57 protein-coding genes (1 of these 57 only partly in view) are annotated in these 56,269 nt (G+C 71.3%); 13 read left to right on the plus strand and 44 right to left on the minus strand.

The features are described 5' to 3' along the window. On the minus strand, positions 1-1,194 hold the 5' portion of the coding sequence (gene dxr / locus ACRAKI_RS29700; RefSeq protein ID WP_447003791.1) for a 1-deoxy-D-xylulose-5-phosphate reductoisomerase. 27 nt of this gene lie to the left of the window's left edge; 1,194 of the gene's 1,221 nt are visible here — the first part of the coding sequence; its start codon is at positions 1,192-1,194; its stop codon lies beyond the left edge, outside the window. 155 nt (positions 1,195-1,349) lie between these two features. On the opposite strand from dxr, the gene ACRAKI_RS29705 reads away from it, so the two are divergent. Continuing rightward, positions 1,350-1,616, plus strand: coding sequence for a GlsB/YeaQ/YmgE family stress response membrane protein (locus ACRAKI_RS29705; RefSeq protein WP_447003792.1), 267 nt, complete (start codon positions 1,350-1,352; stop codon positions 1,614-1,616). Between the two features lie 90 nt (positions 1,617-1,706). Here ACRAKI_RS29705 and ACRAKI_RS29710 read toward each other — a convergent pair whose 3' ends face one another. Then, a complete protein-coding gene (locus ACRAKI_RS29710) occupies positions 1,707-2,363 on the minus strand; it encodes a response regulator (RefSeq protein WP_447003793.1) in 657 nt (218 codons plus the stop codon). A gap of 2 nt (positions 2,364-2,365) precedes the next feature. After that, entirely contained in the window at positions 2,366-4,000 is a 1,635-nt protein-coding gene (locus ACRAKI_RS29715; RefSeq protein ID WP_447003794.1) for a sensor histidine kinase, read from the minus strand. Between the two features lie 182 nt (positions 4,001-4,182). On the opposite strand from ACRAKI_RS29715, the gene ACRAKI_RS29720 reads away from it, so the two are divergent. Further along, on the plus strand, positions 4,183-4,440 hold the full coding sequence (locus ACRAKI_RS29720) for a DUF2631 domain-containing protein (RefSeq protein WP_447003795.1): 258 nt from the start codon (positions 4,183-4,185) through the stop codon (positions 4,438-4,440). Between the two features lie 264 nt (positions 4,441-4,704). On the opposite strand, the gene rlmN is transcribed toward ACRAKI_RS29720, so the two are convergent. From rlmN to ACRAKI_RS29735, 3 genes are all read right to left on the minus strand, one after another. Beyond that, on the minus strand, positions 4,705-5,811 hold the full coding sequence (rlmN, locus tag ACRAKI_RS29725) for a 23S rRNA (adenine(2503)-C(2))-methyltransferase RlmN (protein ID WP_447003796.1): 1,107 nt from the start codon (positions 5,809-5,811) through the stop codon (positions 4,705-4,707). Between the two features lie 309 nt (positions 5,812-6,120). Further along, positions 6,121-7,104: an aldo/keto reductase gene (locus ACRAKI_RS29730; protein WP_447003797.1), complete on the minus strand. Its 984-nt coding sequence runs from the start codon at positions 7,102-7,104 to the stop codon at positions 6,121-6,123. 24 nt (positions 7,105-7,128) lie between these two features. After that, positions 7,129-7,875, minus strand: coding sequence for a class I SAM-dependent methyltransferase (locus tag ACRAKI_RS29735; RefSeq protein ID WP_447003798.1), 747 nt, complete (start codon positions 7,873-7,875; stop codon positions 7,129-7,131). A 57-nt stretch (positions 7,876-7,932) separates the two neighbouring features. On the opposite strand from ACRAKI_RS29735, the gene ACRAKI_RS29740 reads away from it, so the two are divergent. Further along, a complete protein-coding gene (locus ACRAKI_RS29740; protein WP_447003799.1) occupies positions 7,933-8,748 on the plus strand; it encodes a VOC family protein in 816 nt (271 codons plus the stop codon). Between the two features lie 66 nt (positions 8,749-8,814). On the opposite strand, the gene ACRAKI_RS29745 is transcribed toward ACRAKI_RS29740, so the two are convergent. From ACRAKI_RS29745 to rpsB, 5 genes are all read right to left on the minus strand, one after another. Further along, the gene (locus tag ACRAKI_RS29745) at positions 8,815-9,666 is read right to left on the minus strand and encodes a phosphatidate cytidylyltransferase (protein WP_447003800.1); all 852 of its coding nucleotides are present in this window, start codon (positions 9,664-9,666) and stop codon (positions 8,815-8,817) included. 84 nt (positions 9,667-9,750) lie between these two features. Continuing rightward, the gene (gene frr / locus ACRAKI_RS29750) at positions 9,751-10,308 is read right to left on the minus strand and encodes a ribosome recycling factor (protein WP_447003801.1); all 558 of its coding nucleotides are present in this window, start codon (positions 10,306-10,308) and stop codon (positions 9,751-9,753) included. A 46-nt stretch (positions 10,309-10,354) separates the two neighbouring features. Then, the gene (gene pyrH / locus ACRAKI_RS29755; protein ID WP_447008558.1) at positions 10,355-11,065 is read right to left on the minus strand and encodes a UMP kinase; all 711 of its coding nucleotides are present in this window, start codon (positions 11,063-11,065) and stop codon (positions 10,355-10,357) included. 139 nt (positions 11,066-11,204) lie between these two features. Further along, the gene (tsf, locus tag ACRAKI_RS29760) at positions 11,205-12,020 is read right to left on the minus strand and encodes a translation elongation factor Ts (RefSeq protein WP_447003802.1); all 816 of its coding nucleotides are present in this window, start codon (positions 12,018-12,020) and stop codon (positions 11,205-11,207) included. A gap of 145 nt (positions 12,021-12,165) precedes the next feature. After that, positions 12,166-13,035 carry a 30S ribosomal protein S2 gene (gene rpsB, locus ACRAKI_RS29765; RefSeq protein ID WP_447003803.1) on the minus strand — a complete coding sequence of 290 codons (870 nt, stop codon included), beginning with the start codon at positions 13,033-13,035 and terminating at the stop codon, positions 12,166-12,168. A gap of 395 nt (positions 13,036-13,430) precedes the next feature. On the opposite strand from rpsB, the gene ACRAKI_RS29770 reads away from it, so the two are divergent. After that, positions 13,431-13,925 (plus strand): M23 family metallopeptidase, encoded by a 495-nt coding sequence (locus ACRAKI_RS29770; RefSeq protein ID WP_447003804.1) that lies wholly within the window; start codon positions 13,431-13,433, stop codon positions 13,923-13,925. Positions 13,926-14,599: 674 nt separating this feature from the next. Here ACRAKI_RS29770 and ACRAKI_RS29775 read toward each other — a convergent pair. The 26 genes from ACRAKI_RS29775 to allB form a co-directional block, all read right to left on the minus strand. After that, positions 14,600-15,502 (minus strand): FliA/WhiG family RNA polymerase sigma factor, encoded by a 903-nt coding sequence (locus ACRAKI_RS29775; protein WP_447008559.1) that lies wholly within the window; start codon positions 15,500-15,502, stop codon positions 14,600-14,602. A 343-nt stretch (positions 15,503-15,845) separates the two neighbouring features. After that, positions 15,846-16,823 (minus strand): tyrosine recombinase XerC, encoded by a 978-nt coding sequence (locus ACRAKI_RS29780; protein WP_447003805.1) that lies wholly within the window; start codon positions 16,821-16,823, stop codon positions 15,846-15,848. Positions 16,824-16,856: 33 nt separating this feature from the next. Continuing rightward, positions 16,857-18,005 carry a DNA-processing protein DprA gene (gene dprA / locus ACRAKI_RS29785; protein WP_447003806.1) on the minus strand — a complete coding sequence of 383 codons (1,149 nt, stop codon included), beginning with the start codon at positions 18,003-18,005 and terminating at the stop codon, positions 16,857-16,859. After that, a complete protein-coding gene (locus ACRAKI_RS29790; protein ID WP_447003807.1) occupies positions 18,002-19,513 on the minus strand; it encodes a YifB family Mg chelatase-like AAA ATPase in 1,512 nt (503 codons plus the stop codon). The genes dprA and ACRAKI_RS29790 overlap by 4 nt, the downstream gene beginning before the upstream one ends. Continuing rightward, the gene (locus tag ACRAKI_RS29795; RefSeq protein WP_447003808.1) at positions 19,513-19,866 is read right to left on the minus strand and encodes a YraN family protein; all 354 of its coding nucleotides are present in this window, start codon (positions 19,864-19,866) and stop codon (positions 19,513-19,515) included. Before ACRAKI_RS29795 ends, ACRAKI_RS29790 begins: the two co-directional genes overlap by 1 nt. A gap of 252 nt (positions 19,867-20,118) precedes the next feature. Next, the gene (locus tag ACRAKI_RS29800; protein ID WP_015104440.1) at positions 20,119-20,442 is read right to left on the minus strand and encodes a DUF2469 domain-containing protein; all 324 of its coding nucleotides are present in this window, start codon (positions 20,440-20,442) and stop codon (positions 20,119-20,121) included. Beyond that, positions 20,442-21,236 carry a ribonuclease HII gene (locus ACRAKI_RS29805; protein ID WP_447003809.1) on the minus strand — a complete coding sequence of 265 codons (795 nt, stop codon included), beginning with the start codon at positions 21,234-21,236 and terminating at the stop codon, positions 20,442-20,444. Before ACRAKI_RS29805 ends, ACRAKI_RS29800 begins: the two co-directional genes overlap by 1 nt. 9 nt (positions 21,237-21,245) lie before the next feature. Further along, positions 21,246-22,148, minus strand: coding sequence for a signal peptidase I (gene lepB, locus ACRAKI_RS29810; RefSeq protein WP_447003810.1), 903 nt, complete (start codon positions 22,146-22,148; stop codon positions 21,246-21,248). 4 nt (positions 22,149-22,152) lie between these two features. Next, positions 22,153-23,067: a signal peptidase I gene (lepB, locus tag ACRAKI_RS29815; protein ID WP_447003811.1), complete on the minus strand. Its 915-nt coding sequence runs from the start codon at positions 23,065-23,067 to the stop codon at positions 22,153-22,155. Between the two features lie 34 nt (positions 23,068-23,101). Continuing rightward, on the minus strand, positions 23,102-23,461 hold the full coding sequence (gene rplS / locus ACRAKI_RS29820; protein ID WP_033437630.1) for a 50S ribosomal protein L19: 360 nt from the start codon (positions 23,459-23,461) through the stop codon (positions 23,102-23,104). 179 nt (positions 23,462-23,640) lie between these two features. After that, positions 23,641-24,375, minus strand: coding sequence for a tRNA (guanosine(37)-N1)-methyltransferase TrmD (trmD, locus tag ACRAKI_RS29825; protein WP_447003812.1), 735 nt, complete (start codon positions 24,373-24,375; stop codon positions 23,641-23,643). Continuing rightward, entirely contained in the window at positions 24,365-24,883 is a 519-nt protein-coding gene (gene rimM / locus ACRAKI_RS29830; RefSeq protein WP_447003813.1) for a ribosome maturation factor RimM, read from the minus strand. The genes trmD and rimM overlap by 11 nt, the downstream gene beginning before the upstream one ends. A 7-nt stretch (positions 24,884-24,890) precedes the next feature. Then, positions 24,891-25,130 carry an RNA-binding protein gene (locus tag ACRAKI_RS29835; RefSeq protein WP_015104447.1) on the minus strand — a complete coding sequence of 80 codons (240 nt, stop codon included), beginning with the start codon at positions 25,128-25,130 and terminating at the stop codon, positions 24,891-24,893. Next, positions 25,127-25,624 (minus strand): 30S ribosomal protein S16, encoded by a 498-nt coding sequence (gene rpsP, locus ACRAKI_RS29840; RefSeq protein ID WP_447003814.1) that lies wholly within the window; start codon positions 25,622-25,624, stop codon positions 25,127-25,129. Before rpsP ends, ACRAKI_RS29835 begins: the two co-directional genes overlap by 4 nt. Before the next feature lie 153 nt (positions 25,625-25,777). Further along, complete coding sequence (locus ACRAKI_RS29845; RefSeq protein ID WP_447003815.1) at positions 25,778-26,533, minus strand: LamB/YcsF family protein; 756 nt, start codon at positions 26,531-26,533, stop codon at positions 25,778-25,780. Next, entirely contained in the window at positions 26,530-27,312 is a 783-nt protein-coding gene (locus ACRAKI_RS29850; protein WP_447003816.1) for a CPBP family intramembrane glutamic endopeptidase, read from the minus strand. The genes ACRAKI_RS29845 and ACRAKI_RS29850 overlap by 4 nt, the downstream gene beginning before the upstream one ends. A gap of 9 nt (positions 27,313-27,321) precedes the next feature. After that, positions 27,322-28,032, minus strand: coding sequence for a CPBP family intramembrane glutamic endopeptidase (locus ACRAKI_RS29855; RefSeq protein ID WP_447003817.1), 711 nt, complete (start codon positions 28,030-28,032; stop codon positions 27,322-27,324). 147 nt (positions 28,033-28,179) lie between these two features. Continuing rightward, positions 28,180-29,256 (minus strand): amidohydrolase family protein, encoded by a 1,077-nt coding sequence (locus ACRAKI_RS29860; protein WP_447003818.1) that lies wholly within the window; start codon positions 29,254-29,256, stop codon positions 28,180-28,182. Continuing rightward, a complete protein-coding gene (gene ffh / locus ACRAKI_RS29865; protein ID WP_447003819.1) occupies positions 29,253-30,794 on the minus strand; it encodes a signal recognition particle protein in 1,542 nt (513 codons plus the stop codon). Before ffh ends, ACRAKI_RS29860 begins: the two co-directional genes overlap by 4 nt. A 56-nt stretch (positions 30,795-30,850) precedes the next feature. Continuing rightward, complete coding sequence (locus ACRAKI_RS29870; RefSeq protein WP_447003820.1) at positions 30,851-31,393, minus strand: AAA family ATPase; 543 nt, start codon at positions 31,391-31,393, stop codon at positions 30,851-30,853. 237 nt (positions 31,394-31,630) lie between these two features. Continuing rightward, a complete protein-coding gene (locus ACRAKI_RS29875; RefSeq protein ID WP_447003821.1) occupies positions 31,631-34,009 on the minus strand; it encodes a [protein-PII] uridylyltransferase in 2,379 nt (792 codons plus the stop codon). A gap of 30 nt (positions 34,010-34,039) precedes the next feature. Then, complete coding sequence (locus ACRAKI_RS29880; protein ID WP_447003822.1) at positions 34,040-34,378, minus strand: P-II family nitrogen regulator; 339 nt, start codon at positions 34,376-34,378, stop codon at positions 34,040-34,042. Next, complete coding sequence (locus ACRAKI_RS29885) at positions 34,375-35,718, minus strand: ammonium transporter (RefSeq protein WP_447003823.1); 1,344 nt, start codon at positions 35,716-35,718, stop codon at positions 34,375-34,377. The genes ACRAKI_RS29880 and ACRAKI_RS29885 overlap by 4 nt, the downstream gene beginning before the upstream one ends. A gap of 322 nt (positions 35,719-36,040) precedes the next feature. Further along, positions 36,041-37,576 (minus strand): alpha/beta hydrolase, encoded by a 1,536-nt coding sequence (locus ACRAKI_RS29890; RefSeq protein ID WP_447003824.1) that lies wholly within the window; start codon positions 37,574-37,576, stop codon positions 36,041-36,043. A 137-nt stretch (positions 37,577-37,713) separates the two neighbouring features. Beyond that, positions 37,714-38,712 (minus strand): allantoicase, encoded by a 999-nt coding sequence (gene alc / locus ACRAKI_RS29895; protein WP_447003825.1) that lies wholly within the window; start codon positions 38,710-38,712, stop codon positions 37,714-37,716. Positions 38,713-38,789: 77 nt separating this feature from the next. Beyond that, on the minus strand, positions 38,790-40,088 hold the full coding sequence (allB, locus tag ACRAKI_RS29900) for an allantoinase AllB (protein WP_447003826.1): 1,299 nt from the start codon (positions 40,086-40,088) through the stop codon (positions 38,790-38,792). A 230-nt stretch (positions 40,089-40,318) separates the two neighbouring features. Between allB and uraD the strand changes: the two genes are divergently transcribed. From uraD to pucL, 3 genes are read left to right on the plus strand one after another with little or no spacing between them, the layout of a single operon-like run. Continuing rightward, positions 40,319-40,804 (plus strand): 2-oxo-4-hydroxy-4-carboxy-5-ureidoimidazoline decarboxylase, encoded by a 486-nt coding sequence (gene uraD, locus ACRAKI_RS29905; protein WP_447003827.1) that lies wholly within the window; start codon positions 40,319-40,321, stop codon positions 40,802-40,804. Then, complete coding sequence (locus ACRAKI_RS29910; protein ID WP_447003828.1) at positions 40,801-41,097, plus strand: hydroxyisourate hydrolase; 297 nt, start codon at positions 40,801-40,803, stop codon at positions 41,095-41,097. Before uraD ends, ACRAKI_RS29910 begins: the two co-directional genes overlap by 4 nt. A gap of 3 nt (positions 41,098-41,100) precedes the next feature. Then, positions 41,101-41,979 (plus strand): factor-independent urate hydroxylase, encoded by an 879-nt coding sequence (gene pucL / locus ACRAKI_RS29915; RefSeq protein ID WP_447003829.1) that lies wholly within the window; start codon positions 41,101-41,103, stop codon positions 41,977-41,979. An 18-nt stretch (positions 41,980-41,997) separates the two neighbouring features. Here pucL and ACRAKI_RS29920 read toward each other — a convergent pair whose 3' ends face one another. The 3 genes from ACRAKI_RS29920 to aceB all read right to left on the minus strand — a co-directional run bounded on the left by ACRAKI_RS29920 (position 41,998) and on the right by aceB (position 45,264). Further along, positions 41,998-42,456 (minus strand): Imm1 family immunity protein, encoded by a 459-nt coding sequence (locus tag ACRAKI_RS29920; protein WP_447003830.1) that lies wholly within the window; start codon positions 42,454-42,456, stop codon positions 41,998-42,000. A gap of 77 nt (positions 42,457-42,533) precedes the next feature. After that, positions 42,534-43,730, minus strand: coding sequence for a DUF6986 family protein (locus ACRAKI_RS29925; protein WP_447003831.1), 1,197 nt, complete (start codon positions 43,728-43,730; stop codon positions 42,534-42,536). Between the two features lies 1 nt (position 43,731). Then, positions 43,732-45,264 (minus strand): malate synthase A, encoded by a 1,533-nt coding sequence (gene aceB / locus ACRAKI_RS29930; protein WP_447003832.1) that lies wholly within the window; start codon positions 45,262-45,264, stop codon positions 43,732-43,734. A gap of 86 nt (positions 45,265-45,350) precedes the next feature. Between aceB and ACRAKI_RS29935 the strand changes: the two genes are divergently transcribed. Continuing rightward, on the plus strand, positions 45,351-46,112 hold the full coding sequence (locus ACRAKI_RS29935; protein WP_447003833.1) for an IclR family transcriptional regulator: 762 nt from the start codon (positions 45,351-45,353) through the stop codon (positions 46,110-46,112). Here ACRAKI_RS29935 and ftsY read toward each other — a convergent pair. Next, a complete protein-coding gene (gene ftsY, locus ACRAKI_RS29940) occupies positions 46,109-47,557 on the minus strand; it encodes a signal recognition particle-docking protein FtsY (RefSeq protein WP_447003834.1) in 1,449 nt (482 codons plus the stop codon). The two genes, ACRAKI_RS29935 and ftsY, sit on opposite strands and share 4 nt — an antisense overlap. Positions 47,558-47,671: 114 nt before the next feature. On the opposite strand from ftsY, the gene ACRAKI_RS29945 reads away from it, so the two are divergent. Further along, entirely contained in the window at positions 47,672-48,838 is a 1,167-nt protein-coding gene (locus tag ACRAKI_RS29945) for an anhydro-N-acetylmuramic acid kinase (protein ID WP_447003835.1), read from the plus strand. Next, complete coding sequence (locus tag ACRAKI_RS29950; RefSeq protein ID WP_447003836.1) at positions 48,825-50,381, plus strand: sodium:solute symporter; 1,557 nt, start codon at positions 48,825-48,827, stop codon at positions 50,379-50,381. The genes ACRAKI_RS29945 and ACRAKI_RS29950 overlap by 14 nt, the downstream gene beginning before the upstream one ends. A 59-nt stretch (positions 50,382-50,440) precedes the next feature. On the opposite strand, the gene ACRAKI_RS29955 is transcribed toward ACRAKI_RS29950, so the two are convergent. Together ACRAKI_RS29955 and ACRAKI_RS29960 are read right to left on the minus strand one after the other, a co-directional pair. Beyond that, positions 50,441-51,658: a S1 family peptidase gene (locus ACRAKI_RS29955; RefSeq protein WP_447003837.1), complete on the minus strand. Its 1,218-nt coding sequence runs from the start codon at positions 51,656-51,658 to the stop codon at positions 50,441-50,443. A 180-nt stretch (positions 51,659-51,838) separates the two neighbouring features. Further along, a complete protein-coding gene (locus ACRAKI_RS29960) occupies positions 51,839-52,774 on the minus strand; it encodes a GNAT family N-acetyltransferase (protein ID WP_447003838.1) in 936 nt (311 codons plus the stop codon). A 374-nt stretch (positions 52,775-53,148) separates the two neighbouring features. On the opposite strand from ACRAKI_RS29960, the gene ACRAKI_RS29965 reads away from it, so the two are divergent. The 3 genes from ACRAKI_RS29965 (at position 53,149) to ACRAKI_RS29975 (ending at position 55,493) form a co-directional block, all read left to right on the plus strand. Then, positions 53,149-54,315, plus strand: coding sequence for a cytochrome P450 (locus ACRAKI_RS29965; protein WP_447003839.1), 1,167 nt, complete (start codon positions 53,149-53,151; stop codon positions 54,313-54,315). Between the two features lie 129 nt (positions 54,316-54,444). Then, positions 54,445-54,780 (plus strand): hypothetical protein, encoded by a 336-nt coding sequence (locus ACRAKI_RS29970; protein ID WP_184923848.1) that lies wholly within the window; start codon positions 54,445-54,447, stop codon positions 54,778-54,780. A 14-nt stretch (positions 54,781-54,794) separates the two neighbouring features. After that, positions 54,795-55,493, plus strand: a complete 699-nt coding sequence (locus tag ACRAKI_RS29975; RefSeq protein ID WP_447003840.1) for a lysophospholipid acyltransferase family protein — start codon at positions 54,795-54,797, stop codon at positions 55,491-55,493. Here the strand turns inward: ACRAKI_RS29975 and ACRAKI_RS29980 are convergent. Next, positions 55,456-56,115 (minus strand): DUF2306 domain-containing protein, encoded by a 660-nt coding sequence (locus ACRAKI_RS29980; RefSeq protein WP_447003841.1) that lies wholly within the window; start codon positions 56,113-56,115, stop codon positions 55,456-55,458. The genes ACRAKI_RS29975 and ACRAKI_RS29980 overlap by 38 nt on opposite strands. Between the last annotated feature and the right edge of the window lie 154 nt (positions 56,116-56,269).

A 56,269-nucleotide genomic window follows, 5' to 3' on the forward strand; every position in this document is an offset into this window, starting at 1 on the left:
GGACACGAGTTCCCGCGCCCGCGCCCGGGCCCAATCCTCCGCCGCGAGCACCTCGGCGACGTCGACCGGCTCGCGCGCCCAGCCGTCCGCCTCCTGCAGCACCCGATCGACAGTGTCCACGATGGAGGTGAACGACGTGCCGCCGTCGAGGAAGACCGCGACCGCTTCCTCGTTCGCCGCGTTGTACACCGCCGGGAGGCAGCCCCCGCCGGAACCGGCCTGCCTGGCCAGCCGCACCGCCGGGAACGTGTCGTCGTCCAACGGCTCGAACGTCCACGCCGTGGCCATGTCGAAAGTACACGCGGCGGCGGCGCCGGGGATGCGGTCGGGCCAGCCGAGGGCCAGCGCGATCGGCAGCTTCATGTCCGGCGGGCTGGCCTGGGCGAGTGTGGAGCCGTCGGTGAACGTGACCATCGAGTGCACGATCGACTGCGGGTGGACCACCACGTCGATGCGGTCGTAGGGCACGTCGAACAGCAGCTTCGCCTCGATCAGCTCCAAGCCCTTGTTGACCAGGGTGGACGAGTTGATCGTGATGACCGGGCCCATGGACCAGGTGGGGTGCGCCATGGCCTCGCGCGCGGTGACGCCGGCGAGCTCGGCGCGGGTCCGGCCGCGGAACGGGCCGCCGGACGCGGTGAGGACGAGCTTGGCGACCTCGTCGGCCCGGCCCCCGCGCAGGCACTGGGCGAGCGCCGAGTGCTCGGAGTCGACCGGCACGATCTGGCCGGGTGCGGCGGCCTTGAGCACCAGTGGACCGCCCGCGATCAGCGATTCCTTGTTCGCCAGGGCGAGCGTCGCGCCGCTCTCGAGGGCGTGCAGCGTCGGCGCCAGGCCGATGGACCCGGTCATGCCGTTGAGCACCACGTCCGCGGGGGTGGAGTCGACCAGGTCGGTCATCGCGGTGGGGCCGGCCAGCACGCGCGGCAGCTTGAACGCGCCCTGCGCGTAGCCGCGCCGCTGCGCCTCGGCGTAGAGGGCGAGCGTGACGTCCTCGACCGCGGTGGCCCGCGCGACGGCGACGGCCTCGACCCCGAACTCGACGGCCTGGGCGGCGAGGGTGGCGGGATCAGCGCCACCGGCGGCCAGCCCGACCACGGTGAAGCGGTCGCGGTTGGCGGCGATGACGTCGAGGGCCTGGGTGCCGATGGAACCCGTGGAACCGAGGACCAGGACCGTGCGTGGTGTGCTCATCACCGCCATTGTTCCGGAACCAACCTGATAGCCCGCACAGCGGTACTTGGGTCACAGAACGGTAACGAGGGAGTGGTATCACCCGAACGTGGGCACTCCCTGATCAAGAGCCTCGACGGATCCGCCCGTCGCGGCCATCAGGAAGGAGAGCCCCCGTGGGCATCTTGGGTTGGATTTTCCTCGGCCTCATCGCGGGTGCCATCGCCAAGGCCATCATGCCGGGTCGGGACCCCGGCGGCATCATCATCACGATGCTGCTCGGCATCGTCGGAGCCATCATCGGCGGGTTCATCGGCCGCGCCATCTTCGGCACCGACATCGGCACGTTCTTCGACCTGGGCACCTGGCTGCTGGCCATCCTCGGCTCGCTCGTCGTGCTCGGCATCTACCGCATGGTGACGGGCAACCGAGCCAGGGCGTAATTCCCGCTCGACACACAGGAACTACCTGGAAGAGTGCCCCGCTGATCCGTCGGCGGGGCACTCCCCTGTCCGCCCCCTGTGTTCGAACCCCTATGCCGGGGGGTTCAGCCCGGCGTCCCGCGCCAGCAGGGCCGCTTGGACCCTGTTGGTGAGCCCCAGCTTCGCCAGCAGCCGGCTCACGTAGGTCTTCACCGTCGCCTCGCTCATGTGCAGCCGCTGGCCGACGTCCGCGTTCGACATGCCGAGCCCGAGCAGCGCCAGCACCTCGACCTCGCGGTCGGTCAGCCCCTCGACCTGGCGCATCGCCTCCTGCCGGCGCGGCTGACCCACGTGGGCGACCATCCCGACCACCCGGCTGGTCACCATCGGTGACAGGTAGGCCTCCCCCGCGTGCACCGCACGCACCGCGCGCAGCAGCTCTTCGGGCGCCGAGTCCTTGAGCAGGAACCCGGCCGCGCCGTCGGACAGCGCCCGGACGATGTTGTCGTCCTCACCGAACGTGGTCAGCATCACCACCCGCACGGACGGCGCGGCGGAGCGCAGCTCACGCGCCGCGGCCAGGCCGTCCAGCCGCGGCATCCTGATGTCGAGCACGGCCACGTCCACCCGCCGTTCCAGGGCGATCCGCACCGCTTCCCGCCCGTCACCGGCCTCGGCCACCAGGTCGATGTCGTCGGCGGTGCCGAGGATGGCCTTGATTCCCGCGCGCATCAGCGGCTCGTCGTCGGCGATGAGGACCCGGATCACGTTCACATCCCCTGCAGGTGGGTGGACTTCTCGGCGAGCTTGCCGTCCTTGAAGCAGAACCGCACGATCTTGGTCGCCCGCGACGAGTAGGTCTGCCGGTCGGCCACCCGGTACTCGCACCTCGCCCCCTCGGGTTCCGGCGCGGCATCGGACGTGACGTCGCCCAGCGGCGGCGCGGCGCCGCCCGGGAGCCGCGCCATCACCTCGGCCTCCGACTCCCCGACCGACACCGAGTCGTACAACTCCTCGGACACCACTTTGGTGACGGGCTGTGTCCCGAGCCACGTGTAGCCGCCTACGACCACGATCACCACGATCCCGGCCAGCAGGATCGACCCGACGCCCGCCCACTTGCGGATGCCGGTCGGCTTGGCCGGTTCGGGCGGCTCTTCGTCGGACGGGTCGTCGCCCGCCGCGTCGGTGTCCTCGTACGGCAGCACGGCGGCGATCCGGAAGCCGCCGGCGGGCAGTTCGCCGACGTGCAGCATGCCGCCGGCCAGCCGGACCCGTTCGCCCAGGCCGACCAGGCCGAACCCGGAGCCCTTGGGCAGCTTCACCCGCGGCGGGTTGTTGCGGACCTCGACCACCAGGGCGTCCGGCTCGTACTTGACGGTGACCTGGACGCTCGCGCCCGGCGCGTGCTTGTTGGCGTTGGTCAGGCCCTCCTGGGCGATGCGGTAGGCGGCGTGGCTGACCTTCACGGGCAGCGGCACGGGCTGGCCGCCGCGGACCAGGCTCACCCGCACACCCGCCCGGCGGGCGCCATCGACCAGTTCGTCGATCGCGTCCACGGTGCGGCGCACCTGGTCCTCGTCCGGTTCCTCGTCGCGACGCAGCACCCCGATGACGCCGCGCAGCTCCTCCATGGCCGTGAGGGCCGCGCTCCGCAGCACCTGCACCGCTTCGCGCTGGCGGTCGCCGAGGCCGGTGTCGAGCGTCAACGCGCCGGCGTGCACGGAGATGAGGCTGAGCCGGTGGCCGAGGCTGTCGTGCATGTCCTGGGCGATCCGGTTGCGCTCGCGCAGCCGCACCTGCCGCGACACCATCCGGCGTTCGCGCTCGACCCGTTCCTCGCGCTCCTGCAGGGCCGCGACCAGGGCGTTGCGCTGGGCGGCGTACCGGCCGATCAGGAACGGGAGGGTGATGACCATGCCGTAGACGGTGAGCATCACCCAGGAGCCGAACGGGCCGGAGAGGCCTGGGCTGGAGACGTCCCAGGCGACCATGTGGAGGGCGAGCGAGAGGACGGCGGTGAGCAGCGCCCGCTGCCACGGTTCGATCCGGTAGCCGGCCGCGTAGGCGAGCATGATGACAATCGCGATGCCGCCGTGCTCGGAGCTGAAGACCACCCACGTGCCGAGCAGCAGCGCGAGCGCGGGGAACAGCAGCCGGGACAGGTAGAGGGCGACGTAGCCGGCGCCGGCGGCCACCAGCAGCCAGCCGGACAGGCGCCAGTCGCCGACGATCCAGCCGGGGAAGACGTCCAGGCAGAGGAGCACGAGGATGGCCAGCACCTCGCGCGCCACGCGCCAGGGCGTGACCTGGCCCAGGCGTTCGGCGTGGGTGCGCAGGAACGCCGCGGGCGCCTCCCGGAGGTCCGGCAGGTCGGGCCGGAGCCGCTGAACGACAGACGTCACGGGCGACAACGTTAAAGAATCCCCTGGTCGGCTGCGGCGTTCATTGGTCTCGAACGTTTCCGACGAAAGTTGACGCAGGTCGACGCGGGGGAAGTGCCGCGCACCTCACGTCCGGGGTCGCGCGCGCGTGTGCGACGATGACCGGCGTAGGTGAACATGATCGGCAGGAAGGTCGTGCGGCTGTGTCTTCGTCCTCGAAGCTGGACAAGCGTCGGGCGGTCGACCCCCACGAGGAGCCATCGGCCGAGTGGGGTTGGCACGGCGGGTTCCCCAGGGGCATCAAGATCGCCGGCTGGGTGTCGACCCTGGGCGTCTTCTCCATGCTGATCGGCAACCACCAGGGCCGCACCGAAGACCTCTGGGTGATCCTCACCGGCGTCACCATGGCCGCCCTCCTGATCTGGGACCACGTCCGCAGCCGCACCTCCTGGCGACGCTGAGCCCACGCTCCCGCGCCAGGTTCACGACTCGTCGGCCGTCACAGCCCGAGGGACCTGGCGCAGACCGGCGGTCACGTCGCGCGTGAGGATCATCGGCAGATCCCCGACCCGCTGGGTCAGGCGGGTCTTGTCCACCGTGACCAGAGCCGAACGGGTGATCCCCAGACACTTCGCGCCACCCCCGACCTGCGCCAATGTGTCGTCGGAGACTGAAATAGCCGTCTCCGTGCCACCGGCCACACCCGGGCACTGCCCGGGTGTCGGTCAGCCCTCGGCGGCGAGCTGACCGCAGGCGGCGGCGATTTCCTGGCCGCGGGTGTCGCGGACGGTGCAGGCCACGCCCTGGTCGTTGACCCGGCGGACGAACTCGCGCTCCACCGGCTTCGGCGACGCGTCCCACTTCGAGCCCGGCGTCGGGTTCAGCGGGATGACGTTGACGTGCACCAGTTGGCCCAGGTGCCTGCGCAGCAGCTTGCCCAGCATGTCCGCGCGCCACGGCTGGTCGTTGATGTCGCGGATCAGGGCGTACTCGATCGACACGCGGCGGCCGGTCCTGTCCGCGTAACCCCGCGCGGCCTCCATGACCTCGGCGACCTTCCACCGGGTGTTGACCGGCACGAGGGTGTCGCGCAGCTCGTCGTCCGGCGTGTGCAGCGACACGGCCAGCCGCACCTGCAGGTTCTCCTCGGTCAGCTTCCGGATCGCCGGCACCAGGCCCACCGTCGACACCGTCACCGAACGCTGCGAGATCCCCAACCCGTCCGGCGCGGGGTCGCAGATCCGGTGCACCGAGTCGACCACGCGGCGGTAGTTCGCCAGCGGCTCGCCCATGCCCATGAACACGATGTTCGACAGCCGTCCCGGTCCACCGGGCAGCTCGCCGTCACGCATCGCCGCCGCACCGCGCCGCACCTGGTCCACGATCTCCGCCGTGGACAGGTTCCGGGTCAGACCACCCTGGCCCGTGGCGCAGAACGGGCACGCCATACCGCAGCCCGCCTGCGACGAGATGCACAGCGTGGCCCGGTCCGGGTAGCGCATCAGGACGCTCTCGACCAACGTCCCGTCGTGCGCGCGCAGCAACGTCTTGCGCGTCGTGCCGCCATCGGCCTCGACGCTGCGCAGCTCCGTCCACAACGGCGGCATGAGGTCGGCGACCAGGCGGTCGCGGGTGGCGGCGGGGATGTCGGTCATCGCGTCGGGATCGACGGTCAGCCGGCCGAAGTAGTGGTTCGACAGCTGCGCGGCGCGGAACGGCTTCTCGCCGAGCGCGGCGACGGCCTCTCGACGCTGGTCGGCGGAGAGGTCGGCGAGGTGGCGCGGGGGCAGCCCGCGCTTGGGCGCGTCGAAAACAAGGGGGAGGGCAGTCATAGCACCGTCCAGTGTCCCACGGCCGCGGACCGCCACCGACCACGCCGCCCGTGTGCGCCGACACCTCCGCGACCCCCATCACCACCCGGCTTCCGCGGGCAGGGGCGAGGCAGGGGCGGCCGGCAGCGCAAGGGCAGCGTCCGCGCGCAAGCTCTCCGCCATCCTCGGCGAACTCGACGTCGAGGAAGATGACACGGAAGAGCGAAGTGCCGGCCGCTCGGCCGGCGGCAGTTCAGCCACCAGCCGCTCGACCGGCCGCGGTCCGAGCGCCGGCAGTCGAACTGCCGGCGGCGAACCACGGGCGGTGATCTACCAGCGGTCGTGGACCAGCGGGCGGATCAGCGAGTCGTACACCGCGCGCACCTCGTCCTGAACCGACGCCGACAACGGCGCGAGGTCCGCGGCGGCCGAGTTGGCACGAGCCTGCTCGGCGTTGCGGGCGCCGGGGATGACCACGGTGACGCCCGGCTGGTCCACGACCCACCGCAGCGCGAACTGGGCCATGGTCGCCCCGGCCGGCACGAGGGGCCGCAGCCGCTCCACCGCCTCCAAGCCGACCTCGAACGGCACGCCGGAGAACGTCTCGCCGACGTCGAACGCGTCACCGCTGCGGTTGTAGTTGCGGTGGTCGTCGGCCCCGAACGTGGTCGACGCGGTGTACTTGCCGGACAGCAGTCCCGAGGCGAGCGGAACGCGGGCGATGACGGCCACGCCCGCCTCCGCCGCCGCGGGCAGCACCCGCTCCAGCGGCTTGAGCCGCAGCGCGTTCAGGATGATCTGGACGCTCGCCACACCCGGCCGCGCGATGGCCGTCAGCGCCTCGTCGACGGTCTCGACGCTCACGCCGTACGCGGCGATCCGCTCGGTCTGCACCATCTCGTCCAGCGCGTCGAACACCTCGTCGGTCGAGTAGACCGACGTCGGCGGGCAGTGCAGCTGCACCAGGTCGAGCGTGTCCACGCCGAGGTTGGCGCGCGACCGGTCGTTCCAGGCCAGGAAGTTGTCGCGGTTGTAGTTCTCCGGCGTCTGCTCGGCCCGGCGGCCCATCTTGGTGACCACCGTGAGGCCCGCGTCGCCGCGCTCACGCAGGAACTTGCCGACCAGCGTCTCGCTGCGGCCGTCGCCGTACACGTCGGCGGTGTCGAAGAAGTTGACGCCGGTGTCGGCGGCGGCGTGCAGCACCGACAGCGCGTCGGACTCCTCGACCTGGCCCCAGTCGGCGCCGAGCTGCCAGCAGCCCAGACCGATGACGCCGACCTGCCGACCCAACTTGCCCGCGTTCCTGTTCTCCACGGTCCGAATCCTAGGTGAGCGCCATCAAGGCAGCACAATCCCAGCCGGCTTCCGTCTCACGTGCACGCGGTAGCCGACCTCGAACGACAGGCCGGGCGTGTGCGCGATGGCCTGTTCCGCGACCGCCTGGGAGAACTCGATGCGGAGCACGGCTTCCAGATCCTGACGGCGGTCGAACCGCCACAGCGCGCGCACGCGGCGCAACGAGAACCCCTCATCGGTGAAGAAGCGCTCCACGGCCACGGGGTTGTAGCGGGGCTCGTCGGCGCACAGCCACGGCCCGTACGGCTCGGCGAGCCCGTCGAGGTCCACGACCGCCAGCGCGCCGCCCGGCCTCAGCACCCGGTCCGCCTCGCGGATGCCCGGCTCGCAACCGGGCCCGAAGAAGTACGCCGTGCGCGCGTGCACGAGGTCCGCGCTCGCGTCCCCCAGCGGGAGCCGTTGCGCCGGTCCGGCCAGCACCTCGGCGTTCGGCACGTCGGCCACCCGTGCCCGAGCACGGCGCACCAGCGGCGGGTGCGGCTCGACACCGGTCACCGAGCGCGCCGTCCGGGCGAACTCGGGCAGGTGGAAGCCGTCGCCGCAGCCGACGTCCACCACGTCCCGCCCGGCCCAGTCGCAGTCCTCGCGCAGGGCGCTCCAGATCACGCCGTCGACGTCCTGCGCCCGGTTCTCGACCTCGTAGACCTCCGGCCAGTGCCAGATGTTCGGGCTCGGCAGGACGTCGACAGGCCGGACGGCGGCCAACGCGGCTCGGACGAATCCCTTCACGAGACGACTCTAGAGCCGTAGCGTGATCGAACAAGCGCGGCTTGCAGGAGGTACACGGTGTCGATCGTCCCGAATTCTCCCGCTTTGGCCGAGTTCCACTACGGCGCACCGTGCTGGGTGGACATCGCCACCGACGACCTCCAGGCCACCGTCGACTTCTACAACGGCCTCTTCGGCTGGTACTTCGAGGACGTCCAGGGCCGCACGGTCGCCCTGGTGGACGGGCTGCCGGTGGCCGAGGTCGTCGCCGCCGGCCAGCCGAGCCCGTGGACGCTGTACCTGAACACGCCGCACGCCCGTGCCACCGCCGACAAGGCGCACGCACTGGGCGGCACGGTCCTCGGCGAACCGTCCGACCTGGTCACGCTGCTCGCCGACCCCAGCGGGGCGGTGGTCGGGTTCCGGCACGTCCCGGCCGACTGGGTGTTCCGGGCCGACGGGCACGGCGCGTACGCGTGGGCCGAGCTGAACACCCGTGACGGGCAGGCGGCGGACGAGTTCTTCAGTGAGCTGTGCGGCTACGAAATCACCCAGATAGGTGACGGCCAGGCGGTCGACTACACGATCTGGGCGCTCCACGGCCACACCGTGCTCGGCCGGCAGCGGATGGGCCGGGCGTTCGCGCCGGGCACCCCGCCGCACTGGATGGTGTACTTCACCGCCGCGCCCGAGATCGGCGCCGACTCGGCCGCGTCGCGGGTCCTCGAACTGGGCGGGCACGTCACCGTCGAGCCGTACGACACGCCGTTCGGCCGGATCACGGTCGTCGCCGACCACGCGGGCGCGGTGTTCTCGGTGATCGACTCCTCCCGCACCACGCCGCTGTCCGACGACGACACCGGCTCACGGGTGGACGACCCGTACGACGACTGACCCGTACGACGACTGACCCGTACGACGGCCGGCCTCGCACGGGACCCGAAGCGCTGGACCTGAGCCTCAAACCGGCACGAACACGTACAGCAGCAGCCAGGACACCACGGCCGACGGCAGCAGCGAGTCCATCCGGTCCATCAGCCCGCCGTGACCGGGCAGCAGCGTGCCCATGTCCTTGATCCCCAGGTCCCGCTTGATCAGCGACTCGACCAGGTCGCCGACCGTCGCGGTGACGACCAGGGCGGCGCCGAACAGCACACCCTGCCACCACTGGCCGTCGAGCATCACGCCGACGGTCAGCGCGCCACCGACCATGCCCGCCACCATCGAGCCCGCGAAACCCTCCCAGGACTTCTTCGGGCTGATGGCGGGGGCCATGGGGTGCTTGCCGAACAGCACACCGGCCACGTAGCCGCCGGTGTCGGACAGCACGACGCCGATCAGGAACGCCAGGACGCGGAACACGCCGTCGTCCGGCACGACCAGCATCACCGCGAACGACGCGAACACCGCCACGTACGCGACCGTGAAGATGGACGCGGTGACGTCACGCAGGTAGCCGTCCGCGCCGTCCTTGAGCCGCCAGACCAGGCACACCAGGATGGTCAGCACGAACGCGCTCAACACCCCGTCGCGCCCGAACGGCCAGGCCAGCCACACCACGGCCTGCCCACCCAGCAGCACGGGCACCAGGGCCACCCGGATGCCCGCGCTGCGCTTGAGCGCGCCCATCAGCTCGTACATGGACACGGCTACCGCGGCGGCGACGACGCCGACGAACAGCTCGCGCACCGTGAACAGCGCGACGAGGATGACCGCGCCCAAGCCGAGACCCACGGCGATGGCCGCGGGCAGGTTGCGCCCCGCGCGTGACGCGCTCTTCTCCGGCGCGTCCTGGTCACCGCCGCCTGACACGTGCTGTGCTCCTATCACGGCCGCCGACCGGCCGACCAATGCGTGCGGCCGGTGACCCGGACCCGCCGACCCGACGTGACCGACCTAGACCTCGAGCAGCTCGGCTTCCTTGTGCTTGACCAGCTCGTCGATCTGGGCGACGTACCGGTGGGTGACGTTCTCCAGCTCCTTCTCGGCGCGGGAGCCGTCGTCCTCACCGACCTCGCCGTCCTTGACCAGGCGGTCCAGCTCTTCCTTGGCCTTGCGGCGGATGTTGCGGATGGACACCTTGGCGTCCTCGCCCTTGCTCTTGGCGACCTTCACCATCTCGCGCCGGCGTTCCTCGGACAGCTGCGGGATCACCACGCGGATGATCGAGCCGTCGTTGCTCGGGTTCACGCCCAGGTCCGAGTCGCGGATGGCCTTCTCGACCGCGTTCAGCTGGGTGGCGTCGTAGGGCTTGATCACCGCCATGCGCGCCTCCGGGATGGCGACGCTGGCGAGCTGGTTCAGCGGGGTCGGCGAACCGTAGTACTCGACCACGATGCGGGAGAACATCGAGGGGTTGGCGCGGCCGGTGCGCACCGCGGCCAGGTCCTCCTTCGCCACTGACACCGCTTTTTCCATCTTCTCCTCGGCGTCGAGGAGGGTCTCGTCAATCACGGCTGACTCCCTTGGTGTGCGCGGTTCGGCTCGAATCCCAGCAGGTCTAGAAGGACGGGCGACCACCGGGGGTGCTCACCAGTGTGCCGATCTTCTCACCGCGGACGGCGCGGGCGATGTTCCCCTCGGTGAGCAGGTTGAAGACCATGATCGGCATGTTGTTGTCCATGCACAGGCTGAACGCGGTCGCGTCGGCGACGTTGAGGCCGCGTTCGAGCACTTCCCGGTGGGTGATGTTGTCGAACATCAACGCGTCCGGGTCGGTCTTCGGGTCCGCGGTGTAGACGCCGTCCACGGCCTTGGCCATCAGGACGATCTCGCAGCCGATCTCCAGCGCGCGCTGCGCGGCGGTGGTGTCGGTGGAGAAGTACGGCATGCCGGCACCGCCGCCGAAGATCACCACGCGCCCCTTGTCGAGGTGCCGCATGGCCCGGCGGGGGATGTAGGACTCGGCGATCTGGCCCATCGTGATGGCCGTCTGCACGCGGGTCTCGATGCCGTGCTCGCGCTCCAGGAAGTCCTGCAAGGCGAGGCAGTTCATCACGGTGCCCAGCATGCCCATGTAGTCGGCGCGGCTGCGGTCCATGCCGCGCTGCTGCAGCTCGGCGCCGCGGAAGAAGTTGCCGCCGCCGATGACGACCGCGACCTGGACCCCGGTCCGGACGACGGCGGCGATCTGGCGCGACACGGTCTGCACGACGTCGGGGTCGACGCCGACACCGCCGCCGCCGAACATCTCGCCGCCCAGCTTGAGCATCACCCGGCGGTAGCCGTGCACCGGCTCGTCGTCGGCGTGCTCCGATTTGGCGGGCTCTACCTCTGCGCTCACAGGTCCTCCTCTGGACACGGCAAGGGCGGGGTCGCGACGCGTGCGCGCAACCCCGCCCTCACGCGAATCAGGCCTGGCCGACCTCGAACCGGGCGAAGCGGGTCACGGTGACCCCGGCCTCGTCCAGCACGGCCTTGACGGTCTTCTTGGACTCCGTGACGGACGACTGCTCCAGGAGCACGACGTCCTTGAAGAAGCCGTTCACCCGACCCTCGACGATCTTGGACAGCGCCGCTTCCGGCTTGCCCTCCTCGCGCGCGGTCTCCTCGGCGATGTGGCGCTCGTTGGCGACCACGTCGGCGGGCACCTCGTCCCGGGTGAGGAAGCGCGGACGCATCGCGGCGATCTGCATCGCGGCGCCGCGGGCGGCGTCCTCGTTGTCACCGGAGTACTCGACCATCACGCCGACGGCGGGCGGCAGGTCCGCGGCACGACGGTGCAGGTAGGTGGTCACGGTGCCGTCGAAAACGGCGACCTTGGCCAGCTCCAGCTTCTCGCCGATCTTCGCCGAGAACTCCTGCACGACCGCTTCGATGCTCTTGCCGTCGAGCTCCGCGGCCTTCAGGGCGTCGACGTCGGCCGGGCGCGTGGCCTTGGCGACGGCGACGATCCGGGAGGCCAGCTCCTGGAAGTCCGCGTTCTTCGCGACGAAGTCCGTCTCGCAGCGCAGCTCGACCATCACGCCGTCCTCGGCCACGACGAGGCCGTTGGAGGTCGTGCGCTCGGCGCGCTTGCCGACGTCCTTCGCACCCTTGATGCGCAGGATCTCGATCGCCTTGTCGAAGTCGCCGTCGGTCTCCTCAAGCGCCTTCTTGCAGTCCATCATGCCTGCGGCGGTCAGCTCGCGGAGGCGCTTCACGTCAGCGGCGGTGTAGTTCGCCATCGTGCGATTTCCCGTTCCTTCTGCGGTCAGATCGTCGACTTGGCCGTTGACTCTGTCAGTCGGCTCGCCGACGTGGCTTGGCGCTGGGGTGGTGCTGTGCGCGCGCCGCGCCCACCGTTCACGGGTGGGCGCGGCGCGTGACTGATCAGGACTGCGCGGGCTCGCTGCCCTCGGCAGCCGGCGCCTCGGCAGCCGGCGCCTCGGGAGCGGCGGCAGCGGCGGCGGGCACGTCCGCGCCCACCAGCAGCTCCTGCTCCCACTCGGCCAGCGGCTCGTCCTGGCCGGGCTCGGGCTTGTCCTCGCCCTCGGCGGCCTTGGTGCGGGCGCCGGAGCGCGCCATCAGACCGGCGGCGGCGGCCTCGGCCACCACCTTGGTCAGCAGCGCGGCGGACCGGATCGCGTCGTCGTTGCCCGGGATCGGGTAGTCGACCTCGTCCGGGTCGCAGTTCGTGTCGAGGATCGCCACGATCGGGATGTTCAGCTTGCGCGCCTCGCCGACGGCGATGTGCTCCTTCTTGGTGTCCACGATCCACACGGCGCTGGGCACCTTGGACATGTCGCGGATACCACCGAGCGTGCGCTCCAGCTTGTCCTTCTCACGGTTCATCATCAGGATTTCCTTCTTGGTGAAACCCTGGAAACCGCCGGTCTGCTCCATCGACTCGAGTTCCTTGAGCCGCTGGAGGCGCTTGTGGACCGTGGAGAAGTTGGTGAGCATGCCGCCCAGCCAGCGCTGGTTCACGAAGGGCATGCCGACGCGGAGGGCCTCGTTGGCGATGGCCTCCTGCGCCTGCTTCTTCGTGCCGATGAACAGGATCGAACCGCCGTGCGCGACCGTTTCCCGAACGAACTCGTAAGCCCGGTCGATGTAGGTCAGCGTCTGCTGGAGGTCGATGATGTAGATGCCGTTGCGCTCGGTGAAGATGTAGCGCTTCATCTTCGGGTTCCAGCGGCGGGTCTGGTGCCCGAAGTGCACGCCGCTGTCGAGCAGCTGCTTCATGGTGACGACGGCCATGGCCGGGTTCGCACCTCTTCGATCAGGCGCGCCGGGCTTCGAGGCCGGCACGCGTTCCGGTTCGTCGCGGCGGGCCGGGTCGGACCGCCGCCCTGGTGCCCTTGCCGTCGTCCGAACCGGAGGGTTTTCGCCTCAGGACCGCCGGACGCCGTGACCCGGCCGTGGGAACGGGTCGGGTCTGCATTGGCACGCGAAGTCGTCCCGCACTTGCACGGGCCGCGGACCGAGTGTACGCCGGTCAGGGCGGGGACAACGAACCGGCCCTGAGTTGTCCACAGCCCCCGCAGTTGTCCACAGTTCCGACGAAGCCACTGGTAGCCCCCGGTCCGCCCCGGAACGCTGGACCCATGACTCCCACCATGCGAACACTGCTGGTCCTGGCCTTGACAACGTTCATGACGGTACCTCTGGTGCCCTTGACGGCGTCGGGCCGGGCGTCCCGCCCAACCCGGTTCGCCTGGCCGCTGGCCCCACCACGTGAAGTGGTCCGCGTGTTCGAGGCCCCGGAGACCGCGTACGCCGCCGGTCACCGGGGCGTGGACCTGGCCGGACCGCCAGGCGCCGCCGTGCTGGCTGCCGGAGACGCGGTGGTGCTGCACGCGGGTCCGGTGGCGGACCGGCCGGTGATCTCGCTGCTGCACGCCGGTGGCCTGCGGACCACGTACGAGCCGGTGGACGTGACCGTGCGGAGGGGGCAACTGGTACGCCGAGGAGACCGGATCGGCACACTCCGCCCAGGCCACGAGGGTTGCCCGACCGAAGCCTGCCTCCACTGGGGAGCACTGCGAACATCCCCCGCACGCGCCTACCTGGATCCCTTGCGCCTGCTCTCCACCGGCCCCGTCCGCCTGCTGCCAAGGGCGGACGCCCCCACCCAACCCGACCGCTGACCCACTCACACTCGGGCCGACCGCCGACCGCCACCACCGCGACCGCGCCACCACCCAACCGCCAGCCCACCACTGACCCACCCAACCGCCAGCCACCAACCGCCGGTGCGCTCCGCAACTGGGCCATGCGCCCACCCAGCCGCCGGACCTCCGGACCGCAGAAGCCCGCACACCACGCCCTGCACCACACCCAACCGATCGCATACCCAACCGATCGCATACCCAGCCGACCGCAAGCCCGACCGACCGACCGATCGCTCGCCTGGCTGGCCGCTGGCACTGCTCGATCACATGCCCCGCCAGCCGCACCCGGGCTTGGCGCACACCCGGCTTGCCGCAGACCGCCCGGCCACCGATCCGGCCGATCCACAGGCCTGCCCGACCTCAGGTCCGCCGAACCCGCTCGTCCCAGGCCGCCCACTCGGCCGGAGACCATCGACCATCCGGCGGCAGACCACCTGATCACGGACGCACCAGGCCCCGCAGGCCCGTCCGATCCGGCCGGCTGCCTGGTCCACCCGACCGCACAACCGCGCGACCGCCTGACCGACGGCTCGCCCGACCGAACGGTTGCCCAAGCGCGACCGGCTGACCGACCGGCGACCTGATAGGCCCGGCCGCCCCAAGGGTCGGTCGACCGGGGCTGCCCGGACAGCCGGCCGGGCAGGAAGCGGTTAGGACTCGAGCTGTTCGTTCAGCTTGGTGCGCAGGCGCAACACCGCGCGGGTGTGCAGCTGGCACACTCGGGATTCGGTGACGCCCAGGACCTTGCCGATCTCGGCCAATGTCAGGTTCTCGAAGTAGTACAGCGTGACCACGACCCGGTCTCGCTCGGCGAGCTGTGCGATCGCGTCGGCGAGCTGGCGGCGGCTGTCCAAGTCGACCAGCGTGGCGATCGGGTCCTCCGCGCCCTCGTCGGGCAGGGACTCGGCCAGTGACGAGCCCGCTCCACCGGTGCTGCGCCCGGCCGCGATCAGCTCGTCCAGCGCCACGACGCTGGTCAGCTGGAGCTGCGCGTAGAGCTCCCGCAGCTCACCGAGCCCGATCTTCAGCTCGGCGGCCAGCTCCCGGTCGGTCGGGGTGCGCTGGAGGCGGGCGCCCAGGCGTTCCAGCGCCCGCTCGACGTCACGGGCCCGGCTGCGGACGGAGCGCGGTACCCAGTCCTGCGAGCGGAGGTCGTCGAGGATCGCGCCGCGGATGCGCTGCATCGCGTAGGTCTCGAACTTCAGTCCGCGCTCGGGCTCGAACTTCTCGATCGCGTCGACCAGGCCGAAGATGCCGGACTGGATCAGGTCGCCGACATCCACGTGCGCGGGCAGACCGGTGCCGACCCGGCCCGCGACGTACTTCACCAACGGCGCGTAGTGCAGCACGAGCCGGTCCCGCAGACCCTGCTGCCGCGACTGGCCGTAGGTGTGCCAGAGCGCGATGATCCCGGCTTCCACGTCATCCGCGGTGCGCTCGGACGCCCCGTGCGCCGGCCTCCCGACCACCGCTGCCACGACGGCGTGCCCGTTGCGCGGCAGTTCGTCCGGGATCGAGTCGGGAAGGGGACCGGGAAGGGAGTCGTCGGGCATGGGTTCACCGGGCAGGACGTCACCGGGCAGGACGTCACCGGGCAGGCGGTCAGCCGGCAAGGCCGCGCCGAGAGGTTCGTCGAGGTGGGGCTCGTCGCGGAGAGGCTCTGTGCGGAGGGATTCGTCGGACAGGGGTGCGCCGTTCCGAGGCTCGTCGTGCGGGGGCTGGTCGCGGTGGGTCTTGTCCCGCTGGTGCTGGTCGCGCGGGTGTTCGCCGCGCAGGTGCTCGCCGTCGACGCGGTGACCGTTCGTCCCAGCCGGGGTGCGCGCCGCCGACGAGGTCCCGACGTGCGCGGCGGAGGAAGAGGTCACGGTTGCGGTCCGCGAACCTCCCCCTGCGACGTCAGGAGCGGGGGTGGGTTCGGTCATGGATCGCCTTCAGCCGTTCGACGGTGACGTGTGTGTAGAGCTGAGTCGTTGCGAGCGTAGCGTGACCAAGAAGCTCTTGGACTGTGCGCAGGTCCGCTCCCCCTTCCAACAGGTGCGTGGCCGCGGAGTGGCGCAGGCCGTGCGGTCCGGTGTCGGCCGTTCCGGGCACCGCACCCACTACATCGTGGACAATCCGCCTGGCGGTACGCGGGTCGAGCCTGCCGCCTCGCGCGCCGATCAACAGCGCCCGTTGTGAACGGTCGTTGACCAGCGCCGATCGGCCGTGTTCCACCCACCGTCGTACAGCACGTTCGGCCGGAACGCCGAACGGCACGGTGCGTTCGCGACTCCCCTTGCCCAGAACCCGAATCACCCTTTGGGAGTAGTCCACGTCGTCGAGGTCGAGACCGCACAACTCGGCGACCCGGACGCCTGTTGCGTACAGCAACTCCACCACGGCTTGGTCACGGAGCGCAACCGGATCGCCCTGTTCGGCACCCACTTCCGCAGCGGCCATCGCCGCGCCGGCCTGGTCCGGCCGCAGCACCGCGGGCAAGGTCCGACGGGGTCGGGGTGCGGAGAGTCGCGGCCCCGGATCGGCGGCGAGCAGGCCGTTCCGGGCCGCCCACGCGGTGAACGTGCGTGCGGAGGCGGCACGGCGGGCCATCGTCGTGCGGCTCGCACCGGCGGAGTGCTGGGAAGCCAACCAGGACCGCAGGCCCGGCAGGTCGATCGCTTCCACGGTGACGTCGTCGGGCGTTCCGCCGGCTAAGTGGACCAACAACGCCACCACGTCGCCGAGGTAAGCCCGAACCGTGTGCGGGGACAGGCCGCGTTCCATGGCGAGGTGGCGTTCGTAGCGGTCCAGGGCTGTCGTCACGTCTCCGGGCAGCGCACGGCGCAGGCGGACAAGTTCGACACGACGTGTCCGAGCGGGCGGCGGCGGGGACATAGCCCCTGACGCTCCGCCCTTGAGCGCCCTTGGTCAAGTATCGCCACGCCAACTCTCCATCTGGGAGCGCTTCCAACCTGTTTCGACCCTTTCTGCGAGACCGGCCAGTTCCAGTTGTGGCAGCAAGGCCCGCACCCGCGACAGCTCCACGCCGGACTCCACTGAGATCATCTCCGGACCGTGCCCGGATGAGAGGCCCAAGGCTTCGAAGACCCGCATCGCGTCACCCTGCGGCGGCCCGGTGTCGAGCTTCCGGCTCGCCTCGACGAGGTCGACGCCGAGCCGGCCGGTCGACTCGATGACCTCGGCGACGCTGGTGACCGGCAACGCGCTCCCCGACCGCAGCAGCTCGTGGCAGCCCGACGAACTGGCCGAGGTGATCGGCCCCGGAACCGCCATCAGCACCCTCCCGAGCGCCGCCGTGGACGCGGCCGTGTTCTTGGCCCCGCTGCGCTGACCCGCTTCGACCACGACCGTCCCCTCCGCCAGCGCCGCGATGAGCCGATTCCGGGTGAGGAACCGGTGGCGGGCCGGCGTGTGGGTCGGCGGGTACTCGCTGACGAGCAGGCCCTGGCTTGGGATGCGCTCCAGCAAGGCTCGGTGACCGGCGGGATAGGCGATGTCGACCCCGCAAGCGAGCACGGCGATGGTCATCCCGCCCGCCGTGATCGCGCCCCGGTGAGCGGCGCCGTCGATGCCGTAAGCGGCGCCGGACACCACCGTGACACCGGCTTCGGCCAGCCCGTGCCCGAATTCACCGGCGACGTGCTGCCCGTACCCGGAAGCGGCCCGACTGCCCACCACCGCAACCGCCCGCTCGGTGAGCGAGGCAAGGCTGAACTCACCGCGCACCCACAACGCCAGCGGCTCCACGCCGCACCGAAGCCCGTTGGCCGCGGCGATGGCCAGCGCGTTGAAGGGCCACCGGGGCCACTCGTCATCCTCGGGAACCACCAACCGCCCGCCGACCTCGGCCGCGACCTCCAGGTCACGCTCGGCCTGATCCACCGACCGCCGGGCGGACGTCTCGCTGTCGACCGCCCCGGGAACCTCCCCGGCCCGAACCAGCTCGGCCGCCCGCACCGGCCCCACTTCGGCAACGAGCCCGACCAGCGCCACGGCGGGCGGCTCGGCCACCCGCGACAGGTAGGCGCGGGCCAGCCGGACCGCGTCGGTGCTCACCACATCCTCCGCTCGCGGAACTCCAGCGCCGCTGCCACGTGGTCCGCCGTGGGCCGGCCGACCTCCGCCAGGTCCGCCAACGTCCAGGCGACTCGCAGACAACGATCCGACCCCCGGCCAGTCAGAACGCCCTTGGCGAGCGCTCGATCGAGGATCGACGTCGTCTCCCGGGGAAGGGCGAACTCCGTCCGCAACACCGGGCCGGGCACTTCGGCGTTGGTGAACCAGCCGTGCTCGCCCCAGCGCTCCGCCGCCCGCGTCCTGGCCTTGTGCACCCGTTCGCGCACGGTCGCGGTGGGCTCCGGATCGGCGACGAACTCACGGCTCATCACGGTCAGCGGACGCATCACCACCCTCAGGTCGACCCGGTCCAGCAAGGGGCCGGACAGCTTCGTCTCGTACCGCCTCCTGGCCGCCGGGAGGCAGATGCAGTCGATGTCCTTCGGAGGCGCGCAGGGGCAGGGGTTGGTGGCCATCACCAACTGGAACCGGGCCGGGTAGCGGGTGATGCCGTCACGCCTGGCGAGGCGGACCTCGCCCTCTTCCAACGCCGTGCGCAGGGCCTCCAGCTTCCCCAGGCCGAACTCGCGTGCCTCGTCCAGGAACAGCACCCCCCGGTGGGCCCGGCTCATCGCCCCCGGCTTGGCCAGACCGGTGCCGCCGCCGACCAACGCGACGATCGACGTCGAGTGGTGCAGCGAGACGAACGGCGGCGCGGAGACCAGCGGGGCCTCCGGCGTGAGGAGACCGGCGATGGAGTGCACGGCCGTGACGCCCAGCGCCTCCTCCATCGACAACGGCGGGAGGAGGCCGGCCAGGCGTTGGGCCAGCATCGTCTTCCCGGTGCCCGGTGGGCCGGTCAGGAGGATGTGGTGCCCCCCGGCGGCGGCGACCTCCAGCGCCCACCTGGCTTCCGGTTGGCCTACGACGTCGGCCAGGTCCGGGCCGTCCGGTGGTGGGACGATGGTGGGCGGGGTGGTGTGGCGGAGCGTTTCCCGGCCGGCCAGCCACTCCAGGACGTCGGTCAGGGTGGCCGCGCCGCACACGGTCAGGCCGTCCACCAAGGCCGCTTCGTGGAGCGCGTCGACCGGGACGATCACCTGGGTCAGGCCTGCCCTCCTGGCCGCCATCAGGGCCGGCAGGACACCCCTGACCGTGCGCACCCGGCCGTCCAGCGCCAGCTCGCCCAAGAGGACGGTGCCCGCCAGTCGGTCCCCCGGGATCGCCTGGGCCGCCGCCAGGACGACGCACGCGATGGCCAGGTCGTAGCCGGAGCCGTTCTTCGGCAGGGTGGCCGGGGACAGGCCCAGCGTCACGCGCTGGGACGGCCAGTCGTGGCCGCTGTTGCGCACCGCCGCCTTCACCCGGTCCTTCGACTCGTGCAGGGCCGCGTCGGGGAGGCCGAGGAGCTGGGTCTTCACGGTCCCGACGCCCACGTCGGCCTCGATCTCCACCGGGACGCCGTCCACGCCGGACAACGCCACGGACCACGTTCGCGCGAGCGCCATCAGACACCTCGCAAGTGGTGCAGGCGGACCTGGCCGGCGGGCGGCCACTCGATCGCGATGACGTCGTAGCGGATGTCCACCCGGCCGATCCGGTGGGCGCTCAACCAGCGCAGCGCCGATTTCCGCACGCGGTCGAGCTTCTCCGGCGTCACGGCTTCCAGGGGTGTCCCCCGCGTGGTGCCCGAACGGCATTTCACCTCGACCACCACCAGCCGCGCGCCGTCCGTCGCCACGACGTCCAGCTCGCCCTCGTCACACCGCCAGTTGCGGGCCAGGATCGACAGGCCCTGGTGCTCCAGGTAGCGGCACGCCGCGTCCTCGCCGCGCCTGCCCAGATCGGTCGCCGTGTTCATGCCCCACTCCTCCGGAATCGGTCTTGGTGCGACCTTGCCGGGGTGGTGGAGGGGCGGCCACGGGCAACCGGCCGGCTGTGGACAACTCAGCGGGCTGTGGACAGAGCCCGGGCGGTTGTCGGGGCGGGGTGCTATCGGCAGGGAAGGCCGGAACGACCAGGGCACAGTCAGGACAGGTAAGGGCAGGACTGGAAGGCGGGAATGACGCAAAGGGGCCCGCCCGATGGGCAGGCCCCTGCGACTCAGCGGGTATCAGGAGTTGAACGGACCGTCCTCGGGCAACCTGAGGTCGGGCTTGTCCAGCTCCTCGACGTTGACGTCCTTGAAGGTGATCACCCGGACGTTCTTCACGAACCGGGCGGGGCGGTACATGTCCCACACCCACGCGTCGGACATCCGCACCTCGAAGTAGACCTCGCCGTCCGCGTTGCGGACCTGCACGTCCACCGAGTTGGCCAGGTAGAACCGCCGCTCGGTCTCCACGACGAACGAGAACTGGCTGACGATGTCGCGGTACTCCTTGTACAGCGACAACTCCATCTCGGTCTCGTACTTCTCGAGATCCTCTGCACTCATTACGCCTCCGCGCGGGTAATCATCGAATCCGCGCCCCTCCTCGTCGCGAGCCTGCCACCGCTGGTCTGCGGGGTTGGCCCATTCTGGACCACGGCGGCGGCAACCACACCGCGCGCCACCGGGTGCGGCGATTCCAGTCCGTGCCGGAGCGCCGCGGCCGACACGTTCGCATACGACCAGCGGTGTTGCGCACTCGGGCCGTGTTCCGCCAGCGCCTCGGTGTGCTCGGGGGTGCTGTAGCCCTTGTGCACGTCGAACCCGTAGACGGGCAGTTCCTCGTGCATCCGGGTCATGATCCGATCCCGCGTGACCTTGGCCAGCACGGACGCCGCCGCGACGCACGCCGCCACCCGGTCGCCCTTGACCACCGGCATGTTGGGCGCGGTGAGGCCGGGGACCGGGAAGCCGTCGGTCAACACGTACCCCGGATGTACGCCCAGTTGAGCGACAGCACGACGCATGCCTTCGAGGTTCGCCACGTGCACGCCGATCAAGTCGACCTCGGCGGCCGGGATCACGATCACCGCGTAGTCGAGCGCGCGCTTGAGCACCACGTCGTACATGCGGTCCCGCGCGGCGGCGGTGAGCAGCTTGGAGTCGGTGAGCCCGTCGAACTTCGCCGCGTCACCCGGCTTGAGCACGCACGACGCCACGACCAGCGGCCCCGCGCAGGCGCCGCGACCGGCCTCGTCCACACCGGCCACCGGACCGAGACCACGCCGGGCCAACGCGGCTTCGAACGCCCAGATGCCCGCGGTTTGCCGAACCTGGACGCGAGGCGGCTTGCGGATCACCCGTCGACCCTATCCCAGCCGCCCGCTCCGAAAACGCGCCCTGGCCCGCTTGCCCAGCAGGAGCACCGGCCACGCCGCCGCCAAACCCGCTCCGGCCGGCAGCGCGTCCTGCCACGCGGGCGCCCCGAGAGTTACGGCCTGCGGGTCGTGGTCGCCCACGCCCTGCCAGCGGCCGGGCGGCAGCACGATCGCCCGCGCCTTGCCCACCACGTTGTCCACCGGCACCAGACCGCCCTCGCGACCGTCGCCCTGGCAGCGCGAGTCGCACGAGTCGTTCCGGTTGTCACCCATCACGAACAGGTAGCCCTCTGGGACCTCCAGGTCCGCGAACGACTCCTGCACCGTGCTGCGCCCCGGCGCCCAGTACACGTACGGCTCGTCCAGCGGCTTCCCGTCGACCACGACCCGGTTGCGGTCGTCGCAGCACTTCACGGTCTGCCCGCCGACCGCGACGACCCGCTTGACGAAGTCCTCCTGGTTCGCCGACGGGAATCCCAGCAGCGAACCGAGGCCTTGGAGCCCGCGGGCGATCGGGTTGGTCGGCTCGGCGGCCACGAAGTCCTGGTTGATCCAGGTGTCCGGGCCGTGGAAGACGATCACGTCACCCGGTTCGGGCTCGGAGAAGTCGTAGGTCAGCTTGTCGACCAGCACCCGGTCGCCGAAGCACCCGTTCGAGCAGCCGTGCAGCGTCTGCTCCATCGACTCCGACGGGATCATGTAGACCTTCGCCAGGAACGTCTGGATGAGCACCGCGAGCAGCACCGCGACACCGATCAGGATCGGCAGCTCTTTCCAGAACGACCCCTTGCCCTTGGCCGTCTTGCGCGCGCGGGCACGCCACTGCTCGACCTTCTCCTCGTGCTCCGGGTCCCCCTCGTCGGAGGGACCTCGGGACGGTGCGACGTCTACCACCCGGTCAGCGTACCGACGAGGCCTGTGAGGCCCTGGTCAACCGGCTGCGCAGTTTCCGCCCGAGGAACAGCACGGGCCACGCCGCGGCCAGTCCGGCGCCCGCCGGGACACCTGCCTGCCACGCGGGCGCGCCGATCGCGAGGGCCTGCGGGTTGTGGTCGCCGATGCCCTGCCAGCGGCCGGGCGGCAGCACGATCACCCGCGCCTTGCCGATGACGTTGTCCTCCGGCACGGTGCCCGCCACGCCGCCGCCGCCCTGCTTGCGCGAGTCGGTGGAGTTCGTGCGGTTGTCACCCATCACCCAGAGGTGGCCTTCGGGCACCTTGACCGGCTCGAACGGGTCGTGGTTCTCCGGAGACGTGCCGGGCTGCCAGTAGATGTACGGCTCGTCCAGCGGCTTGCCGTCGACCTTCACCCGGTGCTGCTCGTCGCAGCACTCGACGGTCTGGCCGCCGACCGCGATGACCCGCTTGACGAAGTCGCGCTCGTCCGGCGGCGCGAGGCCGACCAGCGAGGCCACCGACTGGATGCCCGCCACGATCGGGTTGTCCGAGCGGGCGGAGTTGAAGTCGTTGTTGCCCCACGTCTCGGGGCCGCGGAACACGACGACCTCGCCCGGCTCGATCTCGGCGAAGTCGTAGACCAGCTTGTCGACCAGCACCCGGTCGTTTTTGCAACCGGGGCAGCCGTGGAGGGTCTCCTCCATCGACTGCGACGGGATCACGTACACCCGCGCGAGGAACGTCTGGATCAGGATCGTCAGGACGAGAGCCGTGGCGCCCAGCACGAGCAGTTCGCGCCAGAGCGGGGGCTTCTTCTTGTCCTTCTTGGACTTGCCACCCGCAGCCGGGTCCGCAATGGACTCGGCTGCGGGTTCCTGACCGTCTTCGTCAGCGGAGCGGTGCACGGGATCTGCCACGTGGGCAGGCTACTGCTTCCGCGTGTGCCCGGCGTCAGGAGGCCGGCCGGGCCTCGCGCTTCTCCTTGATCTTGGCGGCCTTGCCGCGCAGGTCGCGGAGGTAGTACAGCTTCGCCCGGCGGACGGCGCCGCGGGTCGCGACCTCGATCTCGGCGATGTTCGGGGAGTGCACCGGGAAGGTGCGCTCGACGCCGACACCGAACGAGACCTTGCGGACGGTGAAGGTCTCACGGATGCCGCCACCCTGGCGGCGGATCACGACGCCCTGGAACACCTGGACCCGCTCGCGGGAGCCCTCGATGACGCGGACGTGGACCTTCAGCGTGTCGCCCGGCCGGAAGCTGGGGATGTCGGAGCGCAGCGACTGGGCGTCAAGAGCGTCCAGGGTGTTCATCGGTGGTCCGTCCTCGTCCTCACGTGTATTGCGTACTCCCCCAGGGCGCGGACTATCTCAAGTTACACACGCGCACGGGGGCGGGCCTAGCGCACGCCGGATGAGTTGAACCGGGTGCAGCAACCTGTCCAGTGTGCCAGACGAGGGTCGGCGGCACGAAATCGCCCCCGCCCGGCACGTCAGTCCAGGCCGTCCAACAGCTTGCGGTCGTGCTTGTCGAGCGCGCCCTCGGGCAGGGCGTCGAGCAGCTCGGGACGGCGTTCGCGGGTGCGGCGCAACGACTGGTCGCGCCGCCAGCGGTCGATCGCCTTGTGGTTGCCGGAACGCAGCACCTCCGGCACCGCGAGGTCGCGCCACACCTCGGGGCGGGTGTAGCTGGGGCCTTCCAGCAGGCCGTCGGAGAACGAGTCCTCGGCGGCCGACTTGGGGTTTCCCAGCACGCCCGGCAGCAGCCGGACGACCGCCTCGACCACCACCAGGACGGCCACCTCGCCGCCGACGAGGACGTAGTCGCCGATGGAGACCTCGTCCACGCGCATCCGGCGGGACGCGTCGTCCACCACCCGCTGGTCGATGCCCTCGTACCGGCCGCAGGCGAACACCAGGTGCTCTTCCGCGGCGTACTCGTGCGCCAACCGCTGGGTGAACGGGCGGCCGGCGGGCGTGGGCACGACGAGCCGGGTGGCCGGGGTGCAGACCTGGTCCAGCGCGTCACCCCAGACCTGGGGCTTCATCACCATGCCCGGACCACCGCCGTACGGGCTGTCGTCGACCGCCTTGTGCACGTCGTGCGTCCAGCCCCGCAGGTCGTGCACGCCGACGCTGATCAGGCCCTTGTCGATGGCCTTGCCCAGCAGGGCGGCGCGCAGCGGGTCCAGGTACTCCGGGAAGATCGTGACGACGTCAATCCGCATCGAGCAGGCCCTCGGGCGGGTCGATCACCACGCGCCGGCCGGCGATGTCCACCGTCGGCACGATCTGGCGCACGAACGGCACCAGGGTCTCGTCCCCGTTCTCGCGCTTGACGACCAGCAGCTCGCCGCCCAGCCCGTGCACGATCTCCAGCACGGTGCCGATCCGGGTGCCGTCGACCAGCTCGGCCGTCAGCCCTTCGAGCTCGTGGTCGTAGAACTCGTCCGGGTCGTCCGTGGGCGGCAGGTCCTCGGTGCGGCCCAGCAGCACCGTGCCGCGCAGCGTCTCCGCCACGTCGCGGGTCAGCACTTCCTCGAAACGCACCAGCAGCCGCCCGGAGTGGTTCCGGGCGGCTGCGACGGTGAGGTTGCGGGACGTGCCGTCGCGCAGTTTGGCGGTCAGCACCGAACCCAGGGCGAACCTGGTCCCGGGTGAATCCGTGCGCACGTCGACAGCGAGCTCGCCGCTGATCCCGTGCGCCTTGGCCACTCGGCCGACGACGACGTCCATGTGCGCGTCAGCGATCGGTGTCGACCACGTCGACACGCACGCCACGACCACCGATACCGGCCATCACGGTGCGCAGGGCGGTCGCGGTGCGGCCGCTGCGGCCGATCACCTTGCCGAGGTCGTCCGGGTGGACGTGGACCTCCAGCGTGCGACCGCGTCGGGTCGTGACCAGGTTCACCCGGACGTCGTCCGGGTGGTCGACGATGCCCCGAACGAGGTGTTCGAGAGCGTCAGCCAACAAGCTCACGCCTCGTCCTTGGCTGCCTCGGCGGCGGGCTCGGCTTCGACCTTCTCGGCGTCGGCCTTCTTGGCCTCGACCTTCTCGGCGTCGGCCTTCTTGGCGTCGTCGCGCTTCGGCGACTTCTTCTTCGGGGTCGTCGCGTCGGTCGACGGGGCGTCGCCCGCGGCGGCCAGCGCGGCGGCGAAGAGCTCCGCCTTGCTCGTCTTGGGCTCCTTGACCCTCAACGTGCCCTCGGCGCCCGGCAGGCCCTTGAACTTCTGCCAGTCACCGGTGATCTCCAGCAGCCGCTGCACGGACTCGGTCGGCTGCGCGCCGACACCCAGCCAGTACTGCGCGCGCTCGCTGTCCACGGCGATGAACGACGGCTCTTCCTTGGGGTGGTACTTGCCGATCGTCTCGATGGCCTTGCCGCTGCGGCGGACGCGGGCATCGGCGACGACGATCCGGTAGTACGGCTGACGGATCTTGCCAAGCCGCTGAAGCTTGATCTTGACGGCCACGGGTGTGGGTGCTCCTCGTGCTCTCGATGTGCTCAGGTGCGGGCAGTCCTCACCCGAGTGGGGCACGGGTGGTGAAAGCCCAGTGTCTGGGGCGCCACGGCACGGTGAGAGGGACCGACCTCGGCGAACAACCGACCATTCTGCCAGACGCCTCTAGCGCGACACGAATCGGGCCACGGGGATGCCCGCCCGCTCCAGCGCGCCGCGGACTTCCCTGGCGTGGTCGACCGCCCCCGGGGTGTCGCCGTGGAGGCAGATCGAGTCGACTTCGACCTTCAGGACGGCGCCGTCGACGGCCACCAGTTCGCCGTGCCGGGCGAGCCTCAGCACCCGGGCCACGACGTCGTCCGTGCCGGTCAGGACGGCGTTCGGCTGCGTCCTCGGCACCAGGGTGGCCTCCGGCGTGTACGCGCGGTCGGCGAACGCTTCGCGGACCGGGCGCAGGCCGGCCCGCTCGGCGTGGTGGAGGAGCCGGGACCCGGGCAGGCCGAGGACGGGCAGGTCCCCGAACGCCTTGACGCCGTCCACCACGGCCCTGGCCTGCGCGTCGTGGTGGACGGTGGCGTTGTAGAGCGCGCCGTGCGGTTTCACGTAGTCGACCGCAGTGCCGGCGGCCTTGGCGCAGGCGTCCAGCGCGCCGATCTGGTACAGGACCTCGTCGGCGAGTTCGGCCGGGTCGGCGTCGATGAACCGGCGGCCGAAGCCGGCCAGGTCGCGGTAGGACACCTGGGCGCCCACGGCCACGCCCGCGCCCGCGGCCCGCCGGCAGACCCGACGCATGGTCGACGGGTCGCCGGCGTGGAAGCCGCAGGCCACGTTCGCGCTGGTCACGATGTCGAGCAGGGCTTCGTCGTCACCCAGGCGCCAGATGCCGAAGCCCTCACCGAGGTCGCTGTTGAGGTCGATCACGCGGGCATCACCCCGACCGAGACGAGGAGCAGGGTCAGGCCGGGCAGGAAGTTGTTGATCACGTGCGCGACGACGCTCGCGGTGAGCCTGCGGGTGATCAGGCGGGCGATGCCGATCGGCAGCGCGATGACGATCAGCAGCGACGTCCGGAGCGGTTCGAGGTGGCTGGCCGCGAAGATGACCGTGGTGAGCACGAACGCCGCCCACCGGCTCCAGCGCTGCCGCTCGATCGCGCCCCACAGCAGGCCGCGGTAGATGACCTCCTCGCACACCGGGCCCAGGAAGCACACGTAGAGGAACATCACGATCGCGGCGCCGAGGGGCAGGCCGGCGCCGTCCACCAGCTCGCCGATGGCGGAGGTGGCGTTCTTGTCGCCGACCACCTTCGACCAGATCACGGCGGCCACGTAGGTCAGCACCAGGCCGAGCGCGCCCAGCTTGAGGCCGACCTTCACGTCCGCCCAGTCCCAGGCCAGCCGCAGGTCGTGGAACGGCCCGTTGCCGCGCACGTACGTGATCGCGACCGCGACGCCCGCCGCCAGCACCGTCGGCACCATCGAGCCGACCAGGATGAACGTGACGGAGCGGTTGAGGTCCGTGCCCGAGGTGCGGGCCAACGCGGTGATGAACACCGCGCTGAGCACGAAGATCGCCTCGACGAGCAGGAACGCGCCGAAGCCCCAGCGCTGGCCGGTGCGCGCCGGTTCCGGCTCACGCCCGACGGCGCGGACGCTGGCGATCAGGCCTGTCGGAGGTTCATCCGATGGTGTCACAGCCATCCACCCTAGTCAGCCGGTGTACAGGTAGACGGCGGGCAGCAGGTTGTTCGCCGCGTGGGCGACGACGCTGGCGGCCACCCGGCCGGTGATCATGCGGGCCGCGCCGATGGCGAGCCCCTGCGCGAACAAGCCGATCATGCGCCAGCTCTCCTCGTGCAGGAAGGCGAAGATCAGGGCGGTGAAGGCGAGGACCGCCAGTCTGGGGATCTTGTAGTGGGCCAGTGCCTGCCACAGCGCTCCCCTCAGGAGGACTTCCTCGGTCAGCGGAGCACCGATGAGGACGAACAGCGCCGCCGCGGCCAGCCAGACCGTGCGGCCGCCGGAGAGCGCCCCGATCTGCTCCAGGGAGCTGGACTGGTCGGGGTTGAAGCGCAGCAGCAGCGCGCCGACGAGCCAGGCGGCCAGCAGCGCGGCGCCGCCGGCGGCCAGGCCTACCTTGACGTCACGCCAGGTCGGGACGAGGCCGAAGTCCTTGTTCGGCCCGTTGCCCCTGCGCCAGGAGACGACGACGGGGCCGAGGCCGAGCAGGACGTTCGGCAGGAAGACCAGGAGCAGCAGCGGGCCGAGGACCGGTGGATCGGTGATGTCCACTTCGGCGAAGCGGTCGGCGGTCGCGGCGGTGAAGACGAGCGTCGCGAGGTGGTAGCCCGCGAGCCCGGTGAAGAACGCCAGAAAACCCCAGTGCGCCCTGCCGGTGTCCTGGTCCCGCTGTTCCTCCACTCGTCCGAACGTAGTGGTCCGGGGGTCGGGGTGACCGCACGAGGTCGTTCAAGATCACCCTGACGGCCGCAGCGGGGTCACCGGGCGCAGGAAGAATTGCGCCCGGAGCACCTTCCCGCCGGATTGTCGTGGGGCCGTCGGTCCGGGTCAGCCGTGGATCCGGCCGCGCAGCATCACGAGCTTCGGGTGGCGCAGGGCGTCGAGGTCGGTCCGCGGGTCGGTGTCGTAGACCACGACGTCGGCTGCCGCGCCCTCGGTCAGCGACGGGAACCCGAGCCACTCGCGCGCGGCCCAGGAGGCGGCGCCGAGGGCCTGGGAAGGGCTCATGCCGACCCTCGTCAGGGCCTGGATCTCGTCCACGATGCGGCCGTGCTTGATACCGCCGCCCGCGTCGGTGCCCGCGTACACCGGGACGCCCGCCTCGACGGCCTTGGCGACCGTGTCGGTGTTCCGCTCGTACAGGTCCCGCATGTGGCGCTGGTAGACCGGGTACTTCTCCGCGCCGGCCGCGATGGCCGGGAAGTTCTCGATGTTGATCAGGGTCGGCACCAGCGCGGTGCCGCGGCGGGCCATCCGCGCGATGGTGTCGTCGGTCAGGCCGGAGCCGTGCTCGATGCAGTCGATGCCCGCGTCGATCAGGGCGGGCAGTGCCTCTTCGCCGAAGACGTGCGCGGTGACCCTGGCCTTGTTCTCGTGCGCGACCTTGATCGCCTCGGTGAGGACGTCCTGGCTCCACAGGGGCGCCAGGTCGCCGGTGCCGCGGTCGATCCAGTCGCCGACGAGCTTGACCCAGCCGTCACCCTCGGCGACCTGCTCGGCCACCGCGGCCGGCAGGTCGGCCGGGTCCTCGACCTCCACGCCGATGTACTTGATGTACCGCTTGGGCCGGGCCAGGTGCCTGCCCGCGCGGATGATCCGGGGCAGGTCCAGCCGCTCCTGCAACGGGCGGGTGTCCAGCGGCGAGCCGCAGTCCCGGATGAGCAGCGTGCCCGCCCGCCGGTCCGCCAACGCCTGGTCGACGGCCTCGGGCAGGTCCACCGCGCCGTCGGCGCCCAGGCCCACGTGGCAGTGCGCGTCCACCAGGCCGGGCACGAGGTAGCCGCCGTCGACCACGGTGGTGGCGCCCGGGACGGGCCGGGTGCGGATGCGGCCGTTGACCACCCACACGTCCTGCGGGGCGTCGCCCCCGGGGAGGACCACGCCCCGCAGGTGCAGGCCGGTCACTTGCCGAACTTCAGCTTCGACGGGTCGAAGCCGGGTGGCAGCTGGTCGAGCCCGCCGAGACCGGGCGGGAGTTCGTTCGCGCCGCCCTGGGGTGGCATGCCGGGCATGCCACCGCCGGGGAGCATGCCGGGGAACCCGCCGCGCACCTTCGGCGGCGTCGGGCCGCGGCCCTTGCCCTTCTTCCCCTTCTTGCCCTTGCCCTTGCGGGTGTTCTTGCCGCCCGCGCCGGGCAGGCCGAAGCGGCCGGCCATCTGGCTCATCATCTTGCGGGCCTCGAAGAAGCGGTTGACCAGGTCGTTCACATCGCTGACCCGGACGCCCGAGCCGTTGGCGATGCGCAGCCGCCGGGACGCGTTGATGAGCTTCGGGTCGTCCCGCTCGGCCGGGGTCATGCCCCGGATGATGGCCTGGACCCGGTCGAGGTGCTTCTCGTCCAACCCGGCCAGCTGGTCCTTCATCTGGCCCGCGCCGGGCAGCATGCCCAGCAGGTTCGCGATCGGCCCCATCTTGCGCAGGGCGAGCATCTGCTCCAGGAAGTCCTCCAGCGTGAGCTGGCCGGAGCCCATCTTGACCGCGGCGGCCTCGGCCTGGTCCGCGTCGAACGCCTGTTCCGCCTGCTCGATCAGGGTGAGCATGTCGCCCATGCCCAGGATCCGGCTGGCCATCCGGTCCGGGTGGAAGACGTCGAAGTCCTCCAGCTTCTCCCCGTTCGAGGCGAACAGGATGGGCTGGCCGGTGACCTCGCGGACGCTGAGCGCGGCGCCACCGCGGGCGTCGCCGTCCAGCTTGGTGAGCACCACGCCGGTGAAGCCGACGCCCTCGGCGAACGCGGTCGCGGTGTTCACCGCGTCCTGGCCGATCATCGCGTCGACCACGAACAGCACTTCGTCGGGGCTGGTGGCGGTCCTGATGTCAGCGGCCTGCCGCATCATCTCCTCGTCCACGCCGAGGCGGCCCGCGGTGTCGACCAGCACGATGTCGTGCTGGGCCCGCTTGGCCTCCTCGATGCCCTTGCGGGCCACGTCGACCGGGTCGCCCACGCCGTTGCCCGGCTCGGGGGCGAACACCGGGACGCCCGCGCGCTGGCCGACCACCTGGAGCTGGGTGACCGCGTTGGGTCGCTGGAGGTCGCAGGCCACCAGCATCGGGGTGTGGCCCTGGTTCTTGAGCCACTTGGCGAGCTTGCCCGCCAGGGTCGTCTTGCCGGCGCCCTGGAGACCCGCGAGCATGATCACGCTCGGCGGGTTCTTGGCCAGGTTGAGCCTGCGGGTCTCCCCGCCGAGGATGCCGACCAGCTCCTCGTTGACGATCTTGACGACCTGCTGGGCCGGGTTCAGGGCCTGGCTGACCTCGGCGCCCTTGGCCCGCTCCTTGACCTTCGCGATGAACGTCCGCACCACGGGCAGCGCGACGTCGGCCTCCAGCAGCGCGACCCGGATCTCGCGCGCGGTCGCGTCGATGTCGGCCTCGGTGAGCCGCCCCTTGCCCCGCAGGTTCTGCAGGACCGAGGTGAGCCGGTCGGAAAGGGTGTTGAACACGTTGCCGCCAGACCTCGCACGTCGTCAGTGGTTTCCTGGCTTCCCAGGGTAGCCGTTCACGCCGGGGTGACCGACAGCCGCAGGTGGTCCCGGCGGGTCAGCAGGGTGAGGCCCTGCCAGCCGCGCGGCGGTACACCGGCGGCGAAGCGGGGGCGCAGGCCGGCCGCGCGGCGGACGTGCCGGGTGAACGACCGGGAGCGGATCAGCCTGCCCCGCTTGACCTGGCCGGACAGCGCCTCCTCCGGGCTGGCGTCGAGCCACAGGAAGTGCCGTGGCCTGCCGGTGAGCAGGCCGACGACGACCAGTCCGGCGCGGGTGGTGGGGCGGGTGGACGGTTCGTGGACCAGCAGGAGGCCGGTCGCGGTGATCGCGAACCACAGGATTCGGGCACGGTGCACGAGGTGCACCAGCGGTCGGTAGAGGCGGTACGGGACGGACTTCGGGAAGAGGGCGCGCAGCCTGGTCCGCACCTGGTCGGAATCCAGCACGACGGCGGGCTCGCCACCCGTGTCGGCGGCGGCGAGCAGAGTCGATTTGCCCGCTCCCGGCAGTCCGGCCAGCACGATCAGCGAGCGCGGCCTCACGGCGACAGCGGTCATCGCATCCATACTAAAGAGACGTTCCGGGCGATCACGAGTTCCGAGGTGTGGTCGGGGTCGGCCCAACCCCTCGATGGGCCGCCCCCGACCACTCGCCGGCGACACTCCCCCGCCCCGCCCCCCGGTCCGGGCGGACCCCCGTGCCACGACAGGAAGTCTGCCGGGGCACGGGGTCCGGCGGCAGCGTGAGCACCCGTGGTCGGTTGTGCGTAGAGCTACGCAACCTCCCCGGGGGCTTCACCCCGCGGCGTGCAGAACCGCCCGTTCGACCTTGCGCCGCCGGTCGGCGTCCATGCCCTCCACCCCGCCCGGCACGGTGATCGCGAACGAGTCCACGACCGTGGAGCCCAATGTGGACACCCGCGCCCACACGATGTCCACACCGGACTGCTCCAACGCGTCCGCGACCCGGTGCAGCAGGCCGATCCGGTCGGCCGCGCGCAGTTCCAGCACCACCGCGCCGGACGACTCGTCGTCGAACCAGAGCACCTTCGGCGGCGGCGGGTCCGCGGGCGGGCCGCCGTAGTCGCGTTCCTTCGCGGCGAGCTTGTCGGCCAGCGCGAAGGTGCCGTCCACGGCCCTGGTGAGCTGTTCGCGCAACAGGGACACGTCCGGCAGGGAGCCGAACCTGGGCGACACCGTGAACACGTCGACCGCCGCCGCCCCGAGGGAGGGATCACCGTGCGAGCGGAGGGTCGCGGCGTGCACTTCCAGGGAGTTGAGCGCCAGCACGCCGGCGGCCCGGGAGAGCAGGCCCGGACGGTCGGGCGCGACGACCGTGACCGTGGCCGCGTGGTCGGCCGGGTCGATCAGCACGTCCGGCCGGCCGCTGGCCAGCACGGCCTCCGCGAGGTCCTGCTGGCGTTGCTCCAGCGGCTCCGGCTTGGGCAGCGGGTCGCCCGCCATCGCCGTCCGGCAGCGCGCCACCAGGTCGCTGATCAGCGACGCCTTCCAGTCCGACCAGACGCCGGGGCCTGTCGCCACGGCGTCCGCCTCGGCCAGCGCGTAGAGCAGTTCCAGCAGCACCGGGTCGCCGCCGAGGGTGTCCACCACGCGGCGCACGGTGGCCTCGTCCTCCACGTCGCGGCGGGTCGCCGTGTGCGGCAGCAGGAGGTGGTGGCGCACCAGGGCGGTGAGCGTGGCGACGTCCTGCGGCCACAGGCCGAGCCGTTCGGCGATCTGGGTGGTGATCGCGGCGCCGACCTCGGAGTGGTCGGCCTGCCTGCCCTTGCCGATGTCGTGCACCAGCGTGCCGAGCAGCAGCAGGTCCGGCCGCGACACCCTGGTCACCAGGCGTGCCGCGTGCGCGGTGGCCTGCACCAGGTGGCGGTCCACGGTCCACGTGTGCGCGGCGTCACGGGGCGGCAGGTCCCGCACCGCGCCCCACTCGGGGAAGAGCCTGCCCCACAGACCGGTGCGGTCCAGCGCCTCGACCACGTCGATCAGGCCCGTGCCGCTGCCCAGCAGGGCCAGCAGCTCCTCCCGCGCCTCCCTGGGCCACGGCTGGCGCAGCTCGGGGGCGGAGTCGGCGAGCTTGGCCAACGTGCCCGCGGCGATCGGGTGCTTGCTGCGGGCGGCGGCCGTGGCGACGCGGAGCAGCAGCGCCGGGTCCCGGTTCGGCATGGCGTCACGTGCCAACGCCACCTCGGAGCCGTGCAGCACCACGCCTTCGTCCAGCGGACGCCTCGCCGGTGCGCGCCTGAGCGGGGAACGGGCGAACACACCCAGTCCACGCTTGGGAACGGCAGCGCGCGCTGTGCGCATCGCCACGTCCACCGCGTACACGATCGTCCGGGCCGCCGATGACATCGCGCGGGCCAGCGTGAAGCGGTCCTGGAGGCCCAACGCGGTGGCCACCTCGTCGCCGTCCTGGGCGCGGAGCACGTCCCGCGGCTTCCCGGCCACCCGGCGCAGTTCGGTGCGCACGTCGAGCAGCAGCTTGCGGGCGTCGTTGACCTCCGCGGACGGCCGGTCGGTCAGCTGCGCCGCGCTCAACGCGTCCAGCAGCGTGACGTCGCGAAGCCCGCCCCGGCCGTGCTTCAGGTCCGGCTCCACGCGGTGCGCGATCTCCCCGCTGCGCGCCCACCGCCGCGACGCCGACTCGGCCATCTCGTCCAGCCGCGTGCGCACCCCCGAGCGCCACGCCTGGCGCGAGCTGTCCGCCAGCCGTTGGCTGATCACCTGGTCGCCCGCGATGTGGCGGATGTCCAGCAGCCCCAACGCGGTGCGCAGGTCACCGGAGGCGACGCGCAGCGCCTCGCCGACCGTGCGCACCGAGTGGTCCAGGCCGATGCCGGAGTTCCACAGCGGGTACCAGAGCTTCTCGGCGACCTGGTCCACGCCCTTGTGCCCGTTGTGCACCAGGAGCAGGTCCAGATCGGAGTAGGGCACCAGCTCCCGCCTGCCCAGACCCCCCACGGCGACCAGCGCGACGCCACCGCCCGGTCCACCGACGCCCGCTTGCGCGGCGTGCGCGGTGAGCCAGAACTCGTGCAGGTCCACCAGCGCCTCGCGCAGCGACTCCCCCGTCAAACGGCGCCGACCTGGCGCGAGCAGCCGATCGCGTGCTCGCACCAGGTCGTCAGCCGTGACGACGGCCGTCTCGGCGTTCTCCATACGGCCGTCCCCCGTCCCTACTCCGGAGCCCTATAGGGCATCCGAGCCGCGCTCCCCGGTCCGGACCCGGATGACGGTGTCGACCTGGGTGACCCAGACCTTCCCGTCGCCGATCTTCCCGGTGCGGGCGGCTTCCACGACGGCGTCGAGGGTCTTCTCCACGGCGGCGTCGTCCACCAGCACCTCGATCCGCAGCTTCGGCACGAAGTCGACGGCGTACTCGGCGCCGCGGTAGACCTCGGTGTGGCCCTTCTGCCTGCCGTAGCCCTGCACCTCGCTGACGGTCATGCCCAGCACACCCAGCTGCTCCAGGGATGCCTTCACGTCGTCGAGGGTGAACGGCTTGATGATCGCGGTGACCAGCTTCATGACTTGGTGCTCCCCTCAAGGACCGCAGTGGCGCCGGCGGCGACACTGGGCTTGCTGCCGGCACGGGTGCCGAGGCCGCTGCCGAACTCGTACGCGGTCTCCGCGTGCTCGGCCTCGTCGATGCCGCCCACCTCGGACTCCTCGTCGACGCGGAAGCCGACGGTGAGCTTGACCAGGTAACCCAGGATCAGGCTGAGCACGAACGAGTACGCGAGCACGGCGAGCGCGCCCACGGCCTGCCGCCACAGCTGGTCCACGCCGCCACCGTAGAAGAGGCCGTTGATGCCCGCCGGGGCGTCGGCGCTGGCGAAGAAGCCGATCAGGATGGTGCCGGAGAGGCCGCCGACCAGGTGCACGCCGACCACGTCGAGCGAGTCGTCGAAGCCGAAGCGGTACTTGAGGCTGACCGCCAGGGCGCACAGGGCGCCGGTGATCGCGCCGATCGCGATGGCGCCGAGCGGGGTGACCGAGGAGCAGGCCGGGGTGATGGCGACCAGACCCGCGACGACGCCGGACGCGGCACCGAGCGTGGTGGCGTTGCCGTCGCGGATGCGCTCCACGACCAGCCAGCCGAGCATCGCGGCGCAGGTGGCGACCAGGGTGTTGACGAACGTGACGCCGGCGATGCCGTTCGCGCCGAGCGCGGAGCCCGCGTTGAAGCCGAACCAGCCGAACCACAGCAGACCGGCGCCGAGCACGACCAGCGGCAGGCTGTGCGGCTTCATCCGGTCCTTCGGCCAGCCGACGCGCTTGCCGAGGACGAGCGCCAGGGCGAGGCCCGCCGCACCGGCGTTGATGTGGACCGCGGTGCCGCCGGCGAAGTCGATCGCGAGCAGGTCGTTGGCGATCCAGCCGCCCGGGTCGACGACGTTGCCGTCGGCGTCCTTGCCGTCGAAGTCGAACACCCAGTGCGCGACCGGGAAGTACACCAGCACCGCCCACAGGCCGGCGAACAGCAGCCAGGGCCCGAAGCGGGCGCGGTCGGCGATCGCGCCGGAGATCAGCGCCACCGTGATGATCGCGAACATCGCCTGGAAGGCGACGAAAACGGTGGTCGGGATCGTCCCGGCGAGCGAGTCCGCGCCCAGCAGGCCGTCCAGGCCGAAGAACTCGAACGGCTTGCCCAGCAGGCCCGCGCCGACGTCACCGCCGAAGGCCATGGAATAGCCGACCAGCACCCAGAGCACACCGACCACGGCGATTGCGCCCAGGCTCATCATCATCATGTTGAGCACACTCTTCGACCGGACCATGCCCCCGTAGAAGAAGGCAAGTCCCGGCGTCATCAACAGCACCAGTGCGGCACTGATGAGCACCCAGGCGGTGTCCCCTGTATCCACGTCGACCTCCACTGCACGTCGGTTGCAGGGAGCATCGGGATGTCCTGTTTCACGCGGTTGCGCACGAGGTTTCGCGCGCGTGAACTGTCCGGCTCCCGGTGTTACGGCCAGGTTTCGCACGCTTGAAGCAAGTGCTTCCGCCTGCGACCAGCCCCCGTGACCGTGGAATTTCCGGTGACGGAACGTGGGAGGGAACCCGCCTTTGCGGTGGTTCGCGTGAGCGCGCGGGGCGCCCTTGCGACGGTGGGTCACCGTGCCCGCCGGAGCGACGGAGGCCGCCTGCACCGGGTGGTGGAGGCGGCCTCGGCTCGTCGGGTTCCCGCTACTCGAGCCAACCCGGGATGGCCGGGGTCGGACCGGGCGGCGCCGACTCCGCGTCCAGGGACGCGATCGACTGCGTCGGCGGCTCGACCGCGGCGCACCGCGCGCCCGGGCGCGGCGTCTTGAGGTTGATCAGGTAGTCGTCCGTGGCGTCGACCGTGCACTCGCTGCGGCGGTAGACGCCGTGGCCCCAGCCCTCGTAGGTCAGCAGGACCGTGGTGTCACGGCTCTGCCGGTGCGCGTTGACGGCCCACTCGTACCCGGTGGCCGGGTCGTAGAGGGCGTTCGTCATCAGGATCTTCGGCGCGTCCTTGATCTTGAGCCGGTGCTGCGGGTTGTTCACCTTCTCCGGCAGGCCGACGCAGCCCGCGATGGCGCTGTGGCCGAGCGACGAGCCGCGCATGTGCGGCGCGACCTGGTTCGCCCGGTCCACCAGGGCGGAGAACTCGCGGTAGTCCTTGACCCGGATGGCCCAGTCCTGGCAGAACACCGCCGGGAACGGGTTGTTCGCCGTCTCCACCTGCGCGGTGAAGGCGGACGGTGTCGCCGGTCCCGCGTCCAGGGCGGCCAGCAACTCGGCCAGTTGCGCCCACCGGGGACCGTAGAACGCACCGAACGCGGTGCGGATGATGGCCTCGGCGGGCACCTCGTAGTCGGGGTTCGCGGGGTCGACGATCTCGCCGCGGTCGGCGCGCTCGAGCAGGTTGTCCCAGAACTTCGCCACCTCCCGGCCGTGCAGGGCGCACGACTCGGTGCGGTCGCACCACTTCACGAACTCCTCGAACGAGGACTCGGCGGTCGCGGCCTCGGTCTCGTTGAACCGCCACGTGCCCAGGCTGTGGTCCATGTTCGAGTCGATCACCATGGCGCGGATGTCGCGGCCGTACCGCTCGGCGTACTGCTGGCCGATCAGCGTGCCGTACGAGACGCCGAAGTAGTTGATCTTCCGCTCGCCGAGCGCCCGGCGCAGCGCGTCGATGTCCTGGACCACCGCGCCGGTGTCGGCGTGGTCGTAGATCGGGCCGCTGTTCTCGCGGCAGTCGGCGGCCAGCTCGCGGTTGTAGGCGGCGAGCGCCTCGAACTCCTGCTGGTTCTCCGGGTAGAGCGACGGCTGCTTCATCAGGACTTCGAGCGAGCACTGCACCGGTTGGCTGCGGGCGACACCGCGCGGGTCGAACCCGATGATGTCGAAGCGCTCCTGGACCTCCGGGCTGAAGTAGCCGTCCGCCTCCAAGGCGAAGTCGACGCCCGAGCCGCCCGGACCACCGGGGTTGATGACCATGACGCCGACGCGCTTGGCCGGGTCGGTGGCCTTGCGACGGGCCACCGCGAGGTCGAACATCTCACCGCGCGGGTTCGCCCAGTCGACGGGCAGGCTCAGCGTGCCGCACTCCACCTCGGCCAGTTCGGGGCACGGCTGCCAGTCGATCCCCGGCGTGCCTCGCGGATCGGTTTCGGCCGTGGCGAAGGATGTCGTCCCCGTGACGAGCGCGAGGGCGGTGGCCACACCGCCGAGCGCCCGGATGATCGGTCGCACAGGTTCCTCCCTAGTTCCTGTTCACCCAATCGGGTGTTCGCAGGCTTCCAGGGCGGCTGAACACGCCACAACCAACTGAAGTCTTAGCCGTGATCAACCCATGGGCTGACACTCTTTCGTGTACTCGCTCGGTTAGCTCACGAGGATTCCCGGTAGCGCCGGGCGATCTCGCTGAGGCCGTCCGGGGTCAAGCCGCCGAACAGCCGCAGTCGCGCCATCCCGCCGTCCGGGTAGATGTCGAGCCGCGCGTGGGTCGCCTCGGCGTCCTGGTCGACCCGGAACCGGTGGCGGGTGTCCGGCTGGAGGCGCGTGCGGGGCAGCACGTCGAACTCGGCGCCGGTGCGCGCGTTCCTGGCCCGGATCGACGCCCAGCCGGGCGCGTTGCCCTTGAAGTGGCTGGTGTCGAGTTCGGCGAGCCGGATGACGCCCGGCCCGGCCAGTTCCACCTCGACCCAGTCGTTCGCGTCGTCACGCCGGCGCGCGGTCTCCCAGCCCTCGCCCATGACGGTGGCCTGGCCGGGCGCGATCAGGTTCGCGGGCGAGCCGTAGAACATGTCGCTGCACCCGATGACGGACGCGCCGTTCTCCAGCGCGGCGAGGTCCAGCGCGTCGGGGACGATCAGGTCCGGGTCGACCACCGGCTTGCCGAACACGCGCAGCCGCGCCACGCCGCCGTCCGGGTAGATGGTCAGCCGGACGTGCGTGTAGCGGCGTTCCGCGGACACCTCGAAGTAGTGCTTCCGGTCGCCCGCGAGCGGCGACTTGGGGACCACGGTCTCCCAGTCGGTCAGCTCGTCGGGGCTCGGGTAGCCCTTGGCGGCGGTCGCCTCGACCGACGCGAACGGCGGGTAGTTGCCCTTGAAGAACGCGGTGTCGACCACGACGCCCCGGATCACGCCCGGCAGGCCGAGTCGGACGATCGCCCGGTCCTCGCCCCGCTCACGCCGGCGGCGCGTCTCCCACCCGTCGTAGACCTGGCCCTTGTGCCCGAAGGTGTAGGTCCGGTACTCCGGCTCGGGCTTGCGGATCAGGTTCTCGCGTTCGGCGAACAACTCGTCGTTGGCCCACGCCACGCTGCCGCCCACGGCGCGGCAGGCCAGGTCGGGGAGTCGGGTCCAGTCGGGCGCTTCGCTCATGCGGCTCCTTCGGATCTTCATTCGGTTGCTCACGCGAGTGCTCATGCGGAGCCTCGTCCAAACTCTCGTTCAGGCCCTCAGCCGAGCCCAGGGCGGGTCAGCAACCGCCCGCGCGGCCGGTCGTCGACCGGTCGCCCGCGCAACCAGGTCTGCCGCACGACGCCCGCCAGCGGACGGCCGTGGTACGGCGTGACGGGGTTGCGGTGGCGCAACTCGGCGCGGTCCACCACGAACGCGTCGTCCGGCGCGAACACGCAGAAATCGGCGTCCGCGCCCGGCGCGATGCGGCCCTTGGTGCTCAGCCCGACGAGGTCGGCCGGGGCGGTGGCCATCCACCGGACCACGTCGGTCAGCGCGTGGCCGCGTTGCCTGGCCTGGGTCCACACGGCGGGCAGGCCCAGCTGCAGGCTCGCGATGCCGCCCCACGCGGTGGCGAAGTCGCCCTCCTTCAGGTCGGGCGTGCACGGCGAGTGGTCCGTGACGACGAGGTCGATCACGTTGTCCCGCAAGGCTCCCCAGAGCTGCTCGCGGTTGGCCGCGTCGCGGATCGGCGGGCAGCACTTGAACTCGGTCGCCGACTCGCCGATCTCCTCCGCGACGAACGTCAGGTAGTGCGGGCACGTCTCGGTGGTCAGCCGCAGCCCGCGCTCCTTCGCGTCCCGGACCCGGCGCACGGCCTCACCGCTGGACAGGTGCAGCACGTGCAGCCTGGCGCCGGTCTCCTCCGCGAGGCCCACGACGGTGGCGACGGCGTGCGACTCGGCCCGGTGCGGCCGGGAGTCCAGGAACGCCCGGTAGCCGGGGCCCGACTCGGTGACCTCGTGCGGGTCCTCCGCGTGCACGATCGTGAGCGCGTCCCGCGACCGCAGCGTCGCCAGGGCTGCCCGCAACTGGTCCTCGGTGACGTGCGGGAACTCGTCCACGCCCGAGTGGATCAGGAAGCACTTGAAGCCGAACACGCCCGCGTCGTGCAGGTCCGCGAGGTCGTCCAGGTTGGCCGGCACGATGCCGCCCCAGAACCCGACGTCCACGTGCGCCCGGTCGCGGGCCGACTCCCGCTTGGCCTTCAGGGCGGCGACGGTGGTCGTCGGCGGGAGGCTGTTGAGCGGCATGTCGACGATCGTCGTGACGCCGCCGGCCGCCGCCGCCCTCGTGGCCGTGCCGAAGCCCTCCCAGTCGCTGCGGCCCGGGTCGTTCACGTGGACGTGCGTGTCGACCAGGCCGGGGAGGAGGACTTCGTCGGCGGCGAGCTCGACCACGGTGCCGCCGTCCAGGTGGTCGGCGACCGCCACGATCCGGCCGTTCTCGACGCCGACGTCGGCACGGCGTTCACCGTCGGGGGTGACCACTCGGGCCGCGCGGAGCACCAGGTCCATGGGCCTCACTCTGGCACCCGGCCGACCGTGAAGCGACCGGCCGGACGTCGGGGATTCGGTTCGCGGCCCGGCCGGTGCGGTCGGCTCCGCCCCGTGCTGCCCGAGCCCTGTCCGAGGCTGTCCCGGCGCGTTCCCGGCGGCGGCGCGAGACTGGTTGACACGCTCGGAGGGCGCTCGTACCGTCCCTCTTTGCGGAAACGGGATTCCGCGATACAGAAAAGGAAGCCTTGGTGCCCGATCTGCAAGGGTTCGACTCCGCGCCTCCGGACCAGCTCCGCCCCCTGCTCACCGACTGCCTCGCGGTGCCGCGCTGGGTCGACGCGCTGCTGGCCGGCCGGCCCTACGCCGACGTGGACGCGTTGCTCGCCGCGTCCGACCGGTTCGCCGACCTGACCGACAGCGAGGTGCGCGCCGCCATCTCGGGCCACCCGCGCATCGGCGAGAAGTCCCGGACCGGCGGCGTCTCGGCGAAGTGGTCTGCCGACGAGCAGTCCGGCGTCACGGCGCCGCTCGCGGACCGCCTGCTGGCCGCCAACGCCGCGTACGAGGACCGTTTCGGGCACATCTACCTGGTCTGCGCGACCGGGTTGACCGGCGAGCAGGTGCTGGCCGACCTCGCGGCCCGGATGGACAACCCACCGGACGTCGAGCTGCGCGTGGTGAACCGGGAACTCGCGAAGATCGCGGCGCTGCGGCTGCGGAAGGTGCTGGCATGACGACCCTGTCCACGCACGTGCTCGACGCCGAGGCCGGTCGCCCCAAGGCGGGCGTGCCGGTGCGGCTGGAGCGCGACGGCGCGGTGATGGCCGAAGGCTCGACCGACGACGACGGCCGGCTGCGGTTCGGCGCGGACCTGTCCCCCGGCGTGCACCGGCTGGTGTTCGAGGTGGACACGCCGTTCTACCCGGAGATCACCATCGCGTTCCGGGTCGCCGACGACGGGCCGGGGCACCTCCACGTGCCCATCCTGTTGAGCCCGTTCGCGTTCACGACCTACCGAGGGAGCTGACCGATGGCCATCGTCCTGGGGCCCAACCAGTACGGGAAAGCGGAGAACCGGCTCGTCACGGTGGCCCGCGACGGCGCCGTGCACACGATCAAGGACCTCACCGTCAGCACCTCCCTGCGCGGCGACCTGGCCGACACCCACCTGACCGGCGACAACGCCAAGGTGCTGGCCACCGACACGCAGAAGAACACCGTCTACGCCTTCGCCAAGGAGTCCCCGGTCGGCGAGATCGAGGACTTCGCGCTGCGGCTCGGGCGGCACTTCGTCTCGTCCCAGGAGTCGATCACGGGCGCACGGGTGCTGATCGACGAGCACGCGTGGGAGCGGATCGAGGGCAACGACCACTCGTTCGTGCAAGGCACCAACGAGAAGCGGACGACCGCCGTGACCGTCGAGGGCGACCGCGCCTGGGTCGTGTCGGGGGTGCGGGACATGGTGGTGCTCAAGTCGACCGGGTCGGAGTTCCACGGGTTCCCCCGGGACGGGTACACGACGTTGGAGGAGGCGTACGACCGCATCCTGGCCACGTCGGTGACGGCGCGCTGGCGCTACCGGGGCGAGGGCATCGACTGGGCTCGCAGCTTCGCGGAGGTCCGGCGGCTGCTGCTGGCCACGTTCGCGGCGAAGCACAGCCTGTCGTTGCAGCAGACCCTGTACGCGATGGGCGAGGCGGTGCTGCTGGAGCGGCCCGAGGTGGCCGAAGTCCGGCTGTCGATGCCCAACAAGCACCACTTCGCGGTGGACCTGTCCGCGTTCGGGTTGGAGAACGACAACGAGGTGTTCTACGCGGCCGACCGGCCGTACGGGCTCATCGAGGGGGCCGTGCTGCGCGACGACGCCGAGGACGCCGGGTCGGCCTGGCACACGCTGCCCGCGTTCTGACCGCTCCGGTCGTCCTGCTCAGTCCTTGTGCAGGGCCATCCGCTGCAACCGCCAGGAGTGGAACAGGTCGGCCTCCTCGTACCAGTCGACCACGGTCGGCCGGGTGGTCGTGACCATGAACTCCATCAGCAGCGCCCGGTACGTCGTCAGCGGCACGCCCACGCCCGGTGGGAAGTCCGTGTACGCCTCGTCCACGTACGGCGCGGCCGGGTCGCCCTTCGGCCAGCCGTTGAACTGGTTGTCCACGTAGTTGATGTACCCCCACCGACCCCGCACGGCGAGCACCAGGTTGTGGTCGCTCTCGCCCTCCTCGTCCACCGGGCGGCCGAAGTGCTCCAGCATGCCGTCGTTGCACTCGGGCCGCGCCAGCGCGTCGATGAGCACGTCGACGTCCGCCGCGCACGCCACCACCTGGTAGCGGAACTCCGCCCGCTCCAAGTCCGGCAGCCCGGTCCACAACCCGGCCCGCATGGTCATGCCAACACCCTGACCGGTGCCGCGCGGATCGGCCTTTCGCCGGTTCCATAATCACCCGATCCGGTCACGCCCTCCGGTCACGCCCTGCGGGCCAGCGCCTCGAGATCGGGCACGGTGAGTCCGGTGGCACGGCGGATGTCGTCCTCGTCGAGGGCGCCGCAGTCCAGGGCGCGGATGAACGAGGTCGACAGGGCCTGCGCGGTCGCGGGCTCGTCGAGGATCGCGCCGCCGGCGTGCTCCACGTACGCCTTGAGCCGGCGGGCGTCCGCCTCCACGCCTTCGAGGTAGAACGCGTGCACGGCCGCGTACCTCGTCACGAGTTGCGCCGGGTGCAGGTCCCAGCCCTGGTAGAAGCCGTGCGCCAGCGACCGCCGGACCAGCCGGTAGTGCGTGCGCCAGCCCTCGTGGACGTTGTCGCCCACCGGCAGCACGTTGGTCGAGCCGTCGGACAGCGCTATGCCGGTGCCCGCCGCGGACACCTGCATGACGTTGCGGGCGAAGTCGCACGCGCCGTGCGCCAGGTGCTGGTGCGCCGCGCCGAGACCGCAGCCCGCCGTGTAGTCGTACGTGCCGAAGTGCAGGCCGCTGACGCGCCCGCGACCGGCTTCGACGAACGTCGGGATGGCCAGCCGGCCCTGCGGGTCCACGATCGACTGGGTCGTCTCGACCTGGATCTCGAACCGCAGCGGCAGCCCGAACAGGTCGAGGACGTCGCCGAAGACCTCCACCTGCGCCACCGACGTGACCTTCGGGAACGTGATCACGAAGCTCTCGGGCGCCTCGCCCAGCGCGGTGAGGAACACGTCCAGCGTCCGGATGCCGCGTTCGCGCAACGCCCTCGTGTCGAACGACTTCATCCGCAGCCCGAACCGGAGCGGGGCCACGCCGTCCCGCAGCCAGTCGCGCACCACGAGCGCGGTGCGTTCGGCGTCCGCGTCCTCCTCGGCGTCGGAGCGGACGCCGTAGCCGTCCTCGAAGTCGATCCGCAGGTCTTCCACCGGCTCGGCGGCCAGCTTCGCCCGCACCCTGGCGTCGACGACCTCCGCCGACCCCGGTGCCAGGTCGAGCACCTCCGCGAGGCCGTCCGGCGCGTGGCCGTCCAACGCCGCAAGCGCTTGCGCACCCCAGTCACCAGGCGTGGACGGGGTCACCCGGTCGGCCGGGACGTAGCAGGTGTGCACCGGCTGCCGGCCCGTCGGCGCACGCGGTTCCACATCGGACAGCCGTGCGGTGACCGCCCGCACGGCGTCCGCCGACAACGACGTGCGCGGCACGTCAGCCGATCCGTTCGTAGGCGGGGAGGGTCAGGAAGTCCACGAACTCGTCGGCCAGCGCCACCTGCTCGAACAGCTCCACGGCCAGGTCCAGGTGGTCGCCTTCGAGCTCGGCGCGGACCTGTGCCAGGACTTCCCGCACGAGGTCGGCGGTGACCCGCGTGCCGTCGTCCAGCACCACGTCGTTGTGCACCCACTGCCACAGCTGGGAGCGGGAGATCTCGGCGGTGGCGGCGTCCTCCATCAGGTTGTGGATGGCCGCCGCGCCGTTGCCACCGAGCCACGACACCAGGTACCGCACGCCGACGTCCACAGCGGACTCCACGCCGGCGCGGGTCGCCCCGCCGCCGGTGGACTTGAAGTCCAGCAGGTGCTCGGCGGTCACGGACACCTCCGGCCGCAGCACGTCGAGCTGGTTGGGCCGGTCGCCGAGCTTCGCGTCGAAGATCTCCCGGCACACCGGCACGAGGTCCGGGTGCGCCACCCACGAGCCGTCGAAGCCGTCGCCCGCCTCGCGGTTCTTGTCGTCACGCACCTTCGCCAGCGCCGCGCGGGTGACCTCCGGGTCGCGCCGGTTCGGGATGAACGCCGCCATCCCGCCCATCGCGAACGCCCCGCGCTTGTGGCAGGTGTGGACCAGCAGCTCGGTGTAGGCGCGCATGAACGGCGCGGTCATCGTGATGCTGTTGCGGTCCGGCAGGACGAAGTCCGGGCCGGCGTCGCGGAAGTACTTGATGACGCTGAACAGGTAGTCCCAGCGGCCCGCGTTCAGACCGGACGCGTGGTCGCGCAGCTCGTGGAGGATCTCCTCCATCTCGAACGCGGCCGGGATCGTCTCGATCAGCACGGTGGCGCGGATCGTGCCGTGGGGAACGCCGAGCCGTTGCTGCGCGGCGGTGAACACGTCGTTCCACAGCCGGGCTTCGAGGTGGCTCTCCATCTTCGGCAGGTAGTAGTACGGCCGGCCGAGTCGGGCGTTGTGGAAGAAGTGCAGGCCGAAGTCGACCAGCGCGCCCACGGCGGGCCGGCCGTCGACCTCGACGTGCCGCTCGGGCAGGTGCCAGCCGCGTGGCCGGACCACGATCGTCGGCCGGGGCACGTCGTCGCGCAGCGTGTAGCGCTTGCCCTCGGGGGAGGTGAAGTCGACCGTGCCGCGGGCCGCGTCGTAGAGGTTGACCTGGCCGGAGACGACGTTGTGCCAGTGCGGGGTGTTGGCGTCCTCCAGGTCGGCCAGCCAGACCTTCGCGCCGGAGTTGAGCGCGTTGACGGTCATCTTCCGCTCGGTCGGGCCGGTGATCTCCACCCGCCGGTCGCGCAGCGGCTCGGGGGCTTCGGCGACCCGCCAGTCACCCTCGCGGACGGCCCGCGTCTCGGGCAGGAACCCGAGCGGGCGGCGTTCGGCGCGGCGGGCGATCAGCTCGTCCCGGGTGGCGGCGAAGTCGCGGTGCAGTCCGGCGACGAACTCCAGCGCGTCCGGCGTGAGGATGTCGTCCCCGCGCTCCACCTCGCCTCCGAGGACGCGAACACCGGACATGGGAGCCCCCCTCGATTCCGAGTCGGTTTCTACTTCGCGGACTATAGTTTTCGCAACGCGGAACGGCAACGAAGGAGTGATCTCCGGTGGCACGAGCGTCCACGGGTGGCGTCCAGTCGCTGCAGCGAGCCTTCGGCCTGCTGGAACGCCTGGCCGACGCGGGTGGCGAGGCGAGCCTGTCCGAGCTCGCCGCCACTTCCGGCCTGCCGCTGCCGACCATCCACCGGCTCATCCGCACCCTCGTCACGCTGGGGTACGTGCGGCAGAACAGCAACCGGCGGTACACGCTCGGGTCGCGGCTGATCCGGCTGGGCGAGAGCGCGTCGCGGCAGTTCGGCACGTGGGCGCGGCCGTTCCTGGCGCAGCTGGTGGACCAGGTCGGGGAGACGGCGAACCTGGCCGTGCTCGACGGTGACGAGGTGGTCTACGTGGCGCAGGTGCCGTCACGGCACTCGATGCGGATGTTCACCGAGGTCGGGCGTCGGCTGCTGCCGCACGGCACGGGCGTGGGCAAGGCGATGCTGGCCCAGCTGCCGCGTGACGAGGTGCGCGCGCTGCTCGCCCGCACCGGCCTGCCCGCGTGCACGCCGAACACCATCACCGACGTGGACCGGCTCCTGGCCTCACTGGACCGGATCGCCGCCCAGGGCTACGCGCTGGACGAGAGCGAGCAGGAGCTGGGCGTGCGCTGCATCGCAGTCCCCCTGCGCGGCGCGCCGACCCTCGCCGCCGTCTCGGTCTCCGGCCCCGACAGCCGCCTGACCAAGGAGTCCGTGGCCCGGATCGTCCCCGAGCTCCAGGCCGTCGCCCAGCGCCTCTCCGACCGGTCCACCCACCCCACCGCCTAGTTGAGGAGGGCGTCCACGAAGGCGGCGGGCTCGAAGGGGGCCAGGTGGTCGGCGCCTTCGCCCAGGCCGACGAGCTTGACCGGGACGCCCAGCTCGCGCTGCACCTGGAACACGATGCCGCCCTTGGCCGTGCCGTCCAGCTTGGTCAGCACGATGCCGGTCACGTTCACGGCCTCCGCGAACACCCGCGCCTGGGTCATGCCGTTCTGACCGGTGGTGGCGTCCAGGACGAGCAGCACCTCGTCCACGGCCGCCTGCTTCTCCACCACCCGCTTGACCTTGCCCAGCTCGTCCATCAGACCGGTCTTGGTGTGCAACCGGCCGGCCGTGTCGATCAGCACGGTGTCCACGGACGCCTCGACGCCCCGCTTCACCGCCTCGAACGCCACCGAAGCCGGGTCCGCACCCTCAGCGCCCCGCACGGTCGCCGCGCCCACGCGCGAGCCCCACGTCTCCAGCTGGTCGGCGGCGGCGGCGCGGAAGGTGTCCGCCGCGCCCAGCAGCACGGTGCGGCCGTCGGCCACCAGCACGCGGGCCAGCTTGCCGGTGGTGGTGGTCTTGCCGACGCCGTTCACGCCGACGACCAGCACCACGGCGGGCTTGACGCCGGAGCCGTCCACCGCGTGCGGCAGGGCGTTCACCGCGCGGCTCATCTCGGGGTGCAGGGCATCGACCAGCACGTCCCGCAGCAAGGCGCGGGCGTCGTCGGACGTGCGGACACCGCGCGCCACGATCTGCTCCCGCAGCGCCGTGACGATCTGGTCCGTGATCGCCGCGCCCAGGTCCGCCATCAGCAGCGTGTCCTCGACGTCGGTCCACGAGTCCTCGTCCAGGTCACCCGCGCCCAACAGCCCGAGCAGGCCCTGGCCGAACGCCGAGCGCGACCGCGACAGCCGACCGCGCAGGCGCTCCAGCCGGCCGGACGTCGGCTCGATCTCCTCGATCTCGGACGACTCTTCGGGCAGGTCGACCTCGACGAAGCCGCGCTTCACCGAGTCGCGCGGCACGGCCGCGTCGTCGCCGACGCCCGGCTGGCCGTCGACCTCCGTGCGGTCGGCCACCGGGTGCCGGACGGGCTCGATCACGTCGGCGGGCGTGGCGCCCCCGGCGGCCGGCTCGGCGGCAGGCTCCGCAGCGGGCTCCGCGACAGGCGCGGCGCGCTCGGCGGGAGCGACAGGTGTGGCAGGCGCGGCAGGGGCCGAGGGAGCGCGCTCGACCGGTTCGGCGACGGGTCCGGCGGGCTCACCGGGTCTGGCCACCGGCGGCGCGGGCGCGTTGAACGTGATCGCACCACCGGCCTGGTAGCGGCCCTTGGTCGGCTGCTCCGGCTCGCGCTCGGTGAGGCTGATCCGCCGGCGTCGCGCCAGCACGACGCCCGTCACGAGGGCGACCGCGAGCAGTACCGCGACGACGACGATGATCCAGATCAGGGTCGTGGTGGACACGGCGCAATCCTCGCACGTCACCGCATGTTGGCGATCAACGAACCAGGTTGATTTCCGGCAACTTTCCCACCAAGCCTCTTGCGTCAGCGGTCCGTGTGGAATAGACCACAGGGCGTGAGGGTGATCGGGCTCATTTCTGGCACCTCGATGGACGCCATCGACGTGGCCGTGGCAGAGCTGTCCCTGGACGGCCTGACCGTCGTGCTGACCCCCGTCGAGCATGCCGAGCACCCGTTCCCCGAAGAGCTGCGCGAGCCACCGACCAGCGCCGCCGACCTGTGCGCGTTGGACACCAAGCTCGGCCAGGCGTTCGCCGCCGTCGCCGCGCGGTACCGGGGCGACCTCGTGTCGTCGCTCGGCCAGACCGTGCACCACTGGGTCGAGGACGGGCGCTGCCTCGGCACGCTCCAGCTCGGCCAGCCCGCGTGGATAGCCGAAGCCACGGGACTGCCGGTGGTGGCCGACCTGCGGGTCCGGGACGTCGCCGCCGGCGGGCACGGCGCGCCGCTGGCGAGCACGCTGGACGCGCTGTGGCTGGCCGGCCTCGCCGAAGCCGAGGGCAGGCCGGCGACCGCGCTGAACATCGGCGGCATCGCCAACATCACCAAGGTCTCGCCCGGTGGTGTGATCGCCTACGACACCGGACCGGGCAACGCGCTCATGGACGCGGCCATGACCGTGCTCTCCAGCGGCCTGCGCACGCAGGACACGGACGGCGAGTTCGCGCGCCGCGGCCAGGTGCACGCCGAGCTGCTCGACCGGCTGCTGGCCGACCCGTACTACGCCCGGCCCGCGCCCAAGTCCACCGGCAAGGAGCACTTCAACCGCGCCTACCTGGACCGGGTCTCCGAAGGGCTGACCATGCCCGCCGAGGACTTCCTGGCCACGCTGACCGAACTCACCGCGCGCACCATCTCCGCCGAGTGCGAGGGTGCCGTCATCGGCTCCGGCGGCGGCATGCGCAACCCCGTGCTCGTCGAGTCGTTGGGCCGACTCGTGGACCTGCGCACGAGCGACGAGCTGGGACTGCCCGCGGCGGGCAAGGAGGCCTACCTGGCCGCCCTGCTGGGTTTCCTGACCTGGCACGGACTGCCCGCCAACGTGCCGTCCGCCACCGGCGCCGCCGGCCCGCGACCGCTGGGGTCGATCACCCCCGGCCGCTACCCGCTGCGCTTGCCCGAGCCCGTGATCACCGCTGTGACGGGATTGACGATCCGCCGCCAAGAGCGGCAGTCAGGCCAAGAGTGCCAGGAAGATGGAGGAGACCATGCGCGCACTTGATGTCGGCATCATCGTGCTGTTCCTGGTGGGCATGCCGCTGCTGGGCGTGTGGATCGCGGGGCGGCAGCGCTCCGCCACCGACTACTTCGTCAGCGAACGCCGCATCTCGTGGTGGGTGGTGTGCGTGTCGGTCGTGTCGGCCGAGACGTCCACGCTCACCGTGCTGAGCGTGCCGACCATCGCGTACCTGGGCCCGATGACGTTCCTGTCGCTGGCCGTGGGCTACCTGATCGGCCGGATCGTGGTGTCGTTCGTGCTGCTGCCCAAGTACATCGCGGGCGAGCTGATCACCGCGTACGGGTTCCTCGGCAAGCGGTTCGGCAACAACATGCAGAGCACCGCGTCGATGACGTTCCTGATCACCCGGCTGCTCGCGGACGGCCTGCGGCTGTTCGCCACCGCCATCCCGATCAAGGTCGTGCTCGTCGCGTACGGCGTGGACGTGTCGTACTGGGTGATCGTCGCGGTGCTGGGCGTCGCGATGGTCGTCTACAGCTTCCTCGGCGGCGTGCGGGCCGTGGTGTGGGTCGACGCGATCCAGATGCTCTGGTACGTCGTCGGCGCGTTCGCGGTGATCATGGTGCTGAACGGGAAGCTGCCCGACGGGTGGTTCTCCGCTGCGGCCGACGCGGGCAAGTTCCAGATCTTCGACCTCGACGCCAGCCCGCTCACCTCGCAGTACGCGATCGTCACCGCCTTCATCGGCGGCGCGGTGCTCTCCATGGCCTCGCACGGCGCGGACCAGCTGATCGTGCAGCGGCTGATGGCCACCAAGGACGTGCGCGCGGCGCAGAAGGCGCTGATCGCCAGCGGCGTGGTCGTGTTCCTCCAGTTCGCGCTGTTCCTGTTCATCGGCGTGATGCTGTGGGCGTTCTACAAGGCCGCCAACCCGGTCAAGGACCTCGGGCTCAACAACAACGACGAGCTGTTCGCGAACTTCATCGTCAACGACATGCCGTCGGGCCTGTCCGGGTTCGTGATCGCGGGCATCCTGGCGGCGGCGTTGTCGTCGTCGCTCGGCGCGCTGGCCTCCTCGACCGTGACGGACATCGTCCAGAAGGTCGTGCGGCGGCCGATGACCGAGGCGGAGGTGTTCCGCCAGGGTCGGATCTGGACCGTGGTCTGGGCCGGCCTGCTGATCGTGTGCGCCGGCCTGTTCGCCACGCTGACCCGTCGCGGTAACCCGATCGTGGAGCAGGGCCTGTCGATCGCCGGGTTCACGTACGGCGCGCTGCTCGGCGCGTTCCTGCTCGGGCTGCTGTTCCGCAAGGCCAAGCAGCTCGACGCGATCGTGGCGTTCGGCGTCACGGTGGTCGTGATGGCGTTCGTGATCCTGGGCGTGAAGTTCGTCGGCCCGGAGGCCGCCCTGCGAATCGACTTCGCGCCGGCGGCGCCCGCGCAGAAGATCGTCTCGCTGGCCTACCCGTGGTACACGCCGCTCGGCGTGCTGGTGACGTTGATCGTCGGTGGCCTGATGTCGTTGCGCCACAAGGGCTACCAGCCGCCGGACGTCGACGAGGCGGTGGCCGTCAAGGCGGCGTGAGAACGGGTGGTCGGCCGGCGCGTCTCCCGCGCCGGCCGACCACCCCTCACGTCACGGCGTCACCAGAGGGTCGCGCCGTAGGCGCCCTGGTAGTACGGCACGCTGAGCGCGGCCGGGTAGTACCAGGACACGTTCGCCACGCCGACGACCTGGCCGCAGCGGTCCCTGCCGCCCACGGTGTAGAGCTGCGCGCCGCTGGTCACGCCCTCGGCGGTGCGGGTGCCCGAGTTGCGGTAGTTGGAGCCGCCCGAGTCGCCCGGCTCGACGCACGCGTTGTGCCGGGTCAGGTCGTAGACCGTCAGGCCGCCGGTGTAGGTGACGGTCTGCCGCTTCGCGGTGATGGTGCCGCAGGTCAGCTTGGTGGTCCGGCCCGACTTGCAGATCGCGGTGCCGACCGGGGAGTCGCTGTGCCCGCTGACGGTCACGATGCCGCCGTTGGGCGGGTTCACGTCGACCCACGCCCCCTGCGTCCACGCACCGGTGTTCGTGACGCGGATCAGCGCGTCGTCGTAGGACGGGAAGAACGCGGCCTCCACCGAGCCGATCACCACGTTGCCCTGGCCGCGCACGACGGAGCCCGCCGCGCCGCAGTGCCCGGCGGTCAGCACGTACCGCGCACCGGTGGTCGTGTTGCGCATGTTGAAGCCCGCCGAGCAGCCGCCGTTCGGGTAGTCGAGGTCGTCACCGCCGTCGAGGAACGCCGTGGTCCGCGGCTCGGTCGTGGCGGTCTCGACCCGCACCGCGTCGCCGTACCGGGCCAGGGTCCTCAGGCCCTTGGCCCCCTTCAGCGCGGTGACGGCAACGGTGTTGGTGACCGGGTCGACCGACCAGCTGGTGAGGCCTTCGACGGCCGCCTTGTCCGCCTGGCCGGGAGCGGCCTTGCGCTGGGCGTCGCCCTTGCCGCCCGCGAGCGCGTCCAGTTCGGCCTTGACGGCTTCGAGGTGGCTCTCGCTGTGCTTGACCACGCGTGCCCGTGCGCCCGCGGCGGTGACGACGCCCGCCCGGTTCGCGTCGGTCACGCCGACCACGAGCTTGCCCGACGCGCCGTCGAACCAGGCGCCGCCGAACACCCCGCCCAGCCGTGCCTCCAGCACGTCGTCGAGCCGGTCGGCCTCTTCCTGCTGGACCGCGCGTCTGTTCGCCTGGTCTGCGTCCAGCCCCAGATCGCGCTGCATCGCGGCCAGCACGTCACCCGGGAGCCGTCCTTCCGCGCCCGGGGGTTCCGTGCCCCGGGATTCCGCGCCGGCGACGAGGGCGCCGGAAAAGGCGAGAATCACGGCGACGGATCCGGTGAATGCACTGCGAATTGATTTGCGCATGCGACTACCCACTTCCCATCGAGTGGTTGAGACCATCCGACCTGCGCGGATGGGCTTCACCGATGAAATCGGCAGACGCACCAGAGCGTTTCTACGACATTTGGGGGAACCGGTGCGGCGCACCGGGGAAAAGATCAATCAGGCCGCTTTACCGATTCGGTAGGCGACGAGTTCGAGGTGGAGTCGAAAACCGAGCCGTTCGAACAACCGCTGTGAGGACCGGTTCCCGTCGAGGATCGCGGCGGCGGCCTGCGGTCGTGCGCCGGACTTCTCGGCGAGCTTCCAGACCAGCTCGGTGACCAGCGCCCCGCCCACACCCTGCCCGCGCACGTCCGGTTCCACGGCCACGAAGTCGAGGTAGAACTCGCCCGGCTCGGCCTTGCCGGAGGCGTAGCCGAGGACCCGCTCACCGTCCATCGCGACGACCACGGTGTGCGAGCGGCTGCTGTCCACGAGCCTGCGCCCCGACAGGTACGTCTTGGGGAAGCACCGCTCGTGCAGCACGGCCACCGCCTCGTGCACCGCCGGGTCGGTCGGCAGCACGCGCATCTCCCGGGCCGGTCCGGTGCGCGGGCAGCTCGCCTCGCGCAGCAGCAGGGCACGCAGCCCGTCACCGCCCAGGACGTGGATGCCGCACGCACGGGCGGCGGAGAAGCCGTGCCGTTCGGCGAACGCGGCCAGCTGCCGGTGCCCGGTGTGGCCCAGCAGCTCCCGGTCGACGACGCCGTCGAGCAGCGGCGCGGCGCGGGAGTAGAGGGCGTCGGCGGTCTGGTCCCAGATCCGGCTGCCCGCCGGGTGGTTGACCGGGACGTCGACGAACGGCCCGTGCAGGTAGGCGCGGCCGGACTCGGCGTCGACCTCGACGCTGAGCGCGCCGCACACCCGGCCGGAGTCGTCGGTGGCGACCACGGTGCACGAGGCCCAGTCGGGCTCGAACTCGGCCAGCTCCGCGGAGATCTCGCCGAGCGCCTCGCCGAGGTAGCCGATGTGGTGCGCGTCGTCGGCCTGCAACCGGAGGATCAACGCGAGAACGGCGTCCAGGTCGTCCTGGGCGGCGGGACGGATGTCGTACATGTCTGGAATGGTCACCCGCGAGGTCGGACGAACGCGAGGGAGTTTTCGGTGCTGGTGGGGCGGGACGTGACGGAGGTCGCCGAGCACTGCGCCGCGTTCGTCGCAGGCGCGGTGGAGCGGGAGTGGACGGCGGTCGTGCCGGGCCTGGACTGGACTGGACGGTCGCGAAGACCGTCGCGCACCTCTCGGACCGCCTGCTCCGGAACTCCATGGACCTCGCGGCCGGTCCGGCGGAGTTGAGCACGTGCGACGTCGGGGTGCGGCCGGAGCCGGCGAGGAAGGTGCCGGCACGGATGTTCCCCGAGGCGCCGACCTGCCGAAGCGCACCGGATGGCGCTGGCACTGCGCTCCCCCGGGCTCCTAGCGTCGAGGTCATGACGGACGACGTCCTCGACATCCCCTTCGCCGACGCCTTCGCCTTCGACCCGTCGCCCACCTGGGCGCGGTTGCGGGAGGAGGCGCCGGTGATCCGGGTCCGCACCCTCACGGGCGCGCTGGTGTGGCTGGTGACCCGCTACGACGACGTGAAGCTGGTGCTGGCCGACCCGCGGTTCTCCCGTGCGGGCGTGGTGGCGGCGGGCGCGCCGCAGGTGGGTGTCTCCCGGCCGCTGCCCGGCACCCTGCCGACCACGGACCCGCCCGAGCACACCCGGTTGCGCAAGCTCGTGTCCGGCGCGTTCTCGCACCGGCGGATCGAGCGGACCCGGCCGTGGGTGCGCGAGCTGTGCGAGAAGCTGGCGGACGACGTGGTGGACGGCGCGGACCTGCGGCAGGTTTACGCGCTGCCGTTGCCGATCCAGGTCATCTGCACGCTGCTCGGGGTGCCGTACTCCGATCGGGAGCGGTTCCGGGAGTGGGTCGAGGTCGCCTACAGCCTGGAGCTGGTGGACCAGCCGCGGGTCGAGGCGGCGATGGCGAGCCTGCTGGACTACATGGGCGCGGTGGTGGCGGCGAAACGGCACGAGCCGCGGTCGGACGACCTGCTCGACGAGCTGTGCGCGACGCCGTTGACGCACGACGAGCTGGTCGCGTTCGCGGTGAACCTGCTGGTGGCGGGGCACGAGACGTCGGCCAACCAGATCACCGGCTTCGTCGCGACCCTGCTGCGGGAGCGGTCGCGGTGGGAACGGCTGGTGCGCGAGCCGTCGCTGGTGCCGAGCGCGGTGGAGGAGCTGATGCGGTTCACGCGGCTGAGCGAGGTCGGTCAGCTGCGGGTGGCGCTGGAGGACGTGGAGATCGCGGGCGTGGTGGTCCGCGCGGGCGACGGCGTGATGGCGGCCATCGGCTCGGCCAACCGCGACCACCGCGCGTTCGCCGCACCGGACCGGCTCGACCTCGGTCGAACGCCGAACCACCACCTGGCGCTCGGTGCCGGCCCTCATTTCTGCCTCGGGGCGCAATTGGCCCGGATCGAGCTCCAGGAGTCGTTGACGGTGTTGACGCGGAGGTTCCCGGGACTGCGCGCGGCCCGGCCGGTGGAGGACCTGGCGTGGCGGAAAGTGCTGGTCAACGGCCTGGCGGAACTGCCGGTGCGCATCTGACCCGGCCACCTCGGACGGCTCGGTGGACGACGGGCGCGGGGGCCGGGAGCCCGGATCGACACGCCGACACGACGTCACCGATGACCGACATCTATTGCCGCGCGTTTCGCGTTGGGGAACCCTGGGAGGGTGAGCGAGGAAACGATCCAACTCGAACTCAACGACAGCGGGGTGGCGGTAGACCTACCGATGCCTGCCAACCAGCGGGACACCGTGCAGGAGGTCCCCTACAGGCCGGTCGAGTTCCGTGACGACGACCTGCCCAACGCGTTGGAGCGCGCGGCCTCGTGGCTGCGGCAGACGCAGGACTGGCTCGGTGAGGCGGTCGACGTGATCGCGGTCCACCTGGACTACGACGACACCAAGGGCTCTCCCTACTACGCCCTCAAGTTGCTCTGCAACGAGGAGGACTTGGCGGGAGTGCCGCGGCTCGTGCGCGAACACGATCGCACTACTGACGAGTAAAGTAAGCTGCACGTATGCCAGATCGCGTGTACCCGCCGGTGATCGCCGCGGCCAAGCTGATGTTCCGCGTGCTCGACATGCGGATCACCGTGGAGGGCGCGGATCACGTGCCGGCCACCGGCGGGGCCGTGCTGGCCTCCAACCACGTCTCGTACCTGGACTTCATCTTCGCCGGCTACGGCGCGCAGCCCGCGCGCCGGATGGTCCGGTTCATGGCCAAGCACGAGGTGTTCAAGCACCGCGTGTCCGGCCCGCTGATGCGCGGGATGCACCACATCCCGGTGGACCGGGCCGCCGGGCAGGCGTCGTACCAGCACGCGTTGGACGCGCTGAAGTCCGGTGAGGTCGTCGGGATCTTCCCGGAGGCCACCATCAGCAGGTCCTTCACCGTCAAGGAGGTGAAGAGCGGCGCGGTCAGGCTGGCGGCGGAAGCCGGCGTGCCGCTGCTCCCCACCGCCGTGTGGGGCACGCAGCGGCTGTGGACAAAGGGCAGGCCGAAGTCGCTGACGCAGCGCCACGTGCCGATCACGATCATCGTCGGCGAGCCGATGGAGCCGACCACGGACGCGGCGCTGCGTGAGCGGATGCAGGAGCTGCTGGACTCGGCCCAGGCCCGTTACCCGGACTCGGGCGAAAACCAGTGGTGGCAGCCCGCCCACCTCGGCGGCAGCGCGCCTACGCCGGAAGAGGCGAAGCAGCTGGACGCCCGCTGACCCGTCCGCGCCGCAGCACCCATTCCGCGACCAGGAGGTTCGGCACCCACGAGCCGAACGGCATGAACAGGTACGCGGACATGAAGTCGCCGGTCACGGGCATCAGCAGCAGCACGCCGAGGCGCAGCGCCACCCCGGCGTAGACCATCGCGAAGGCCCGCACCATCCACCGGCGGTGGGCCGGCACGTCGCCGGCGCGGACCGCCCGCAGGCCCAGCAGCGGGAAGGCCACCGACAGCACGGCCAGCAGCCCGAAGCCGGCCGTGCCGATCCAGCCGGCGGCGCTGAACGGCGCGAGCACCCCGCCGGCGGCGCCACCCGCCACCATCGCGACAACGACGACCCGGCCCAGCGCGCGGTGCAGGCGCGGGGCCTTGGCGCGCACCCGCGTCGACAGTTGCAGCGGTGACAGCAGCAGCGCCGGCCCGCTGACCACCATGTGCGCGTACAGCACGGCCCGCGTCCACCCCGGTTGCGCCGCGTAGTGCGCGGCCAGCCCACCACCCTCGGCCGCCATCTCTCCCAGCGAGGTGGTCAGGTACGGCAGCGGCGCGTACACCGCGATCGCCCCCGCGGTCAGCGCGAGCCACCAGAGACCCACCGTGCGCTGTTTGGTCACCATTCGTCCCCCTTCGTGCGTGCGATGGGCGGAACGCTAGGGACGGGCACGTGTGCGGTCGCCACTCCCGACGGGGCGATGTGCCTCCCTCGCGCGAGGGAGGCGCGGTCGACCGAAGGGCGTTGCGGACGGGGGTGGTGCGCGGGGGACGATGAGC

Source organism: Saccharothrix isguenensis, from assembly GCF_052936305.1.

Bases quoted from the DNA above. Each gene is read 5' to 3' on its own strand.
- rlmN (WP_447003796.1), bottom strand. From the start codon at position 5,811: ATGACTGCCCTCCCCCTTGTTTTCGACGCGCCCAAGCGCGGGCTGCCC.
- pyrH (WP_447008558.1), bottom strand. From the start codon at position 11,065: ATGCTCAAGCTGGGCGGCGAGATGTTCGGCGGCGGCGGTGTCGGCGTC.
- tsf (WP_447003802.1), bottom strand. From the start codon at position 12,020: ATGGCGAACTACACCGCCGCTGACGTGAAGCGCCTCCGCGAGCTGACC.
- rpsB (WP_447003803.1), bottom strand. From the start codon at position 13,035: ATGGCCGTCGTCACCATGAAGCAGCTGCTCGACAGCGGCGTGCACTTC.
- ACRAKI_RS29770 (WP_447003804.1), top strand. From the start codon at position 13,431: ATGACGGTACCTCTGGTGCCCTTGACGGCGTCGGGCCGGGCGTCCCGC.
- ACRAKI_RS29775 (WP_447008559.1), bottom strand. From the start codon at position 15,502: ATGCCCGACGACTCCCTTCCCGGTCCCCTTCCCGACTCGATCCCGGAC.
- ACRAKI_RS29780 (WP_447003805.1), bottom strand. From the start codon at position 16,823: ATGTCCCCGCCGCCGCCCGCTCGGACACGTCGTGTCGAACTTGTCCGC.
- ACRAKI_RS29790 (WP_447003807.1), bottom strand. From the start codon at position 19,513: ATGGCGCTCGCGCGAACGTGGTCCGTGGCGTTGTCCGGCGTGGACGGC.
- ACRAKI_RS29795 (WP_447003808.1), bottom strand. From the start codon at position 19,866: ATGAACACGGCGACCGATCTGGGCAGGCGCGGCGAGGACGCGGCGTGC.
- ACRAKI_RS29800 (WP_015104440.1), bottom strand. From the start codon at position 20,442: ATGAGTGCAGAGGATCTCGAGAAGTACGAGACCGAGATGGAGTTGTCG.
- rplS (WP_033437630.1), bottom strand. From the start codon at position 23,461: ATGAACACCCTGGACGCTCTTGACGCCCAGTCGCTGCGCTCCGACATC.
- trmD (WP_447003812.1), bottom strand. From the start codon at position 24,375: ATGCGGATTGACGTCGTCACGATCTTCCCGGAGTACCTGGACCCGCTG.
- rimM (WP_447003813.1), bottom strand. From the start codon at position 24,883: ATGGACGTCGTCGTCGGCCGAGTGGCCAAGGCGCACGGGATCAGCGGC.
- ACRAKI_RS29850 (WP_447003816.1), bottom strand. From the start codon at position 27,312: ATGGCTGTGACACCATCGGATGAACCTCCGACAGGCCTGATCGCCAGC.
- ACRAKI_RS29870 (WP_447003820.1), bottom strand. From the start codon at position 31,393: ATGACCGCTGTCGCCGTGAGGCCGCGCTCGCTGATCGTGCTGGCCGGA.
- ACRAKI_RS29875 (WP_447003821.1), bottom strand. From the start codon at position 34,009: ATGGAGAACGCCGAGACGGCCGTCGTCACGGCTGACGACCTGGTGCGA.
- ACRAKI_RS29880 (WP_447003822.1), bottom strand. From the start codon at position 34,378: ATGAAGCTGGTCACCGCGATCATCAAGCCGTTCACCCTCGACGACGTG.
- alc (WP_447003825.1), bottom strand. From the start codon at position 38,712: ATGAGCGAAGCGCCCGACTGGACCCGACTCCCCGACCTGGCCTGCCGC.
- allB (WP_447003826.1), bottom strand. From the start codon at position 40,088: ATGGACCTGGTGCTCCGCGCGGCCCGAGTGGTCACCCCCGACGGTGAA.
- ACRAKI_RS29910 (WP_447003828.1), top strand. From the start codon at position 40,801: ATGACGACCCTGTCCACGCACGTGCTCGACGCCGAGGCCGGTCGCCCC.
- pucL (WP_447003829.1), top strand. From the start codon at position 41,101: ATGGCCATCGTCCTGGGGCCCAACCAGTACGGGAAAGCGGAGAACCGG.
- ACRAKI_RS29920 (WP_447003830.1), bottom strand. From the start codon at position 42,456: ATGACCATGCGGGCCGGGTTGTGGACCGGGCTGCCGGACTTGGAGCGG.
- aceB (WP_447003832.1), bottom strand. From the start codon at position 45,264: ATGTCCGGTGTTCGCGTCCTCGGAGGCGAGGTGGAGCGCGGGGACGAC.
- ACRAKI_RS29950 (WP_447003836.1), top strand. From the start codon at position 48,825: ATGCGCGCACTTGATGTCGGCATCATCGTGCTGTTCCTGGTGGGCATG.
- ACRAKI_RS29960 (WP_447003838.1), bottom strand. From the start codon at position 52,774: ATGTACGACATCCGTCCCGCCGCCCAGGACGACCTGGACGCCGTTCTC.
- ACRAKI_RS29965 (WP_447003839.1), top strand. From the start codon at position 53,149: ATGACGGACGACGTCCTCGACATCCCCTTCGCCGACGCCTTCGCCTTC.
- ACRAKI_RS29975 (WP_447003840.1), top strand. From the start codon at position 54,795: ATGCCAGATCGCGTGTACCCGCCGGTGATCGCCGCGGCCAAGCTGATG.
- ACRAKI_RS29980 (WP_447003841.1), bottom strand. From the start codon at position 56,115: ATGGTGACCAAACAGCGCACGGTGGGTCTCTGGTGGCTCGCGCTGACC.